Source organism: Thermoactinomyces vulgaris, assembly GCF_003688725.1.
In the GTDB taxonomy this organism is placed as follows: Bacteria; Bacillota; Bacilli; order Thermoactinomycetales; family Thermoactinomycetaceae; genus Thermoactinomyces; species Thermoactinomyces vulgaris.
Genome location: NZ_REFP01000010.1, coordinates 1 through 57,671 on the forward strand (window position 1 = coordinate 1; position 57,671 = coordinate 57,671).

The 57,671-nt window shown below is 46.5% G+C and carries 59 protein-coding genes and 3 tRNA genes (1 of these 62 running past the window's edge); 13 read left to right on the forward strand and 49 right to left on the reverse strand.

Annotated elements, in window-relative coordinates; translation table 11 throughout:
* Positions 1 to 161: 161 nt before the first annotated feature.
* From ATH33_RS09440 to ATH33_RS09515, 16 genes are all read right to left on the reverse strand, one after another.
* Positions 162 to 893, reverse strand: a complete 732-nt coding sequence (locus ATH33_RS09440) for a hypothetical protein (protein WP_049719725.1) — start codon at positions 891 to 893, stop codon at positions 162 to 164.
* A gap of 122 nt (positions 894 to 1,015) precedes the next feature.
* Complete coding sequence (locus tag ATH33_RS09445; protein ID WP_037994266.1) at positions 1,016 to 1,660, reverse strand: hypothetical protein; 645 nt, start codon at positions 1,658 to 1,660, stop codon at positions 1,016 to 1,018.
* A 116-nt stretch (positions 1,661 to 1,776) separates the two neighbouring features.
* The gene (locus tag ATH33_RS09450) at positions 1,777 to 3,192 is read right to left on the reverse strand and encodes a Tle-like phospholipase domain-containing protein (RefSeq protein ID WP_037994264.1); all 1,416 of its coding nucleotides are present in this window, start codon (positions 3,190 to 3,192) and stop codon (positions 1,777 to 1,779) included.
* A 264-nt stretch (positions 3,193 to 3,456) separates the two neighbouring features.
* Positions 3,457 to 4,641, reverse strand: coding sequence for an alpha/beta hydrolase family protein (locus ATH33_RS09455; RefSeq protein ID WP_131470848.1), 1,185 nt, complete (start codon positions 4,639 to 4,641; stop codon positions 3,457 to 3,459).
* Positions 4,642 to 4,855: 214 nt separating this feature from the next.
* Complete coding sequence (locus ATH33_RS09460) at positions 4,856 to 5,587, reverse strand: hypothetical protein (protein ID WP_147437072.1); 732 nt, start codon at positions 5,585 to 5,587, stop codon at positions 4,856 to 4,858.
* Positions 5,588 to 5,723: 136 nt separating this feature from the next.
* The gene (locus tag ATH33_RS09465; protein ID WP_121874343.1) at positions 5,724 to 6,452 is read right to left on the reverse strand and encodes a hypothetical protein; all 729 of its coding nucleotides are present in this window, start codon (positions 6,450 to 6,452) and stop codon (positions 5,724 to 5,726) included.
* A 121-nt stretch (positions 6,453 to 6,573) separates the two neighbouring features.
* A complete protein-coding gene (locus ATH33_RS09470) occupies positions 6,574 to 7,305 on the reverse strand; it encodes a hypothetical protein (protein ID WP_121874344.1) in 732 nt (243 codons plus the stop codon).
* A gap of 121 nt (positions 7,306 to 7,426) precedes the next feature.
* A complete protein-coding gene (locus tag ATH33_RS09475) occupies positions 7,427 to 8,155 on the reverse strand; it encodes a hypothetical protein (protein WP_037998408.1) in 729 nt (242 codons plus the stop codon).
* 124 nt (positions 8,156 to 8,279) lie between these two features.
* Positions 8,280 to 8,921, reverse strand: a complete 642-nt coding sequence (locus ATH33_RS09480) for a hypothetical protein (protein ID WP_037998409.1) — start codon at positions 8,919 to 8,921, stop codon at positions 8,280 to 8,282.
* A 229-nt stretch (positions 8,922 to 9,150) separates the two neighbouring features.
* Complete coding sequence (locus tag ATH33_RS09485) at positions 9,151 to 9,408, reverse strand: hypothetical protein (RefSeq protein ID WP_147437073.1); 258 nt, start codon at positions 9,406 to 9,408, stop codon at positions 9,151 to 9,153.
* A gap of 303 nt (positions 9,409 to 9,711) precedes the next feature.
* Positions 9,712 to 10,356, reverse strand: coding sequence for a hypothetical protein (locus ATH33_RS09490; RefSeq protein WP_147437074.1), 645 nt, complete (start codon positions 10,354 to 10,356; stop codon positions 9,712 to 9,714).
* A gap of 218 nt (positions 10,357 to 10,574) precedes the next feature.
* Complete coding sequence (locus ATH33_RS09495) at positions 10,575 to 11,321, reverse strand: hypothetical protein (RefSeq protein ID WP_147437075.1); 747 nt, start codon at positions 11,319 to 11,321, stop codon at positions 10,575 to 10,577.
* 6 nt (positions 11,322 to 11,327) lie between these two features.
* Positions 11,328 to 12,716: a Tle-like phospholipase domain-containing protein gene (locus ATH33_RS09500; RefSeq protein ID WP_121874347.1), complete on the reverse strand. Its 1,389-nt coding sequence runs from the start codon at positions 12,714 to 12,716 to the stop codon at positions 11,328 to 11,330.
* Between the two features lie 348 nt (positions 12,717 to 13,064).
* Positions 13,065 to 15,218, reverse strand: coding sequence for a DNA topoisomerase III (locus ATH33_RS09505; RefSeq protein WP_121874348.1), 2,154 nt, complete (start codon positions 15,216 to 15,218; stop codon positions 13,065 to 13,067).
* A gap of 141 nt (positions 15,219 to 15,359) precedes the next feature.
* Positions 15,360 to 16,829: a flavin monoamine oxidase family protein gene (locus ATH33_RS09510; protein WP_369792442.1), complete on the reverse strand. Its 1,470-nt coding sequence runs from the start codon at positions 16,827 to 16,829 to the stop codon at positions 15,360 to 15,362.
* An 89-nt stretch (positions 16,830 to 16,918) separates the two neighbouring features.
* Positions 16,919 to 17,188, reverse strand: a complete 270-nt coding sequence (locus tag ATH33_RS09515; protein ID WP_049719708.1) for a hypothetical protein — start codon at positions 17,186 to 17,188, stop codon at positions 16,919 to 16,921.
* 253 nt (positions 17,189 to 17,441) lie between these two features.
* Between ATH33_RS09515 and ATH33_RS09520 the strand changes: the two genes are divergently transcribed.
* Complete coding sequence (locus ATH33_RS09520) at positions 17,442 to 18,803, forward strand: helix-turn-helix domain-containing protein (protein WP_037994255.1); 1,362 nt, start codon at positions 17,442 to 17,444, stop codon at positions 18,801 to 18,803.
* Between the two features lie 122 nt (positions 18,804 to 18,925).
* Here ATH33_RS09520 and ATH33_RS09525 read toward each other — a convergent pair whose 3' ends face one another.
* The 4 genes from ATH33_RS09525 to ATH33_RS09540 form a co-directional block, all read right to left on the reverse strand.
* Positions 18,926 to 19,684: an NAD-dependent deacylase gene (locus ATH33_RS09525; protein ID WP_037994253.1), complete on the reverse strand. Its 759-nt coding sequence runs from the start codon at positions 19,682 to 19,684 to the stop codon at positions 18,926 to 18,928.
* A gap of 62 nt (positions 19,685 to 19,746) precedes the next feature.
* Entirely contained in the window at positions 19,747 to 20,334 is a 588-nt protein-coding gene (locus ATH33_RS09530) for an HD domain-containing protein (RefSeq protein WP_231855177.1), read from the reverse strand.
* A 20-nt stretch (positions 20,335 to 20,354) separates the two neighbouring features.
* On the reverse strand, positions 20,355 to 20,888 hold the full coding sequence (locus ATH33_RS09535) for a class IV adenylate cyclase (RefSeq protein WP_037994251.1): 534 nt from the start codon (positions 20,886 to 20,888) through the stop codon (positions 20,355 to 20,357).
* The gene (locus tag ATH33_RS09540; protein WP_170151254.1) at positions 20,878 to 22,047 is read right to left on the reverse strand and encodes a zeta toxin family protein; all 1,170 of its coding nucleotides are present in this window, start codon (positions 22,045 to 22,047) and stop codon (positions 20,878 to 20,880) included. The genes ATH33_RS09535 and ATH33_RS09540 overlap by 11 nt, the downstream gene beginning before the upstream one ends.
* A gap of 109 nt (positions 22,048 to 22,156) precedes the next feature.
* Between ATH33_RS09540 and ATH33_RS09545 the strand changes: the two genes are divergently transcribed.
* Positions 22,157 to 22,762 (forward strand): pentapeptide repeat-containing protein, encoded by a 606-nt coding sequence (locus ATH33_RS09545; RefSeq protein WP_170151255.1) that lies wholly within the window; start codon positions 22,157 to 22,159, stop codon positions 22,760 to 22,762.
* A 129-nt stretch (positions 22,763 to 22,891) separates the two neighbouring features.
* Here ATH33_RS09545 and ATH33_RS09550 read toward each other — a convergent pair whose 3' ends face one another.
* The 13 genes from ATH33_RS09550 to ATH33_RS09610 all read right to left on the reverse strand — a co-directional run bounded on the left by ATH33_RS09550 (position 22,892) and on the right by ATH33_RS09610 (position 34,894).
* Entirely contained in the window at positions 22,892 to 23,497 is a 606-nt protein-coding gene (locus tag ATH33_RS09550) for a LysE/ArgO family amino acid transporter (protein WP_037994309.1), read from the reverse strand.
* A gap of 304 nt (positions 23,498 to 23,801) precedes the next feature.
* The gene (locus tag ATH33_RS09555) at positions 23,802 to 24,122 is read right to left on the reverse strand and encodes an NUDIX domain-containing protein (protein ID WP_309485144.1); all 321 of its coding nucleotides are present in this window, start codon (positions 24,120 to 24,122) and stop codon (positions 23,802 to 23,804) included.
* 133 nt (positions 24,123 to 24,255) lie between these two features.
* A complete protein-coding gene (gene yhbH / locus ATH33_RS09560; RefSeq protein WP_037994248.1) occupies positions 24,256 to 25,401 on the reverse strand; it encodes a sporulation protein YhbH in 1,146 nt (381 codons plus the stop codon).
* A 91-nt stretch (positions 25,402 to 25,492) separates the two neighbouring features.
* Positions 25,493 to 27,388 (reverse strand): PrkA family serine protein kinase, encoded by a 1,896-nt coding sequence (locus ATH33_RS09565; RefSeq protein ID WP_121874351.1) that lies wholly within the window; start codon positions 27,386 to 27,388, stop codon positions 25,493 to 25,495.
* Positions 27,389 to 27,595: 207 nt separating this feature from the next.
* Positions 27,596 to 28,345, reverse strand: a complete 750-nt coding sequence (locus ATH33_RS09570; RefSeq protein ID WP_049719701.1) for an HAD family hydrolase — start codon at positions 28,343 to 28,345, stop codon at positions 27,596 to 27,598.
* A gap of 30 nt (positions 28,346 to 28,375) precedes the next feature.
* The gene (locus ATH33_RS09575; protein WP_037994242.1) at positions 28,376 to 28,840 is read right to left on the reverse strand and encodes a tRNA (cytidine(34)-2'-O)-methyltransferase; all 465 of its coding nucleotides are present in this window, start codon (positions 28,838 to 28,840) and stop codon (positions 28,376 to 28,378) included.
* A 72-nt stretch (positions 28,841 to 28,912) separates the two neighbouring features.
* A complete protein-coding gene (locus ATH33_RS09580) occupies positions 28,913 to 29,410 on the reverse strand; it encodes an amidase domain-containing protein (protein WP_165489712.1) in 498 nt (165 codons plus the stop codon).
* Positions 29,411 to 29,471: 61 nt separating this feature from the next.
* Complete coding sequence (locus ATH33_RS09585; RefSeq protein WP_131470852.1) at positions 29,472 to 30,077, reverse strand: hypothetical protein; 606 nt, start codon at positions 30,075 to 30,077, stop codon at positions 29,472 to 29,474.
* Between the two features lie 65 nt (positions 30,078 to 30,142).
* Positions 30,143 to 30,670, reverse strand: a complete 528-nt coding sequence (locus ATH33_RS09590) for a methylated-DNA--[protein]-cysteine S-methyltransferase (RefSeq protein WP_037994238.1) — start codon at positions 30,668 to 30,670, stop codon at positions 30,143 to 30,145.
* Between the two features lie 270 nt (positions 30,671 to 30,940).
* Entirely contained in the window at positions 30,941 to 32,089 is a 1,149-nt protein-coding gene (gene queG / locus ATH33_RS09595) for a tRNA epoxyqueuosine(34) reductase QueG (protein WP_121874352.1), read from the reverse strand.
* A 71-nt stretch (positions 32,090 to 32,160) separates the two neighbouring features.
* Positions 32,161 to 32,592 carry a ribonuclease HI gene (rnhA, locus tag ATH33_RS09600; protein WP_037994234.1) on the reverse strand — a complete coding sequence of 144 codons (432 nt, stop codon included), beginning with the start codon at positions 32,590 to 32,592 and terminating at the stop codon, positions 32,161 to 32,163.
* Entirely contained in the window at positions 32,589 to 34,301 is a 1,713-nt protein-coding gene (locus ATH33_RS09605) for an ABC-ATPase domain-containing protein (protein WP_037994232.1), read from the reverse strand. Before ATH33_RS09605 ends, rnhA begins: the two co-directional genes overlap by 4 nt.
* Positions 34,298 to 34,894: a uracil-DNA glycosylase gene (locus ATH33_RS09610; RefSeq protein WP_049719697.1), complete on the reverse strand. Its 597-nt coding sequence runs from the start codon at positions 34,892 to 34,894 to the stop codon at positions 34,298 to 34,300. Before ATH33_RS09610 ends, ATH33_RS09605 begins: the two co-directional genes overlap by 4 nt.
* Before the next feature lie 147 nt (positions 34,895 to 35,041).
* Here ATH33_RS09610 and ATH33_RS09615 point away from each other — a divergent pair, with 147 nt between their 5' ends.
* Positions 35,042 to 35,878: an HAD family hydrolase gene (locus tag ATH33_RS09615; protein WP_121874353.1), complete on the forward strand. Its 837-nt coding sequence runs from the start codon at positions 35,042 to 35,044 to the stop codon at positions 35,876 to 35,878.
* A 58-nt stretch (positions 35,879 to 35,936) separates the two neighbouring features.
* Here the strand turns inward: ATH33_RS09615 and ATH33_RS09620 are convergent, their stop codons facing one another.
* Positions 35,937 to 37,484, reverse strand: a complete 1,548-nt coding sequence (locus ATH33_RS09620) for an FAD-dependent monooxygenase (protein WP_121874382.1) — start codon at positions 37,482 to 37,484, stop codon at positions 35,937 to 35,939.
* 199 nt (positions 37,485 to 37,683) lie between these two features.
* On the opposite strand from ATH33_RS09620, the gene ATH33_RS09625 reads away from it, so the two are divergent.
* Positions 37,684 to 38,304 carry a TetR/AcrR family transcriptional regulator gene (locus ATH33_RS09625; RefSeq protein WP_037994228.1) on the forward strand — a complete coding sequence of 207 codons (621 nt, stop codon included), beginning with the start codon at positions 37,684 to 37,686 and terminating at the stop codon, positions 38,302 to 38,304.
* 80 nt (positions 38,305 to 38,384) lie between these two features.
* Here ATH33_RS09625 and ATH33_RS09630 read toward each other — a convergent pair.
* From ATH33_RS09630 to ATH33_RS09665, 9 genes are all read right to left on the reverse strand, one after another.
* Positions 38,385 to 38,461 (reverse strand) — tRNA-Pro (locus ATH33_RS09630).
* A 5-nt stretch (positions 38,462 to 38,466) separates the two neighbouring features.
* A tRNA-Pro gene (locus ATH33_RS09635) sits at positions 38,467 to 38,543 on the reverse strand.
* A 175-nt stretch (positions 38,544 to 38,718) separates the two neighbouring features.
* Positions 38,719 to 38,928, reverse strand: a complete 210-nt coding sequence (locus ATH33_RS09640; protein WP_121874354.1) for a phage holin — start codon at positions 38,926 to 38,928, stop codon at positions 38,719 to 38,721.
* Positions 38,929 to 39,151: 223 nt separating this feature from the next.
* Positions 39,152 to 39,237 (reverse strand) — tRNA-Leu (locus tag ATH33_RS09645).
* Positions 39,238 to 39,469: 232 nt separating this feature from the next.
* Positions 39,470 to 40,012, reverse strand: a complete 543-nt coding sequence (locus ATH33_RS09650) for a hypothetical protein (protein WP_062842833.1) — start codon at positions 40,010 to 40,012, stop codon at positions 39,470 to 39,472.
* Between the two features lie 116 nt (positions 40,013 to 40,128).
* On the reverse strand, positions 40,129 to 40,332 hold the full coding sequence (locus tag ATH33_RS13425; protein WP_147437076.1) for a hypothetical protein: 204 nt from the start codon (positions 40,330 to 40,332) through the stop codon (positions 40,129 to 40,131).
* A gap of 101 nt (positions 40,333 to 40,433) precedes the next feature.
* On the reverse strand, positions 40,434 to 41,510 hold the full coding sequence (locus ATH33_RS09655) for a WD40/YVTN/BNR-like repeat-containing protein (protein WP_037994222.1): 1,077 nt from the start codon (positions 41,508 to 41,510) through the stop codon (positions 40,434 to 40,436).
* Between the two features lie 233 nt (positions 41,511 to 41,743).
* Positions 41,744 to 42,136 carry a thioesterase family protein gene (locus ATH33_RS09660; protein ID WP_037994221.1) on the reverse strand — a complete coding sequence of 131 codons (393 nt, stop codon included), beginning with the start codon at positions 42,134 to 42,136 and terminating at the stop codon, positions 41,744 to 41,746.
* Between the two features lie 144 nt (positions 42,137 to 42,280).
* On the reverse strand, positions 42,281 to 42,886 hold the full coding sequence (locus tag ATH33_RS09665; protein ID WP_037994219.1) for a TetR/AcrR family transcriptional regulator: 606 nt from the start codon (positions 42,884 to 42,886) through the stop codon (positions 42,281 to 42,283).
* 253 nt (positions 42,887 to 43,139) lie between these two features.
* Between ATH33_RS09665 and ATH33_RS09670 the strand changes: the two genes are divergently transcribed.
* Positions 43,140 to 43,355: a hypothetical protein gene (locus tag ATH33_RS09670; protein WP_037994218.1), complete on the forward strand. Its 216-nt coding sequence runs from the start codon at positions 43,140 to 43,142 to the stop codon at positions 43,353 to 43,355.
* 53 nt (positions 43,356 to 43,408) lie between these two features.
* Here ATH33_RS09670 and lplA read toward each other — a convergent pair whose 3' ends face one another.
* Positions 43,409 to 44,398 carry a lipoate--protein ligase gene (gene lplA, locus ATH33_RS09675; RefSeq protein WP_049719722.1) on the reverse strand — a complete coding sequence of 330 codons (990 nt, stop codon included), beginning with the start codon at positions 44,396 to 44,398 and terminating at the stop codon, positions 43,409 to 43,411.
* Between the two features lie 179 nt (positions 44,399 to 44,577).
* Here lplA and recQ point away from each other — a divergent pair, with 179 nt between their 5' ends.
* The 4 genes from recQ (at position 44,578) to ATH33_RS09695 (ending at position 50,465) form a co-directional block, all read left to right on the forward strand.
* Positions 44,578 to 46,713 carry a DNA helicase RecQ gene (gene recQ, locus ATH33_RS09680; protein ID WP_049719691.1) on the forward strand — a complete coding sequence of 712 codons (2,136 nt, stop codon included), beginning with the start codon at positions 44,578 to 44,580 and terminating at the stop codon, positions 46,711 to 46,713.
* A 222-nt stretch (positions 46,714 to 46,935) separates the two neighbouring features.
* A complete protein-coding gene (locus ATH33_RS09685) occupies positions 46,936 to 47,730 on the forward strand; it encodes an HAD family hydrolase (protein WP_121874355.1) in 795 nt (264 codons plus the stop codon).
* A 19-nt stretch (positions 47,731 to 47,749) separates the two neighbouring features.
* Positions 47,750 to 48,682: a ribonuclease Z gene (gene rnz, locus ATH33_RS09690; protein WP_037994214.1), complete on the forward strand. Its 933-nt coding sequence runs from the start codon at positions 47,750 to 47,752 to the stop codon at positions 48,680 to 48,682.
* 82 nt (positions 48,683 to 48,764) lie between these two features.
* Positions 48,765 to 50,465: a serine hydrolase domain-containing protein gene (locus tag ATH33_RS09695; protein ID WP_121874356.1), complete on the forward strand. Its 1,701-nt coding sequence runs from the start codon at positions 48,765 to 48,767 to the stop codon at positions 50,463 to 50,465.
* Between the two features lie 18 nt (positions 50,466 to 50,483).
* Here ATH33_RS09695 and ATH33_RS09700 read toward each other — a convergent pair whose 3' ends face one another.
* Complete coding sequence (locus ATH33_RS09700) at positions 50,484 to 51,674, reverse strand: MFS transporter (protein ID WP_037994210.1); 1,191 nt, start codon at positions 51,672 to 51,674, stop codon at positions 50,484 to 50,486.
* A 95-nt stretch (positions 51,675 to 51,769) separates the two neighbouring features.
* Here ATH33_RS09700 and ATH33_RS09705 point away from each other — a divergent pair, with 95 nt between their 5' ends.
* From ATH33_RS09705 to ATH33_RS09720, 4 genes are all read left to right on the forward strand, one after another.
* Complete coding sequence (locus tag ATH33_RS09705; protein WP_037994298.1) at positions 51,770 to 52,558, forward strand: mechanosensitive ion channel family protein; 789 nt, start codon at positions 51,770 to 51,772, stop codon at positions 52,556 to 52,558.
* Positions 52,559 to 52,628: 70 nt separating this feature from the next.
* The gene (locus ATH33_RS09710; RefSeq protein WP_069201535.1) at positions 52,629 to 52,835 is read left to right on the forward strand and encodes a YhzD family protein; all 207 of its coding nucleotides are present in this window, start codon (positions 52,629 to 52,631) and stop codon (positions 52,833 to 52,835) included.
* A gap of 207 nt (positions 52,836 to 53,042) precedes the next feature.
* Complete coding sequence (locus ATH33_RS09715) at positions 53,043 to 53,972, forward strand: trypsin-like serine peptidase (protein ID WP_121874357.1); 930 nt, start codon at positions 53,043 to 53,045, stop codon at positions 53,970 to 53,972.
* Positions 53,973 to 54,081: 109 nt separating this feature from the next.
* Positions 54,082 to 54,447 carry a carboxypeptidase-like regulatory domain-containing protein gene (locus tag ATH33_RS09720; RefSeq protein WP_231564590.1) on the forward strand — a complete coding sequence of 122 codons (366 nt, stop codon included), beginning with the start codon at positions 54,082 to 54,084 and terminating at the stop codon, positions 54,445 to 54,447.
* A 47-nt stretch (positions 54,448 to 54,494) separates the two neighbouring features.
* Here ATH33_RS09720 and ATH33_RS09725 read toward each other — a convergent pair whose 3' ends face one another.
* From ATH33_RS09725 to ATH33_RS09735, 4 genes are all read right to left on the reverse strand, one after another.
* Positions 54,495 to 56,579, reverse strand: a complete 2,085-nt coding sequence (locus tag ATH33_RS09725) for a thioredoxin domain-containing protein (RefSeq protein WP_062842831.1) — start codon at positions 56,577 to 56,579, stop codon at positions 54,495 to 54,497.
* 73 nt (positions 56,580 to 56,652) lie between these two features.
* Entirely contained in the window at positions 56,653 to 56,787 is a 135-nt protein-coding gene (locus tag ATH33_RS13855; RefSeq protein ID WP_255347190.1) for a hypothetical protein, read from the reverse strand.
* Positions 56,780 to 57,199, reverse strand: coding sequence for a hypothetical protein (locus tag ATH33_RS09730; protein WP_131470853.1), 420 nt, complete (start codon positions 57,197 to 57,199; stop codon positions 56,780 to 56,782). The genes ATH33_RS13855 and ATH33_RS09730 overlap by 8 nt, the downstream gene beginning before the upstream one ends.
* 140 nt (positions 57,200 to 57,339) lie before the next feature.
* A protein-coding gene (locus ATH33_RS09735) for an MBL fold metallo-hydrolase (RefSeq protein ID WP_037995213.1) crosses the window boundary here: on the reverse strand, positions 57,340 to 57,671 show its 3' end. 628 nt of this gene lie beyond the right edge of the window; only the last 332 of its 960 coding nucleotides appear in the window; its start codon lies beyond the right edge, outside the window; it ends in the stop codon at positions 57,340 to 57,342.

Sequence of the window (57,671 nt, forward strand, 5' to 3'; positions counted from 1 at the left end):
ACAACAGAATGAAAACGATCCAGCTTCTTTGGATATTCACCTTTTCCACTCCTTTCTTCTCATCAAACAATCGTTAAGACCATTATATAAATTCCGCTGTCCCATTGACTTAGCCATAAATTTAGGGATGGGCCAATATCTTTCTGCCCATCCCCGTTTCTTTATTCTTTGATTACTGTTTTATATTGATCCAGATCATGATGATCAATGTCTATGTTTTGGATATCTTCAAATGATATATTATAGCGGTATAAGGTATATTGACTTTCTTCGGCTTCCTTCGGTGCTGATTTTAATTCATCATCTGCAACAAAAATTGTTACTCCAACGTGGTTAAAGTTCAGCTTTTTTAGTTCTTCTAAAAAGCTCTTGATTCCTTTTTCATATTGGCCATTTTGTTCATAGACTCTCAATTTTACGATTAGCTCATAATCCGGAGCCCCTTCATTTTTCAAGACTTCAAACACCGATGGAATCTCTCCGGTATACTTATCTTTTTTCGGGCCATTTGAATAAGCAATGTGCTCAATCTTTCTCTCATCAAAATGTTTTTGAACCAATGACGTGATCTTTGGTTTGAGTTCTTCGGTCCATAATGTTTCCACATAAGTATCCCTGATTTCATTCTGTTCCATAATGATTGCTACATAAGTGTTTTTATCATCTTTTATATTTCCTTCAACTGTATATATCTGTCCGCTTAAAAAATCTTTCGTCACATCAGAAACTTCATATTCCTTATTATACGTATCCTTGATATACCGAATCGCTTTTTCTTTGATCTCTTTTTCTTCAGCTTTATCCATATCTCCCACTCCTCCCGTGCCTGTGCATCCTGCCAGCAAGTATACAAACAACAGGATGAAAACAATCCAGCTTCTTTTGAAATTCATCTTTTTTACTCCCTTCCTATCATCAATCAATTGTTAAGATCATTATATAAATTCCGCTGTCCCATTGACTTAGCCATAAATTTAGGGATGGGCCAATATCTTTCTTGCCCATCCCTGTTTCTCTATTCTTTGATTACCGTTTTATATTGATCCAGATCAAGATTATCAATATCCACTTTTTGAATGTCATCGATAACAATATTGTAGCGATACAGAGTATAGCTGCTTTCCTTAACGTCTTCAGGGGCCGATTTCAATTCATCATCTGCAACAAATACTTCCATCATAACTTTATTAAAATTCATTGATTGGGCTTCTTTCAAAAAGTTTTTCAGACCTGATTCATACAGCCCATTATCGTTATAAATTCGTGCAGTAATCACTAAAGTAAAGTCCTTATCTCCACCATTTTTCAACACTTCAAATACAGATGGAACTTCTCCGCTATATTTATGGGGCCTCTTCCCATTGCTGTATGAAATACTTTCAATCCGCCTTACATCCATATATTTGTTTATCATTGCTGTTATTTTGGGACTCAATTCTTGCCTCCATAACGCTATTACATAAGTATCTTTGATTTCATTGTCCTTCTCCCAAATCACCGTCACTTCCGTATCCTTTCCATCTTTCACTTTTCCCCGTACACGGATGAGTCCGGCAGCTTGTCCCTTGCTCACTTCACTCACTTCAAAATCTTTATTATATTTTTCTTTAATATATTTAATTGCCTTTTCTTTGAGCTGTTTCTCTTCTTCTTGACTCATTTGCTTTCCCTCTTCCTGTATTGTTTCTATCGAATTTGTCTGACAACCAGTTAACAACAAAGCAAACATAAATATTACAAGAAACCATCTTTTTCTAAACACCTTTAATTTACACCTCACCTTTTTACAATGTTTCCATCTTCATCATATACATCGGGAATAGGTGTATCTACAGGTTTTTTTTCACCTCTGTCATATCCGGTAAAGTTGGAAATCCCGTGACTGGATAATCCAAGTCCGATTTGATTATCCAATCCGGTTAACTCGTCCACCCTTTTCACACTTCCATCAGATTCTATCTCATAAGTTTCACCCGGACGATATCCTAATGAACCAACAAGGTCATCATCATAACGATAATTTCTAATTAGATCATCATAAGCACCTGCTATTTCCTTAGCAGCTATTTCACGAACTTCGGGATTTAACAGGTTTGTAAAATAACTTCTTAATGTTCCCCCAATACCTCCTAGGATAGTGCTGGCATTAACATTAGGAAACAAATTTTTTCCAGGAGCATTAAATGTTACTGCTGGAATTCCATATTTAGTTGCTGAATCTAATGCCAAATATCCTCCAAGAGAATGTCCAGTCAATACCATTTTGTATCCTTTATATTCTTCACTATTAACTATATTTGAAATCATTTTTCTTGCTTCGATTGCTTGTGGATTTATATCATTCCCTAAAGCAATCGGACCATCACCAATTACAATATCTTCCCATCGGTCTGGCTCAGTTCCTCGAAAAGCAATCACCATTTCCTTAGAATATATATTTTTGAATACATACATTTGTAATCCATTTTTTAAATCAAGGTTTAAATTTGAATCTATCTCCCACTCTTCACCTAAAACTATATCCAAATCATCTTTTATAACAGTTTCATCAGCATAAACTAAATCAGATAACTCAGCCAACTGTTTATCTGAAATATTGATATCACTCAGCTTTCCATAAGGATATTGGCTGTTCCCCCCTGCCATTCCGGCATTCCCCAGACTGGCGGTCAGATTTTGTCCTTCCAATCCCTTTCTCGCAAAAAGATTTTTCAAACTCGTATAGGCCGATTGGATTCCTCTGGCGAGGGGTTGTCCGAATTTACTCAACAATCCGGTAAGGGCTGTGATTCCAAGCACAATTCCCCCAGTAATTTTGCCTGCTGTGGAGGTCATCCAATCCCAGGCTTTTTGGGCCGCTTTCTTGGTGGCGGATGCGGCGGTGTCCCAAGCCTTTTTCGCGCCGTTTTTCAGGTTGTTCCAAGTGTTGGAGACCCCGTTTTTTAATTTGTTCCAAGAACCGGAGACAAAGTCTCCCACTTGGCTGAAGAAGCCTTTCTCCTGCTTGGACGGGGTAACGTTCAGCTCCTCCGTCGGCTTGGGAGCCGGAGCCGGTTTTCCTTGGTTGAAATCCTCATGGATCTGCGGAACATCGAAACTCCCGCCACCGGTTGCATAGGCAGTTGGTGTGGCCAGTACACATGCAACAAAAATGAAGCATAAGAAGAGTTTCCCATGATGTATCGTTTTCATTTTGGCAACCTTTCACCTCTTTTGCATGATGCGTCCCCTTGCTGAAGGGGAATTCTGAAAATCCTATGAAATTATATAATATATGACATTATTTTCAATACTCCTTTCTTTTTCATAATCTATTCACAAATTGTTTAACCGATTTATCTCATCAATTTCAAATGGGGATATTGAAATTTTATCAAGTAAAAAAACAAAGGGCGTGACATGCGCCTTGTTTTCCCCTTGAAAATGCATCTTTCCAACCGCCCCATAAGACAAAAGTTATCTTGGAACAAGATTCCCCTTCACTTTTCCGAAAAATTCAAAAAGGGGTGTGCCCTTTTTCCCGAACCGTCCGCCGGAATCATTCCCGCTTGTTTCCGGAAAACGATAGTTGCGGATCAGTTTGTCGTATGCACCGGTTGATTCTTTGACGACTTTTGCCGCACGGGAACCCTCTGTGATTTTGACCGCATAATTGCCCATGGGAGCCATTCCCACGGCTCCTTTGGACCCGCCCAATGCCCCCAACAATGTTTTCTCACTTACGTTTGGCAACTTTGGAACATTAAACGTCACGGCCGGGATCTTGTATCTGGCGGCACAGTCCGCAGCGACATATCCTCCCAAGGCATGTCCCGTCAGGATCTTGTCATAATGGCGGTATTTTTCTTCACTGAAGATCTTTTCTTGCAAATATTTACGGGCCGCAATCACTTGCGCATTGACGGCATCCTGATCAAATCCCGCAGCACCTTTGCCCGTTTTTCCCGGGAAAGTCTCCGTGTCCCGGAAAGCAATCATCATCTCGTTGGTGCGGGGGTTGACAAACACATCGGCTTGCAAGCCGTTCGGAAGCTCTTCCCTTAAACCGGAAACAGCCTCCCAATCTTTTCCCGGCTTGTCCACGGTTTTCTGCCCGACAGTTCCCCCCTTGGATGCCATGGCGGCGATCGCCAACTCCCGGTCAGTCACTTTCCGGTCTTTCAATGTGCCGTTCGGATACAGCCGGTTCTGCATCCTCTGCTTCAGACTGCTGTATGCTCTTTGGACGGTGCTTTGGATCTGCCGGCCGAACTTGCCGAACAATCCGGCGAGGGCTGTGACCACCAGCATCATTCCTCCCGTTATTTTCCCGGCAGTGGATGTCACCCAGTCCCATGCTTGCCGGGCCACATTTTTGGTGGCCATGATGGCGGAATCCCATGCCTTTTGGACCCCGCTTTTTAATTGGTTGAAAAAGCCGGAAATCCCGTCCGCCGCACGATCCGGAAAACCTTTCCCTTCCCCGGTTTCCGCCGTCGGTGTCCCTTTGTCGGGAGCCGGTCCTTCTTTGATCTCACGGAAATCCTCATTGATTTCGGGAACCTCAAACCCTCCGCCGACGGCATGGGCTGAAACCGGAAAAATAACCATGGAAGCGAAAAGAAACAAGAACAAAAGGCTCCCGTCACGTAATCTTTTCATCTTGGCAACCATTCACCTCTTTACCTGTGAGTCCGTTTCATTAAAGACTTTGAAATCGATGGATTTTCTTCCTTTTTCTTTTGCCAATATTAATAATTATAATAAAAAATTCCATATTTGAGTTAAAAAATGAAGGAATAACTTGATAAATTATCCTTTGTCGACTTGCGATAAGGCAAAAAGATGGACAGAACAAATTTTCTGCCCATCTTTTTTAATGTTGGATCACGGTTTTATATTGATCCAAATCAAGGTTTTCGATATTCACTTTTTGGATGTTTGGGATGTGAATGTTATAGCGATATAACAAATATTTATTTTCATCTTTGGCAAGATCAGCGTTTAACCGGTCATCGTAAACATGGAATTCGAATCCGATCTCATGAAAATTCATATCCCTTAATTCTTTTAGAAATGACTTGATATTTTCGGGAGTCTGTCCGCCGTTTTCATATATTTCACCGGTCACCTCCAAGATATACTTTTCATTCCCTCCATTCTTCAACACGTCAAAGATGGAAGGAATATTTCCGGTATATCTCGTGTCTTTGGCAGTTCCGTCATTATAGGAAACATGGTCAACGCTTCTCACACTCATATGTTTGTTCAACATATCTTTGATTCTCGGGGTCAATTCTTTCGTCCATAATTCCGTGAGATAGGTGTCATCCATTTCCTCTTCTTTTTTCCAAAAAACCGTCGCTTCCGTATCTTTTCCGTCTTTCACAAATCCCCGTACACGGATGAGTCCGGCAGCATGTCCCTTGTTCACTTCACTCACTTCAAATTCTTTGTTATATGTATCCTTGATATACTGAATGGCTTTTTCTTTGATTTTTTTCTCTTCTGCCTGATCTATATCTCCCATGCCTCCCGTTCCTGTGCATCCAGCCACAAGGAATACAAACAACAGAATGAAAACGATCCAGCTTCTTTGGATATTCACCTTTTCCACTCCTTTCTTCTCATCAAACAATTGTTATGATTAAAGATCATTATATAAATTCCTCTGCCCAAATTAAATTAGCCATAAATTTAGGGATGGGCCGATTTCTTTCTGCCCATCCCCATATTCATCTAAATCAGTATACAGTTTTATATTGATTCAAATTTATTGAATCAATTTCCGCTTTTTGAATATCATCAATTGAAATTACATATTCGTATAATAAGTATTTTCCTTCATCTTCTTTTGTTGTTGATGTTTTTAATTGATCATCATAAACATAAATCGTTACTCGTACCCTATTAAAATTCATTTCTTCGATTTCCTCTAAAAAGTTTTTTATTGATTGTTCATACTTCCCTCCGTTTTTATAAATTTCCCCAGTCCATTTAAACAAATAATCCTTATCTCCCCCGTTTTTCAGAACTTCATACACGGATGGAATCTCTCCGGTATATTTATTCGGTAATGTCCCATTGGTATAAGAGATGCTTTCAATTCTCTTTATATCAAAGTGCTTCTTTGAAATCTCCTTGATTTTTGGTTCTAACTCCTGATTCCAATAATTTAATACATAACTATCAGTGACTTGATCTGGTAACACCCAATACACGGTAGCTGGTGTATCCTTTCCATCCTCAACAGTCCCGCGAATGACATATCTGGATTCCAGTACTTGTGTGTGCTCCACCTTTGTTACCTTAAATTCTCTGTTATATGTATCCTTGATATGCTGAATTGCTACTTCTTTTGCTTTCTTTTCTGCTTCTTGATTTTCCTCAGAGGATGTATTGATTAAACTTGACTCACAACCCGTTAACGTTAAAGCAATCAAACAAATGACCAAGCCCCACTTTCCTCTCAACCATTTCCACTCCCTTTTTCTCATCAAACAATAACTAAGATCATTATATAAATTTCTCTGTCCTATTAACTCAACCATAAATCAGGGATGGGCCAATGTCTTTCTGCCCATCCCTTTTTGTTTAATGTTTGATTACTGTTTTGTATCGATCCAGATCAAGACTATCAATATCTACTTTTTGAATGTCATCAATCACAATATTGTACCGATATAATGTGTATTCACTTTCTTTAGTTTCCTCAGCTATTGATTTTAATTTATCATCAGACACATAGATCTCTATAATCACTTTATTAAACCCTAATTTCTCAATCTCTTGTAAAAAACTTCTAACTCCTTGTTCATATTGACCATTTTGTTCATAAACCCTTAATGTTAAATCCAATGTATAATCAGGATCTCCTCCATTTTCTAATACATGAAAGACAGAGGGAATGTCACCGGTATACTTATCTCTTTTTCTTCCATTAGAAAAAACAATATGTTCCAACTCTCTTACATCAAAATGTTTTTGAGCCAAGGTAGTCATTTTTGGTTTTAATTCTTCCGTCCATAACGTACCTACATATGTATCTCTGATTTCGCCTTGTTCCATAATAACTGATACTTGTGTATTTTTCTCATCTTTTATATTCCCTCTAACTGTATAATTCTGTCCTGTAAAACGATCTTTACTTACTTCGGATACTTCGAAATCTTTGTTATATGTATCCTTGATATACTGAATGGCTTTTTCTTTGATTTTTTTCTCTTCTGCCTGATCTATATCTCCCTCTCCTCCCGTTCCTGTGCATCCAGCCACAAGGAATACAAACAAAAGAATGAAAACGATCCAGCCTCTTTGGATATTCACCTTTTCCACTCCCTTCCTATCATCAATCAATCCCTAAGGTCATTATATAAATTCCTCTGTCCCATTACTTAGCAAATAAATTTAGGGATGAACCGATTTCTTTCTGCCCATCCCTGTTTGATTAATCTTTAAGAACTGTTTTGTATTGATCCAAATTGTAATGATCAATATCAATTTTTTGAATATCATCAATTGAAATGTTATAGCGATATAAGGTATATTTACTCTCTTCGGCTTTTTCTGATACGGTTTTTAATTCGTCATCGGAAACAAAAATCTCCATCACTACCTCATGAAAATGCATACCCCTTAGTTCTTTCAAAAAGCGCTTAATCCCTTGTTCATATTGCCCATTTTGTTCATAGATTCTTAATGAAATCGACAATGTAAACTGCTGATCTCCACCATTTTTCAGATGTTCAAAAACGGAAGGAATTTCTCCACGAACGCTGTCACCTTTCGTTCCACTTGTGTAAGCAATATCTTCCACAGTATTTATATCCATATACTTTTCCGCCAAAGAAGTGATTTCTGGTTTTAATTCCTCTGACCATAATTTCCCTACATATGTATCTCTGATTTCATCTGGCAGTTCTATAATTACCGTTACCCTGGTGTTTTGGTCATCTTTGATGTTCCCTCTGATTGTATAAGCCTGACCTGTTGCCGGGTTTTTGACTACCTCAGACACCACATACTCTTTTTGGTACTTATCTTTGATATATTGAATCGCTTTTTCTTTGATTTCTTTCTCTTCGGCTTGATCCAACTCTCCCATACCTCCCGTGCATCCAGCCACCAAACATGCAAACAACATGATAGTCAAGACCCAGATTCTTTTGAAATTCATCTTTTTTCCACTCCTTTCTTATCTTCAGTCAATCGCTAAAATCATTATATAAATTCCTCTGTCCCATTGACCTTAGCCATAAATTTAGGGATGGGCCGATTTCTTTCTGCCCATCCCTATTTCTCTATTCTTTGATGACTGTCTTATATTGATTCAGATCAAGATTGACAATATCTACTTTTTGAATATCATTGATCACAATATTGTAGCGATATAAGGTGTAGCTACTTTCTTTTACGTCTTCCTGTGCAGATTTCAACTGATCATCTACAACGAAAACCGTTATTATAATCTCATTTATGCCAAGCCCTTTAATTTCATCTAAATATTCTTTTAATCCTTTCTCAAACTGGCCGGCATGTTCATATACTCGTAATGTAACTTGTAGCGCAAAATCCGGATCCCCTCCGTTTTTTAATACTTCAAAAACAGATGGGATATTGCCTGTATATTTATCTATTTTTCCACTACTATACACAATGTCTTCAATACGCCTTACTTCCATGTGTTTGTTTGCGAGTGCTTCAATTTTTGGTTTCAACTCATTTGTCCATAATACAGAAACGTATGTATCCCCTACTTGTCCGTTACGTTCCCATATTATGCTAGTTTCCGTATCTTTTCCATCCTTCACGATCCCATCCACATAAACTGTGCCTGTCACCCTGCCTCTATTTATTCCTTTTACTTCAAATTCTTTTTGGTACTTTTCTTTTATATACTGTGCAGCTTTTTCCTTTAATTCTTCATCTTCCAATTGATACATCTCTCTCTCTCCTTCATTTGAACCTGTAGAACCAACCTGACAACCTGTCAATAACAATGAACACATAAAGAAGACTATTAAAAAGCTTTTTATAGTTCTCACTCCATTTTCACACTCCTTTTCCTCGATACAAGATTTCCATCCTGATCATAGAGATTTGGAATCGGTGATTTGCTACTATCAGTAAAATTACCTATTTTATGACCAAACTTCGCCGTTAATCGTTGATCTAATCCGTCTTTATCATCGGCTTCTTCAATGCTTCCACAGTTCCGTCATTATAGGAAACATGGTCAACGCTTCTCACACTCATATGTTTGTTCAACATATCTTTGATTCTCGGGGTCAATTCTTTCGTCCATAATTCCGTGAGATAGGTGTCATCCATTTCCTCTTCTTTTTTCCAAAAAACCGTCGCTTCCGTATCTTTTCCGTCTTTCACAAATCCCCGTACACGGATGAGTCCGGCAGCTTGTCCCTTGTTCACTTCACTCACTTCAAAATCTTTGTTATATGTATCCTTGATATATTGTATTGATTTTCTTTGATCTCTTTTTCTTCTGCCAGATCCAAATTACCTATGCCTCCGGTGCCTGTGCATCCGGTCGCCAAGAACACAAACAACAGGATGAAAAGAATCCAGATTCTTTGGATATTCACCTTTTTTCTACTCCTTTCTTCTCATCAAACAATTGTTATGATTAAAGATCATTATATAAATTCCTCTGTCCCATTGACTTTGCCATAAATTTAGGGATGGGCCGATTTCTTTCTGCCCATCCCCGTTTCTCTATTCTTTAATGACTGTCTTATATTGATTCAGATCATGATGATCAATGTCTATGTTTTGGATATCTTCAAAATGAATATTATAGCGGTATAAGGTATATTGACTTTCTTCAGCTTCCTTTGGTGCTGATTTTAATTCATCATCTGCAACAAAAATTGTTACTCCAACTTGGTTAAAGTTTAACCTTTTTAATTCTTTTAGAAAGTTTTTGATTCCTTGTTCATATTGACCATTTTGCTCATAAACCCTTAAGGTCACATTTAGCTTATATTCCGGATCAACTCCATTTTTCAAAACTTCAAACACTGAAGGAATTTTCCCTGTATACTTATCTTTTTTCGTCCCATCTGAAAAGCCAATATTCTCGATCCTTCTCACATCAAAATCCTTTTTGACCAACGACGTAATTTTTGGAGTTAATTCTTCCGTCCATAATGTCTCAACATATGTATCCCTGATTTCATTCGGTTCCATAATAACGGATACTTGAGTGTTCTTTTGATCTTTGACATTCCCTCTAACTGTATAAGTTTGTCCTGTGAAACGGTCCTTACTTACATCGGATACTTTAAAATCTTTATTGTATGTATCCTTGATATACTGAATGGCTTTTTCTTTGATTTTTTTCTCTTCTGACCAATCCATGTCCCTCATGCCTCCTGTGCCTGTGCATCCGGCCAACAGGAATACAAACAACAGGATGAAAACAATCCAGCTTCTTTGGATATTCACCTTTTTTCTACTCCCTTCCTATCATCAAACAATTGTTAAGATCATTATATAAATTCCGCTGTCCCATTGACTTAGCCATAAATTTAGGGATGGGCCAATATCTTTCTTGCCCATCCCCATATTCATCTAAATCAGTATACAGTTTTATATTGATTCAAATTTATTGAATCAATTTCCGCTTTTTGAATATCATCAATCGAAATTACATATTCGTATAATAAGTATTTTCCTTCATCTTCTTTTGTTGTCGATGTTTTTAATTGATCATCATAAACATAAATCGTTACTCGTACCCTATTAAAATTCATTTCTTCGATTTCCTCTAAAAAGTTTTTTATTGATTGTTCATACTTCCCTCCGTTTTTATAAATTTCTCCAGTCCATTTAAACAAATAATCCTTATCTCCCCCGTTTTTCAGCACTTCATACACGGATGGAATCTCTCCGGTATATTTATTCGTTTTTGTCCCATTGGTATAAGAGATAGTTTCGATTCTCTTTATTTCAAAGTGTTTATTTGAAATTTCCTTGATTTTTGGTTCTAACTCCTGATCCCATTTCACAAGCACATAATCATCTTTTATCTCTGGAGGCATCCAATAAACAGTTATTTCTGTATTGTTCTCATCTTTCACATTTCCCGTTATAAAACAATTGGAATTAAACTCTCGAACACACTCCACTTTTGTTACAACAAACTCTTTATTGTATGTACTTTTAATATGCTGAACAGCTTTATCCTTCAGTTGTTTTTTTTCCTCTTGACTCATTTGCTTTCCCTCTTCCTTTGGTAATGTATCAACGGAATTTGTTTGACAACCGGTCAGCATCATAACAATGACACAAACACAAATGATTGGTATCCACTTTCCTCTCAACCGAATTCACTCCCTTGGGGCAATATTTCCATTATTTTTCTCATATAAATTTGGAATGGGTGTATCTAATTTTTCCTTTGTATCTTCATCGTACCCGGTTGTGAAATTAGAAATGCCATGACTTCCCGAAAAAACATTGATATTTAATTTGTTATCTAGTCCCTCATCTAACGTTACTTTACCGGCTTTATCAATATCATAAGTTTCTCCCAGTCGATAGCCAACCGATCCCACTACATCATCATTAAAACGATAGTTGCGAATCAGTTTATCATATGCGCCTGTGGACTCTTTAATAATATCCACTTGTACATGAGGATCTGTAAGATTTATCACATAACTTCCAGCAGTTAACACAGCAGCCCCTTTAGGACCACCTAAAGATCCAAGCAAAGTACTCCCATTCACATTTGGGAACAGGTTGTTTCCCGGGGCATTAAAAGTGACTGCTGGAATTTTATATCTGGCTGCACAATCAGCAGCTAAATATCCTCCTAAAGAATGCCCCGTAATGGTCTTTTTATAATGCTTATACTTTTCATTACTTAAAATCTGTTCTTTCACAAAAATGCGTGCCTTATTTACTTGTGAATTAACCAAACTACTGTCATTCCCCAAAGCAATGGGCCCATCACCGATTACAATATCTTGCCACTGATCAGGTTCTGTGCCCCGGAAAGCAATAATCATTTCTTTTGTGGTGGAGTTAACAAACACATGAGCTTGTAGCCCATTAGACAAGTCAAGACTTAAGCTTTTATCTTCTGACCAATCTTCACCAAGATAAGTTTCTATATTTTTCTCTGAGATTACATCTTTATAAGTCATATCTGATGCAAATGCCAACTGTCTATCAGTCACTTCACGATCCTTTAACGTCCCATTGGGATATAACCAATTTTCTATTGACTGTCGAACACTGCTATATGCCCGCTGAACTCCATTTTTTATCTGGTGTCCAAACTTACTGAACAATCCGGTAAGGGCTGTGATTCCAAGCACAATTCCCCCGGTGATTTTGCCTGCTGTGGAGGTCATCCAATCCCAGGCTTTTTGGGCCGCATTTTTGGTGGCGGATGCGGCGGTGTTCCAAGCTTTTTTCGCGCCGTTTTTCAGGTTGTTCCAGGTGTTGGAGACCCCGTCTTTTAATTTGTTCCAAGAGCCGGAGACAACGTCTCCCATTTTGCTGAAGAATCCTTTTTCCTGCTTGGACGGGGCAACGTTCAGCTCCTCCGTCGGTGTGGGAGCCGGAGCCGGTTTTCCCTGGTTGAAATCCTCATGGATCTCTGGAACATCGAAACCCCCGCCGCCGGTTGCATAGGCGGTTGGTGTGACCAGGGCACATGCAACCAAAATGAAGCATAAGAAGAGTTTCCCATGATGTATCGTTTTCATTTTGGCAACCTTTCACCTCTTTACCTGTGAGTCCGTGTCATTAAAAACTTTGAAATCGATGGTTTTTCTTCCTTCTCCTTTTGCTAATATTAATAATTATAAAAAAATTCTAAATTTGACTTTAAAAAACGAAGAAATACGTTGGTGAACGATACTTTTCCTCCTGCAATCTGCAAAAAAGATGGACAGATCCCATTCTGCCCATCTTTTTTAATGTTGGATCACCGTTTTTGATCCAAATCAAGGTTTATCCATTTAACCTTGTTCTTTCGGTTTCCTTTTGTGATGATCCGAAGAATATAAAAAACCCCCGCCTTTTCAGCAGGGTTGAAAAGACGGGGAGAATTCTCATTCATTGGAGGAAAAGAGTTTGGACAAGGCTTCTTTGAGAGCCGGATTGGACAGTTCCTCCTGTTGTTTGAGATAGCGATTGATTTCTTTTCGCGAGACTTTGCTTTTTTGCTCTTTTTCCATCCGTTCTTTGAAAGAGGCGTATTTTTCCCGAAAACCGCAAGAACAGACAAAGATGCGCCCCTCTCCTTCCCCGCGCAGTTCCATCCGCTTTCTGCATTCGGGGCAGTGGACATTGGTGATGCGGGCCAGGTTTTTCCGGTAACCGCAGGACCGGTCCTGGCAAACCAGCATTCTTCCTTTTTTGTTCTTGACTTCAAGCAGCCGCTTGCCGCAGTCCGGACAGCGGGTGGCTGTCAGGTTGTCATGGCGGAAGGTGCGTTCGCTGGCTTTGATCTCATGGACCACCCGTTTGGCATAATCCCTCATCTCACGCAAGAAGCTTTCTTTTTTCAATTTCCCGTTAGCGATCGATTGCAGTTTTTGTTCCCATTTCGCAGTGAGTTCCGGCGATTTCAGCTCCTCCGGGACCAAATCGAGCAGTTGTCTCCCGGTGGAGGTGAGGTAAATGTATTTTCCTTTCTTTTCAATATAATAGCTGTCAAACAATTTCTCGATGATATCCGCCCGGGTGGCCACGGTTCCGAGCCCGCCCGTTTCCCCGATCGTTTTGATCAAATCTTTCCGGTCGGTTTCCATGTATTTCACCGGATTTTCCATGGCGGCGATCAAGGTGCCTTCGGTAAAGCGTTCCGGCGGCTCCGTTTCCCCTTGCGTCAACTTCAAAGACCGGACGGTCAGCTCCTCGCCGGGCTGAACCCGGGATAATGCCGGGTTCATGTCGGCTTCCGGTTCGCTGCCGGCCACTTGTTTCCAGCCGGGGGACAACACGGTTTTCCCGCCGGCGATGAATGGTTCCCCTCCGATGGTTCCCTCCAACTTGATCTCCTCATATTCAAAGGGTGGGAACAACACGGCAAAAAACCTTCGCACCACCAGATCAAAAATCTTTCGTCCCCGGGGGCTGAGGTCTTCCAACCGGACCGGCTCTTCGGTCGGAATGATGGCATGGTGATCAGAAACTTTCCGGTCATCCACGAAATGGGCGCCGGCTTTCACCCCTTGTTTTGCTTGCCGGGCAAACTCCGCATACGGACCCACCCGGCAGGCTTCGATCCGCTCTTTTAACGTATCCACGATGTCGGAAGATAAATAACGGGAATCCGTGCGCGGATAGGTGACCACTTTGTGTGTTTCATACAATTGCTGAAGCGTCGACAAGGTTTCTTTGGCGGAAAATCCGTACCGCTGGTTGGCTTCCCGTTGCAATTCGGTCAAGTCGTAAAGGGCAGGCGCCCATTTCTTTTTCTTTTTCCGGCTGGCATGGGTGATGGAAAGTTTCTTTCCTTTGCCTGCGGACACGATGTTTTCGCAAATTTCTTTGCGAAAGCTCCGGCCTTTTTTCCAAGTGAATTTCAACCCTTTGTCCGTGACCGCTTCCACCCCGTAAAATGTCTTCGGCTGGAAGTTTTTGATCTCCTCTTCGCGGCGGGCAATCATGGCCAACGTGGGGGTCTGGACCCGTCCGCATGAAAGCGAGGCATTATACTTGCTGGTCAACGCCCTGGTCGCATTAATGCCAACCACCCAATCCGCTTCCGCCCGGGCCACCGCGGAACGGTATAAGTTTTCGTACAGTTTTCCGTCCTTCAGTTTTTTAAAACCTTCTTTGATCGCCTTGTCGGTGACGGAGGAAATCCACAAACGCTTGACCGGCTTTTTGACCCGGGCTTTTTCAATAATCCACCAGGCCACCAGTTCCCCTTCCCGGCCGGCATCGGTGGCAATGACAATGTTTTTCACATCCGGTCGGGACATCAGCTTCTTGATCTGGTGAAATTGTTTGCTCGTTTTCCGGATCACCACTTGTTTCAAGGGTTGGGGCAAAATCGGCAGATCTTCCATCCGCCAGACTTTGTACTTTTTGTCATAGGCTTCCGGTTCCGCCAATGTGACAAGATGGCCGAATGCCCATGTCACGATATATTTGTCTCCTTCCATAAAGCCATTTCCTTTTTTGCGGCAACCGAGGACACGGGCAAGATCCCGGCCGACGGAAGGTTTTTCTGCAAGTACCACTGATTTTTTCATCTTGATTCTTAACATCCTTTCAATCCACGCAAAAAAGATTACCAATCTCACTCTACCACTGTTTTCGGCAGAGTACCAGTTTGCATCCCCCCCTTGTGGAAAACAGGCAAAAAAAATAAGCCTGATCCATCCCATACAGGCTTATGGTTCATCCCGCCGGTGGACATCGTGGGCTGCCCGGATTCCGGATTCAATCGCTCCCTGGATCCATGTTCTCGTATAGGAAGCATGTTCCCCTGCAAAGTACACCCTTCCTTCCGGCGCAATAACGGCCGGAAACAACTCGCTTTCCTGTTCCGGTTTAAACATCGAGAATCCACCGTTGGTATGCGGATATTTTTGCCAACTGAAGGAAGCGCCCGTCACGACATGGTTTTCGATCGAGGGGCCGAAAACTTTCATCAGCTCATCCATGCATTCTTTGATTTGTTGATCCAGGGACAATCCATCCCAAATCAATGCATGATCCTCCCATGTGTAACTGGCCAGCACCACGCCGGTGTCACTGCCAAACCCATGACTGGGAAAATAGGTGAAGCGGGTCGGCTGGTCGGTGATCATTTTCCCGCCAAACAGTCCCGCGTCTTCCCAAAACCGTTTGTTAAACTGGATTCCGATTTTGGTGGAAGCCACGTAATGCAATTGCCGGATCGCCTTCCATTTGGCATGCGAAAAAGAATCGTACGGCTCGACGTCCACATATTGAAAAGCGGAAAAAGGAATCGTGATGATGGCGGCATCTCCGGTCACTTGAACCGTCCTCGAATTTTGATCCAGGGCATAAATGGTGACTTCCCGTTCATTTTGCACAATCCGGGTCATCTTGTGCCGGAACAAAATGTTGGGCCGAAGTTGCGGCAAAAAGGCTTTCGGCAATTGATCCATCCCTCCGGCCACCTCATAAAAAGAAACATCCGGGCTTTCAAGAAGGATCAGTTCACGCAACGCCTCTAGAAAAGACAATTCGGGAAGCCCTTCCAAATCCGCGAGCACCAGGATTTGTTCAATCGCTGCCGGCGACAGGGTCCATCCCACCGGATTGTACCGGAAAAATGAATCGACAGAATATTTGTCAAATTCTTTAATCACCGTAATCCACCGCTGTTCCGGATCTTCTTCGATGAACTGAGTGATCGGGGAAACGGCCAGTTTGAGCAAATTGCTGATCGTTTTCCCTTTTTCATATGCATTGACCGGAAACCTCAAGACATCCGGATTTCGTTCATACTCTTTCTGCCGCACCAACACATTATTGACAAAAATCAGATCGTTGGGAGTGGAATTCACAAACGGCCGAAGCATCAGCCCGAATTTCCGGATATACGCCAATGTCAAATGATGGGTATTGGGAATGCGCATGGCTCCGGCCTCCATATACTCCCCGTTTTCAAACGGTGACCGGATGGTATAAACCCTTCCTCCCACACGATCTGAGGATTCCAAAAGGATCACTTCATGCCCGGCTTCTTTCAACAAAGAAGCAGCCACCAATCCGGCCATTCCCGCTCCAACCACAATGATCCGTTTCGGTTGGGATGTCCGGCCGAGTCCTTTTTGGATGATGGAGATCATTTCTTCATTGGATAACGAGGGGATAAAAGGATTCATGATTTACCTCCAAGGACATGGAATACTATATCCTATGCGTTTCCAGTCCTTTTAAGCATCCAAGTCCCCAGTTTTTCCCCATCCGGTCGGATTTACGCGAAAATATCGTAGGACTTAAATTTCCACACCGATTTTTTCTCTTCTTTGAAAACCTCCAAATCCCAACAGGGAATTTCAATCATTTTCCCGTCTTCAGTCTGAATCCGGACCCGGGTGTGTTTCACTTTTTTGGCCTCACAACAAACCTCGGTTCTTTCTTCATTGCCGTCGCGTTTGACCGCGACATACAAGTACATTTTTTGCATGTCCTGCAAAAATTTCTCCACTTCGCTTTCGGTTCCTTCGATGTTTAACTTCAACACGGTTCACTGTCCCCTTCCTTGGATTTTCCATGAAATGGTTGAAGATTTATCCGAAAATAGTATATAATTTACGAAAAATATTTGCAAATTTAGCAAAAATAATTAAATTCTCTTATTTATTCATGATATTTCTGAATGCGAATTAAATATTTAAACAAACCCTCCGGATATTTGGATTACCAAACCAAATAAACGGAATGTTCCCACAAATATATCAACAAAACCGGACGGAAAATTTTTTGAGGTGAATGGAATGAGCAAAGAACAAATTGATCGCTTGGCACTCGGGAAGTTTGTCCGCCAGCAGCGGAAAAAACGAAAACTCCGCCAGACGGATCTGACGGATGAAAAGTTGACCCAACCCGTTTTAAGCTCGATTGAAAACGGCAAAGGGCAAGTCAGTGAGGAAAAATTGGAATATGTCCTGAAAAAGCTGGGAGTGGAAGAAGACTTAACGTGTTTTTCCATGCAAAAGACAAAAGAAGAAAAGATCAATGAGACCGTCAAATTGAAGCTGACGGCCGTCGAAACGATCATCGATCTGATCAGCCCGGACCCGGGACTGGCACAATTAAGGGAACTGAACATTCACGATGACCATCCGCTCTCTGTGTGGGCGCATTATTTGAAAGGCAAAGCTTACGCCGGGAAAAAGAGGGGGAAAAAAGCGCAGAAACATTTTACGGAGGCGATTTTACAACTGGAACAACAATATCCGGAGATGGCCGAAAGCAACTTGCATTCTGCCAGTTATAACGGGTTAAGCCGGCTGGAGTACATGGCAGACCAATACGGTTCAGCACTCCGGTATGCCAAACAGGCACGGGAATGTTTTCAGGAAGAGGGGGAAAGAAGGTATTTAAAAGAAATCATTCTGGTCAATCAGGCCATTTATCTTGAAAAACTGAACCGCCTGGAAGAAGCGCAAAACACCTTGAATGAATTGAAAAAAGAGCAAGCCGGATATCTCAGCAAAGAAGCTCTCCTGCATCATTATGACGTCCGTTCTTCCATCTTGGCCAAAGCCCGGATGCACGCTCAGGCCATCCAATCGGCATTAAAAGGAATTGAACTGGCCCGCGTGGATAAGATGGCGGATCGCCTGATGAAGTTTTGGGGAATGCTGGGCCGGATTTACATCGATTCCGGACAGCTTCATCAAGCGGAAATCTGTCTGGAAACCGCGCAACAGTTGGAAAAAAAGGTGCGAAAGGCGGGATTGTCCGCTTATCTTTACATACAGCTGGCCACGTTGCATGAAAAAAAGAAACAAGCGGAACCGGCCCGCAATTATTCCCTCAAGGCGTTTGCATCCAGCAGAAAAGCAGGCCTGGCTTACCATGAGTGCGAAGCCTTGATGCTCATGGCAAACAGCTTTTTTCTGCAAAACGAAAACCTCAAAGCTTTTCAAACATTAAAGCAAGCGCTCCAAATCGCGACAAACTATTCGTTTTCCGACTTAACCGACCGGATCCATCTTCTGATCGGCACGCATCTGGACAAGCTGGGAGAACTTCATACCCATGCCTTTGCCTTGGATTTCCTCCATTCCCATGTCAAAGGCAGGAAGAAGGAAGAAACCCTGCCCGTGATCCTCCCCGCCGACTCCCCTTAAAAACACGAACACCTCCCGGTCTCATCCCCGGGAGGTGTTCTTCATGGGATATCAGCAATGTTTGTCTCTATAAATATAACATATTTTCGACTTGTCAATCTAAATGATCCACATCCCAGCCTTTAATTTTGCACCTTTTCTTCCAATTGCCGTAACCGCTTCTCCCCCAACAGGGCTTTTCCGGCTTCGCTCAGAACCAGCCCGATGCTGTCGCGGATGAGTTGATCCGCCAAGGAATCAAGCGGTGTGGCACTCTGGTTGATGATGATAACATCCGAACCGGTTTCATGGGCGATCTCCACCAACCCGGCAAAAGGATACACTTGCAAGGACGTGCCCATCACGAGAATCAGATCCGCTTTCTCCACTTCCAGAACTGCCTCATTCCAGGAAGCCGTGTCCAGCGGTTCCCCAAACAGCACAATCGGCGGCCGGAGAGGAGCCTGGCACTGCTCATCGGTACAATAATAAGTGCCTTCACGATACGAAGTGGCCGGATACTCTTTTCCGCAGCCGGAACAAACCAGATGGCGCATGTGACCGTGAATCTCGATCACTTTTTGGCTTCCCGCCCGCTGATGGAAACCGTCAATGTTCTGCGTCAGGATCGCTTTCACCATGCCTTCTTTTTCCAGTTCAGCCAACACATAATGGCCGATATTGGGATGATGTTTCAACAACTCTTCCACCCGCATCTGGTAAAACTCAAAAAAATCTTTCGTCCCGATGGCACCCGGGGTGGCAATTTCATTGGGATCCCTGCCGCTCCAAAGCCCGCCTTGTGAGCGGAAATCCGGGAGCCCGCTTTCCGTGGACATCCCCGCCCCGGTCAAAACCACGAGATGGTTGGCATTTTGAACCTTTTTCACCCATTCTCTCATGCCCTTACCCTCCTTCTCCCATCCATGTTAAGACGATTTTGATCCGGAAGCCAGTCTCGGCTTTATGAACAGATCCACCGGTTAACGCGGTTGATGATGTCTTGGTATTTCGGTTTGCACTGAATCATCATCCGGCTGACCGGATGATGCTCTCCATAGCGCTTCACCACGTCCCGGACCCTTTCATCCAAACTGACTTTTTCCCCTTGCGGCGAGGTTTGAACATCACAATAAGTGACCAAGTCTGTAAACAGCCGGTCTTGTTCATCCAACAGTTCATGATTCAAAGAATAGGTTGGAAGCAAATCGCTTCTTTTTTCCTTGACCGTTTCATAAGCTTCCGAATGAAAAAGGACTGCGGCAATCACCGGCTTGTTAAAACCGGCCTTAAGAGCAAAACAAGCTCCGTCAAAGGGATGAAAGTTGGTTTTGTTTAACTTGGGACTATAACCGATATCGTGGAGAAAAGCGGCTTGAATCAGTTCTCTTTTCACTTCCTCATTCAAGTTTAACTTTGGCAAAATCTCTTTCATAGAACGGACAACACCCAAGATATGATGATACCGGTTTTCTTCAGGCGAAAGAAAGTCTGCCAGTCTATCCGCATTAAACGGTTCGGGAGTTTTCCCGGACGATCTGAGAAGTTTCATCTTCACCAAAAATTTCCTCCTCATTCAAACCGCAATGATTGAAGAGCTTCCGGCCCGATCCCGTACCGGGCCAATGTTTTGATGGTACTTTCACCGGTTAATTGTTCTTCCTTCACTCCAAGCTGTAAAGCCACTTGGATCACATGCTCTTTGGACTCTCCTTCAATCTCCAGATACGGAGGGATACCCGGCCACTCGTCAATCTCCAGTCTCGCACCACTGAGCAAAAAACGGGTTCTCCGGTTTTCCTGGTACCCCTTGGAACGATACCCCAATTTCCCGAGCAACCGGTCGGCCTCCTCAAAGCTGCTCACGGTGATCTCAATCTCTTCCGTTCCGCCGATTCCGTCATGGTACACTTCTTTCACCGCCAGCGTGACTTCTTCACCCGTATCGCGCAGTCGGATCCATTTGCTTTGATCCCCCGGAGTGATTTCATAGACATAACGCCGCATCAAAAATTCGCCGGACTTTTCCCCGCCTGCTTGCAAGATCCGTTCCATCATTTCAGCCGGATCGATTTCCAGGACTTTGGCTTCAAATTCAATGGGCATATGGACTTCCCCCCTTTCTTTTTATTATAAAATCACGATGCTGCCGGGCCGAACCGATTTCCCGCAGGTCTGCACACCGGAAGACCATTTTGTCCAACACTTGGTCCCAGGCTTGAATGAATCGGCGGAGTTGATCCGCTGTCCATTTTTTCTCCCGCTCCCCGATGATGGCCTCAACCGCTTTCGGAGGTTTTTGACATGCACGGCCGATGACCCGGTTTTCGTATAGAAGATGCTTGTCCCGGTTGTATACTTCCAAAACATCAAAAAGTTTTTCTTTCTCAATCCGTTCCACAGTTTTCAGCATACCGCGATAAGCCGCATCATGCGACGCTTTGGCCACCGGCCTTCCATATCCGAAAATTTGTTTTTGTTCTTCATGCCGCTCATAAGTTCCCAACAGGCTGACTAACGCATGTACCGCCATCACTCGGACGATCACACGGTAGCCTTGTTGTTTCAAACGCTGAAGCGTGTTGCAAATCGGGCCGTCGGTTCTCATGGTTCCCTCAAAAACGAGATTCCGCTTGGTTTGGATCGCATATTTGAACACATCCCTTGTCCACCGGCGGACGTCAGGATCCGTCAACCGGGCGTAATCCTCCTCTTGCTTTAGCAAAATTTCTTTACTCATGGGATGTTCTTTCCGGAATTCATCGCCATTGATCACCACAAAAGAATGACCGGAAAACCCGTTTTCCGCAAGTGCAATCAGCCCGCCTTTCCCGGCTCCGGGCTGGCCGCCCAAAATCACGGCGGCCGGATGTTTTGCCGGAGCGGTGAACTCCTCCACTTCCTGTTTCAAACGCTCCAAAATTTCGTTATGTTCTTCCTCCGATAACGGATCCATGCATGAATCAACCCGTTCAACCCCCGTGTATTTTTTTCTCACCTTGTTTCCGTACACGGTTAAGATCTTGTGGATGACCTCCCGGTTTCCTGAGTACATGGCTTGTCTTTCTTGCAACAGTTTCCTTTTTTCGGCTTTTAACCGCTCCAGTTTCTCCCGATCGGGCTTTTCTTTCTTTTCCTCGTTCGCGATGGCCCGTCTTTGATCCGAGAGCACTTCGGCCATGACTTCAATAGCGACATCCAGTTTCACCCACTCCGGCATCGCCCGCACAACATCCTCCAAACTCCGGAAGCAAACATCCGACACGAGCACGTTCCCTCCTGTTCCCATAAATTTTGCCGATAAAACCACTCCTGTCTTTATTCGCCAGACTGTTGTATATTCTTTGTAACAACCTTAACAAGGGAGAATGGACATGACAAAGTGGACAAAAAAAGAGTTCGTCGATGAAGATTTCAGCCATCAACGCATTCCCGACGTATCCATGGAAGACTGCCATTTTCTCCGCTGCCGTTTCAGACAAACGTTTTTGAAGGAAATCAGCACCATCCGTTGTGTCTTTGATGAATGCCATTTTGCTCATGCAATCCTGAACGGCTCCACGCATCAGGGATCGGCCTTTTTCAATTGTCAATTTGAACACGCCCGGTTGTTTGCTTCGGTTTTTGAAAACTGCAAAATGACCGGCTCTTCCTTCGGCGAGGCCGATTTCACCGGGGTTTCCATCCAAGGCGGAGACTGGTCTTACACCTTGTTGCGAAATCAGCATTTTAAACGTTGCGACCTTTCCGGAATCCGGTTCAAAGAAGCCGACTTATATGGTACAGAGTTTGAAAAATGCAATTTAAAAGAGGCGGATTTATCTTACGCGAATATCCAAGGGGCTTCTTTCAAAGGATCCGATTTGAGAGGCGCCGTCTTGGAAGGAGTGGATTTGAAAAGCTCCAACTTAAAAGGAACCCGCATCGACCTTGCGCAAGCCATCCAACTCGCTCGCTCGTTTGGTGCAACAGTTGAGTAAATTTCAGACGGTTTATCTATGAAACATGTAACTACATCTATACTGATAAAATATCCGCCAGGTTAAAACAACAAAAATCAACCCGGTGACGGTTGGTTCGCCACCAGGTTGATGAAAAGGCTCCGGGCTTCAGATGGTAAACAGCAGGTACAAAGCCGTGCCCCACATAATGAAAGCCGACACCTTGTTCAACATGTTGATCACGTCGGCGGATTGATGGAGCCTTCCCACTTGCTTTCCCATCCATGCCAGGGAAAAGAACCAGATCCAGGATACGGCGACACAGGCAAGCGTAAAAGCAAGCTTTTCGACACCGGTGTAGGAAAGGGAACTGGTGCCGATCACCCCGATCGTATCCATGATGGCATGCGGATTGAGCAATGAAACGGAAACAGCAAAAGCGATTTGCTTTTTTGGGGAAAGCGATGACTTTTGCGGCTGATCCGGGTCCGGTTGGCTTTTGAAAGTCACCCATCCCATATAGATTAAAAAGAGGGTGCCTGCGAGGATCAGCATCACCTTGACCCAATATACGCCAAAAACCACAACCGATACGCCCAAAACAGCCAAAGAGATCAGGAGCGTGTCACAAACCGATGCAGTGAGAACCACCGGCAAAGCCCGGAGGAACTTGGGTTGCGTGGCCCCCTGATTAAAAACAAAAACATTCTGAACCCCGAGCGGCAAGATCAGCCCGAAAGACAAAATGATTCCATGAATCACGGCTTGGATCATTTTATACTGCTTTCCTTTCCGGATCACTTTCAGATTTCTGTTTCTTAACAGAGTAATTTAATTCAGCAAACGCTAAAGAATCCCCTTCTTGAAATCTAAAATCATTTCGCAAAAAAGCATATCTCTTCAGCTGGATCACAAAAGCAGCCGTCTTCTGAAATCAGTGATCTACTATTGATCTTTTTCTTTCAGTCCAACCGAAGCTGTCAAACCATTTGCCTTTTTTGTAGTTATCAATGGCCCTTAAAATATACGGAATCGTGTTTACCGGTAATTGATCCAACGGGAAGAACCTTAAATCATCTCATTTATGAGGTTCTTGATTCTTTATTTCTCCTTCCCATTCTTTCACGGTTGCAAAGAAATCGATCCGCTCATCCCCGGCTTTGCGATGCATGACACCGACGATTTCAATGTTCTCTTCTGTCAAATGTACTCCGGCTTCTTCCTTTGCTTCGCGAACGGCAGCTTGTTTAACGGTCTCTCCGCCATCCAAATGACCGGCGACAACAGAGTAATTTCCGTCTTCATAACCCGTATTGAAACGACGAAGCAACAAAATTTGATGATCCTTGATAAAAAAGAGATGAATCGTGACCGGTGCAGTAAATCGCTTGGTTGCCATCTCGGACAACTCCTTTTAGATCAAATCCCGAAATAATCATTATTTTACCAATTCTCTTTCTATCTGTCTATTTAGTACCCCAATCATTGTCCAAAAGAAAAAACACCTCCTCAAAGAGAAGGCGTTTTTTGATTCAAGTCTCTTTCTTTCCAAAAAAGTGCTTCAGCGCATCATAGACTTGCCCTTTTTCCCGGATGACAAAGTGGGCAAAGCGCGGCACTTTCAAATGGCGATACGCACTCATCAAGGTGGAATGGCGGTTATATTGGTTGACTTCCCCGTAGCCAAACATATTGGAACGTTTGAGGATTTCGCGCACCAATTGAACGCAGCGTTCATTATCCGAACTTAAATTGTCTCCATCCGAAAAGTGGAACGGGTAAATATTATACCGGTCATGCGGATAGCGGGAATCAATAATTTCCAGAGCTTTCCGGTAGGCGGAGGAACAAATGGTTCCGCCGCTTTCCCCTTTGGTGAAAAATTGTTCCTCGCTCACTTCCTTGGCTTCCGTGTGATGAGCGATGAACACGATCTCGACATTTTCGTACTTGGTGCGAAGGAAACGGGTCATCCAGAAAAAGAAACTACGGGCAATATATTTTTCAAAAACCCCCATCGATCCGCTGGTGTCCATCATGGCGATTACGACCGCATTGGAATGCGGCACGACGATGTCTTCCCATGTTTTAAAGCGGAGATCATCAACGGAGATTTGGGTCTTTTTGCTTCCTTTCAGTGCATTTCGTTTAATGGCCGCCAGCAACGTGCGTTTTTTATCGATGTTTCCCATCAATCCTTTTTTGCGGACATCATTGAAGCGGATGTCGTCCACCGACATATCCTGGCTTTCTTTACTTTCCAGGTGCGGCAGTTCCAACTCGGAAAACAACATGCCTTCCAATTCTTCCACGGAGACTTCCGCTTCATAATAATCGTGTCCTGCTTGATCGCCGGCTCCCTGTCCTTTTCCCGGCCCCTGATTGCCGGAACCGGGTTCTTTCCCCAACACATCTCCCACCTTGCTGTCCCCATTTCCTTGTCCCACATGCTTCCCTTTGTTGTAGTTATAACGGAAACGGTATTCTTCAATGGAGCGAACCGGGATTTTCACGATCTGCTTCCCGTCCGACATAATGATGCTTTCTTCACTGATTAAATCCGGCAGGTTTTTTCGGATCGCTTCTTTCACTTTTTCCTGGTGCCGCATTTGGTCCTGATATCCTTTGCGATGAAGGGACCAGTCTTCCTCAGAGACAATAAACGGGGGGTGCGCCATGGATTTCACCTCCCTGAAATCAAGCCCTTTAGACTGTTGCGGCAAGGATCCTCCTTCCGACAGAAGAATCCTTGCCGCAATTTTTTGACCATCAGCGGTTTAACAAACTGCCCACATATCTTAAAAGCTCATTGGCACTGGCAGGCGTGTATCCGTATTCGGTCACCAGCCGGTTGATCACTTCATTGATTTTTTTCAATTGGTTTTCATCCGGGGTTTTGGTGGATGTCGTGATTTTCACCACGTCCTTGAGATCGGCAAACAATTTTTTCTGGATCGCCTCACGCAGGCGGGGATGCTGTTTATAATCAAACTTTTTCCCTTTGCGTGCATAAGCCGAAATGCGAATCAAAATCTCTTCGCGGAACGCTTTTTTGGCGTTTTCCGAAATGCCGATCTGCTCTTCAATGGAACGCATCAACTTTTCATCCGGCTCCAGTTCTTCGCCGGTGATCGGATCGCGGATTTTTTGCCAGTTGCAATAAGCTTCCACATTATCCAGATAATTTTCCATCAGGGTTTCTGCCGACTCTTCATAAGAGTAGACAAACGCTTTTTGCACTTCTTTTTTGGCGATTTCGTCGTATTCTTTCCGGGCGATGGAAATGAAATGGAGGTATTTATCACGTTGCTCAGGAGTAATGGAAGGATGTTGGTCCAAACCGTCTTTGAGGGAACGAAGAATATCCAGAGCGTTGATAAAATTGGTTTCCGTCTTGATGAGTGCACTGGAAATACGGTTGATGACATAGCGGGGGTCAATGCCGGACATGCCTTCATCGAGATGTTCATTGCGCAATTCATCCACATCGATGTCTTTGGATCCTTCGACCACTTCCCCGTCATACAGGCGCATTTTCGTCAAAAGATCCACTTTTTTCGATTCTTTCAACCGGGTCAGAATGGAAAAGATCGCTGCGGCTCTGAGCGAGTGGGGGGCAATGTGGATGTGGGCCAGGTCACTTTGTCCAATTAATTTTTTATAAATTCTTTCTTCTTCCGTCACGCTTAAATTATACGGAATGGGCATCACGATGATCCGTGATTGCAGCGCTTCATTTTTCTTATTGGCAATAAACGCTTTGTACTCGGCTTCATTGGTGTGGGCGACAATCACTTCATCCGCGGAGATAAGTGCAAAACGGCCGGCTTTGAAATTGCCTTCCTGGGTCAGTGACAACAAGTTCCACAGAAACTTCTCATCGCACTTGAGCATTTCCTGGAACTCCATCAACCCGCGGTTGGCTTTGTTCAGCTCGCCGTCAAACCGGTAAGCGCGCGGATCGGACTCCGAACCGTATTCGGTGATGGTGGAAAAGTCAATGCTTCCCGTCAAATCGGCGATATCCTGTGATTTGGGGTCAGACGGGCTGAACGTTCCAATCCCGACCCGTTCATCCTCGGACAAGATGATCCGTTTCACGGGAACGTCTTCAATCCGTCCGTTGAATTCTTCCTTCAACCGGAACCGGCAAGACGGGCAAAGTTTTCCTTCGATCTTTACGCCAAACTCTTTTTCAAATTCGGGCCTCAACTCTTCGGGAATCAAGTTGAGCGGTTGTTCATGCATCGGGCATCCTTTAATCGCGTAAACGGCCCCTTCGTCGGTCATGGAGTACTCCTCCAACCCCTTTTTCAACAGCGTGACGATGGTGGACTTTCCTCCACTGACCGGTCCCATCAGCAGAAGGACCCGTTTTCTGACATCCAAGCGCCGGGCGGCGGAGTGAAAATACTCTTCGACCAGGCGGGTGATGGCCTGATCCAGCCCGAACAGCTCTTTTGTGAAGAAATGGTATTTTTTATTTCCTTGTGAATCGGTTGAAACACCGTCTTTTATAATCATATCGTAAACTCGGGAATGAGCGGTTTGAGCCACGCGGGGATTTTTCTTCACAATGTCCAGATAGTCAATGAAGGTTCCTTCCCATTCCAAGCTCTTCTCGCGGTTGCGATACTCCTCAAGGCGTCTGAGGAAATGATCCATGGAAAGCCTCCTCTCTAAACTTTCAAACCAAACCGTTGACTTTTCAAATCCCTGGTGACTAACAATCTGAAAAAGGAAAAGAGACTAAGGCGTGATTTTCTATCATATATATGCGCTATTTAGAAAGTTGTTACTTCTATTTTATCAGAATTTAAAGGAAAAAGATAGAAAAACCTCAGGAAAAAATCTGAGGTTTTTCAAAAATCTTCAGCGGATGGATGGCTCAGAATCTCTTTTTTCAAATACGCCGGTTTGCTGTTGGATCGATTCCAACAAGGTTTGAAGATCCCCGGCATCATCAACCGGATACGTCGGTTTTCCCCGGTCGATTTGGTATTCGGATTTCAAATAGAATGTTTTCATTCCCGTGGTGGAAGCCACCATGTCTTCCTGCATATCGTTGCCGATCATGACACATTCTTCCGGCCGGACCCCGATCCGCCCGGCAACTTCCAGATAATATTTGGGATTGGGTTTGCAATAGTGGGCCTCTTCATACACAGTCACCCATTGAAAGGGCAGATCATTGATTCCAGCCCATTTCAACCGCTCCATGATTGCGGCCTTCGGGAAAACCGGATTGGTTGCCACTGCGACTTTATACCCGTGATCCACCGCGGCTTGTACCACTTTCCGGGACAAAGGACTCACCTTTGTATATTTGGAAAGTTTCGGGAAATCTTGTTCATAAAATTGATTGAATAAAGGCCAGATGATTTCCCGGTCCAGCCCCGAACGTTTGAGAAACTCCCGTTCAAAAATTTGTTCGTTGGTCCTTGTCCCGTCCCCGCTTTTAATCATGGCTTCCGTCGCTTCCCAAATGGTTTGGATCAGTTGATCAGGAGCGATCAGGTGCTTCACCTTTCCCGCCAGTTCTTTTAAGTAAATGCGTACGAAAGACTCCGTGTCAAGCGGCAGCAGCGTACCGTCCAAATCAAACAAGCATGCTTTGATCATAAGATGTCCCTCTTTCTGTGTGAATCTCCGTCAGACCAGGTTCTTAAAGCCGGTTTGTCTCAACCCTTCATACAAAACAATGGCAACGGAGTTCGATAAGTTTAACGAACGGGAGACCGGCCGCATGGGAATCCGAATCATGGTATCCTTGTGCGCCTCCAAAATTTCAGGCGCCAATCCTTTGGTTTCTTTGCCGAAAACAAAAAAATCATTTTCCCGGTAAAACGGTTCGGTATAATGTTTTTTCGCAAAGGTTTCCACACAAAAAAAGCGCCCATCCGGGTACTTTTCCTTCAATTCGTCAAAGGAATCATGATATTCGATATCGAGTTCATGCCAATAATCGAGACCGGCCCGTTTTAATTTGCTGTCATCGATCTCAAAACCCAGCGGACGAACCAAATGCAATTTCGCCCCGGTCACCGAACAAGTGCGGGCAATGTTTCCTGTATTTTGCGGAATTTCCGGTTCAACCAGCACGATATGAAACGGCACAGTTTCATCCCTTCCATCTGTCCAAACTTCCTGTCTATTTTACCTGAAAAAGAAAATCCTCTTCAACTGTTCCTATTCAATGCGGAAAAACACATAGCGTGTCTGTGGTGTCCAGGCGGGGGAATCACGATACTCCCAACGGCGATGCAGGCTGTTTTGGGTATGCGCATTGACCAGCGGCTGTCCGTCTGCATCATACGCCGTTACAATCGTATTGTGATTGAAACGCCCGTCTCCTTCCCAATCATAACAAATCACATCCCCCAATAAAAGCTCCCCGGCCGACCCGACCATTCGGCATCTGCCCGTGGAACCCCCTTTTTTCAAAAACAGATACAAACTGTGGGCAACCGACCAGCTGAAACTCCATTGGTGGTTCCTGCTGTCTCTCCGGTACCACCATCCCTCGTTCCTGCTCCCGAAAACCATGGGCATTCCGCCTGCATACAGGCATTGGGAAACAAAATTGGTACAGTCATCTTCAAAAAGCAGATATCCGGGATGGTGGCTGTTCCAGTATCGATTGGCAAAAGCGACCGCCCGTTGCCGGTTGTAAACCATGCTCGTCATCCACAACGCTCCTTTTTCGGTTTTTACAAACATCCTATGAATCCGGCAACGGGATCATTCTCTATTTAAAGCGGCCCACCCAAACCTCTCCCACTTTGACACTGTAAATGGTCTCTTTCTTTCCTTCGCACAAGTGAAGCTCGGTCTGCTGATAAACTTTGCCCAAAATTTGCTTGATCTCTTGGGAAGCGAGGGAGCTTTTTTTCAAATCGCTTTTTGTAAACACATCACTTTCGATATGAAGATTCCAATCCAGTTGATCCAACCGCGCCTTCAACCGGGGAAACCAATTGCCGGGAAAAGGTTTCGGATCCGGATCGGGGTCAAACATCCCCCACGGCGGACGGGATTCACCTGTCGAGACAACAATTTGCGATTCCGTCATGTGCGGAAGAAAAAGCCACAGCTGCAGTTCACAATCTTTCCGGGCTTGCTGCAGTTTTTGCTGCCAGTATTCACTGACATCCAGCAATGCTTCCAATAACAATTGCTGATACCACAAAGGGGGCTTCCTTCTCTTTAAAACATGCAACGGGGGAACACGCTCGTATTCTTCCAATTCCCGAAGAGGTAACGCCATCGCCGCCTGTTTCCAGTGCTCGATTTTCCGGACTTGTCTTTTCCAACCCCGGATCTTTTTCTTTTTTTTCCTGTGATGTAAAATCATATGAATTCCCCCATTCAAAAAGAAAAACGGATGTTTCCATCCGCAGGATCCGTGTTTTGCTTTGTTTATGGTTTTAACCAACCTTCCAGTGTCAGCAGGTATTCTTTAATATGGAGGCCGCCTCCGTATCCGACCAGCGAACCGTTTGAACCGATGACCCGGTGACAAGGGATGACGATGGACAACGGATTTTTATTGTTGGCCCCGCCCACTGCCCGCACTGCTTTCGGCGACCCGATGGCGGACGCGATCTCTTTATACGTCCGGACTTCGCCGTAAGGAATGGTGGAAAGCTGCCGCCAAACTCTTTTTTGAAACGGGGTTCCGTACAGGTCAAACGGAATCTCAAATGTCTTCCGTGTTCCCTGAAAATACTCATCAATTTCGTCCATATACGGGAGCAATGCCTGCTCGTTCTTTTCCAGTGTGTAATGGCGAAACCAATGATTCAACCAGATCCCGGCTCCCAAAACGGGATCGTTTTGTTTGCAAAAGTCCAAGTAAATAAGCCCCCGCTGATTCGCCAACAGGGTGATCAAACCGACCGGACTTTCCATGTGACTCCAAACCATACGTTGCGTCCCTGAGGCCATGAAATAAACCTCCCATTCGGGATTTCGTCACTTGACAAAAAACATCTTCAGATTATAGACGAATCGATTTGCAAAATGTTGCAAGAAATTCATATTCAAGGGGTGCTGCCGTCCTGATAAAGGAATACCAACCATCGCATCTTCCGGATGATTGAAACCGAAGATCCTTAAAAACCTGTTTCACATGCATTATTCTCTAGTGTTTAGAATGAATTCTCTTTATCTGTAAAAACTCCTCTTGATCAACTTGGTTTCAATCGGATGAATCTTTCAGGAGACAACCGGGTCCCCGGCAAAGAATTCCAGACCTTTGTCAATTTCCCGCAAGACGTCCGGATCGGTTTCTTTTTCTTTGGCTTCAAGCAATGCTTCTTTCGCTTCATCTCCCCCGATTTTGCCCAACGCCCATGCCGCCGTTCCCCGGATGACCGGGCGCGGGTCGTCCCGAAGCAGCCGGACAAGACCGGAAACGGCGGAGCGATCCCGGAAGTGGGCCAAAGCCAAAATCGCATTTCGTTGGATCGGTTTTTTCCCCCGCCATGAACCGGCCATCGATCCGTACGTTTCCTTAAACTCCCGGTTGCTGATGGAAAGCAGCGGCTTCAAAAGCGGCTTCACTTTTTCCGCATCCGGGCGAAATTCCGGTTGATGGTCAAAATCGATCTTCCGGTTTTTCGGGCAAACGATTTGGCAGGTATCGCACCCGTAAAGACGATTTCCGATTTTCCCCCTGTATTCATCCGGCAAAAAACCTTTCGTCTGGGTGAGATAAGCAATGCAGGATTGGGCATTCAATTGCCCCGGTTGCACCAGCGCCCCGGTCGGACAGGCATCGAGGCAAAGCGTGCAATCGCCGCATCCGTCCGTCACCGGTTCATCCGGAGGGAGATACACATCGGTGATCATTTCCCCCAAGTAAACCCAGGAACCAAATTCCTCCGTGATGATCGCCGTGTTTTTTCCGCTCCAGCCGATGCCTGCTCTTTCTGCCACGGCCCGATCCGACAATGCGCCGGTATCCACCATGATCATGGTCCGCGCTTCGGGCACCCACTCTTTTAATGCCGCTTCCAATTGGCGGAGCCGTTCTTTTAACACATCATGGTAGTCCTGCCCCCAAGAAGCCCGGCAAAAATACCCCCGATAAGCCCCTTCTTCCGAGCGCGGGGCATTTTTTAACCGGGAGGGATAACTCAGGGCAATGGCGATGATTGTTTTCGCTTGAGGAAGAGACAGACCGGGATCCACCCGTTTTTCGATGTCCGGCTCTTCAAAACCGGATGCATATCCTTTTTCCCGGCTCTCCTTCAGTCTCTCCTTGAGCTCAGTAAACGGATCCGCGCTGGCAAAACCGATTTTGTCGATTCCGATTTCCTTTGCTTTTTCCTTCAACCGTTGCTTCAATTCCTCTGCATTCACCTTTCTCACCCCCTTTTTAACCTGTTATTATATCACTGTTATCTATCCATTTGATCCATCAGTTTATTCCATCACTTAGGTACAGCCGCACGGGCCAGCTCATCGCAGCGATTGTTCCACGTCACATTGCTGTGTCCTTTGACTTTGACAAACTCCACGTCATGCTTTTCCATCAACGCAAGCAATTTTTTCCACAAATCTTGATTTTCCACCGGCTTTTTCCCGGAGGTCATCCAACCGTTTTTTGCCCATTTCTCATACCATTTTTGCTGCATGCAGTTGACAATGTATGCACTGTCTGAATGCACCTTGACACGGCAAGGTTCTTTCAGCCGGGATAACGCCTCGATGACTGCGGTCAGTTCCATCCGGTTATTGGTGGTCACTTCCTCGCCCCCGGAAATTTCCTTATGGTGTTCTTTATACATCAATACGGCCGCCCATCCCCCCGGGCCGGGATTGTGGGAACAGGCCCCATCGGTATAGACAATCACTTCTTTCAACGCCCATTCTCTCCTTTGACCGCCAGCGTCCGCATCCGGTTGACAGCCGCTGCGATTTCGTATTTGCGGGGAAGTGCCAAATCCCCGGGATGCCCGCGAAACGGGGAAATCCAGTCCAATCCTTTTTCCTTGATTTCCGATTCGATTTCCTCCAGCAATTGCCGCAATGATTTCCTGCCATCTGCTCGCTCTCCGAGCAAACGCAAAATTTGGGCGATGGCACGGGTTTGGCTGGGATCGACCAACTGTTCCAAGTAGGTCAGATCAATCGTGCCGGAACCCAAAAGGATGCTTTTCAATCCTTTGGCTTCCGCCTTTTCTTTCCGGCCCTTTCTCGCATCAAAACTTTTGGCAACCGGGTTGCGGCGGGAAACCTCTCCGAAGGATTCTCCGCCTTCCGGTGCTCTGCCCGATTGATGGACACCGGCAATTTCTTTGGCCTGACGGGTCACATCATAAGGCAGGTAATGGTCCATCATGATCACATGATCCGCCACATCGAAGTAATCCCCGGATCCGCCCAGGACCAAAATGGTGGACACCCGGTTTTCTTCATAAAGCTGGCGCACTTTGTCAATAAACGGGGTGATCGGTTCTTTTCCTTTGGCCACCAAAGACTGCATCCGTGCATCCCGGATCATAAAGTTGGTGGCACTGGTATCTTCATCCACCAAAAGGCAGGTGCTTCCCATTTCGAGGCTTTCCATGATGTTGGCCGCTTGGGAAGTGCTTCCGCTGGCATCTTCGGTGGAGAATTGATCCGTATCTTTGCCCAGAGGCAACCGGCTGATAAACGGGGAAATGTTCACCTTTTCCACCCGGCGTCCGTCTTCGGCCCGAATCTTGACGGCATCTTCCACGGTAATCACATATTCCCTGCCGTCTCCGGCAACATGGTTGTACACCCCGCGCTCAATGGCCTTGAGCAAGGTGCTTTTTCCGTGATAGCCCCCTCCCACGATGAGGGTGATGCCTTCGGGAATCGCCATGCCGGAAATCGGTTCGCCATGCGGCACCGGAATCACCGCTTGCAATGACTCCGGCGAGCGGAATGGAACCACTTTTCCGCTTTTTAAGGGGCGGTTGCTGATCCCGCTTTCACGCGGCAAAACCGCTCCGTCCGCCACAAACGCAACCCATCCGTTTTCTTTCAGCGCTTTGCGGATCGCCTGCTGGTTGTCTGTCAGTTTCATCCGGTCTTCAATCTTTTTTATGTCCTTCTCCGACAGCTTCATTTCTCTGACAATCCGGGGCAGGAAATCAAGCAGCATTTGTTCCGCCTGCCTGCCCAAAACCGTCCGTCCCCGGGCCGGCAATCCGATATGTATCCGGGCTTCCATATATTCCGGTTCCACCACCACGGCCGTTCTCTCCAAAATTTCCTGTCCCGGCCGGTCCATGGTCATCAATCCGCTTTTTCCCGTGCCGGAAGCTTTAAAGGAATACTTCTCCAACCGGTGCGACCATTTCCGGGCCAACCAGTCTTCCAATGCCACTTTTCTCTCCCGGGTTTGAATCCAGGACAGATCGACGGGAACCTCTTTCCGCTCCAATCGCACCCGCACTCTGGACGGAGTGGCAAAAGGATCTCCCTGAACATAATCGATGAATAATTGAAAATCCGGAAATTGATAGGTCCCCTGCAAGTCTTTGTAGGCTTTGTACCCTTTTCCGTCAATGCGTTTTAAAATTTGGCTTAACTGTTTCATTGCGGTTCACCATCCTCATGCTTGTCCTGTTTGGAAGCATTATTTAAAAGTTTTTTGTATACATCCCGGATCTGCTTGAAATCTTCCCAAGACTCCCTTTTGGCGCTTGGGTTCCGGAGCAGATAGGCCGGATGATAGGTTGGCATGAAAAGCACCCCTTTGCGCCGGATCCATTTTCCCCTGACGCGGGTGATCCGGGCAGACGGATCGATTAAAGCCCGGGTGGGTGCTGCACCTAACGTAACAATTATTTTGGGACGAATCAATACAAATTGCTGCCGTAAAATGGAAATACATGTATTCATTTCTTCATCCTTGGGCGTCCGGTTTCCCGGCGGACGACATTTGACAATATTCGTAATAAATATTTCTTGACGGGGAATTTCGGCAGCTTCTAAAATTTTATTCAACAGTTGTCCCGCTTTGCCGACGAAAGGGCGGCCTTGGCGATCCTCATCGGCACCCGGTCCTTCACCGACAATCATCAAAGGAGAACGGGGATTTCCTTCTCCCATCACCACTTGGGTTCTTCTTTGGTGTAACGGACACATGGTGCACTGCTCGTATCTTTTCGCCAATGTCTCAAGGTCCATTCTCTTCTCTCCCTTTTCTTCTGGTTTCTCCTCTGTCAAGAAATATGTTATACTCTTAGGAATTCCATTTCAAAAGCTTTAACAAAAACTCAACCTCCTGTTGATCTTTCTGCTTTATTCCGGAAATAGCAAAGGAGTTGAAAATCATTGGAACTGTTACCTTATCCTTTCTTTGTCTCAGATATTGACGGCACCCTGCTTGACGATAAAAGACAAATTTCCGAAGCCAATAAAAATGCCATCGCATCCTTCCGGAAATCAGGAGGCGTTTTCACCCTCGCCACCGGAAGAACGTATATGGAAGCCAAACGGTTTATTGGAGAATTGGAGATTCAGGTTCCTGTCATTTTGTGCAACGGCGCCGCCATGTACGATCCGGTTTCCAACAAACAAATTCCGGTCAAAACCTTTGAGCGCCAAATGATTCTCCAACTGGTGAAGGAATGGAAGAAAACCATTCCTCCCCAAGTGGACATTTTTGTCTACGGGTTGGACCGGGTTTACGGAACCAAAATCGGGTATGTGACCCAAGCCAGCATCGACGAAGGATTTGAACCCGAAATCATCTCTTCTTTTGATAAATTGCCGGACATTCCTTATTTGAAAGTGGTGGCAATCGCCGAAAAGGAAGAGATGAAGGCCATGCTCGATTGGTCCAAGCAACGGTCGGACGCATTTCCGTTAGATTGCATCTTGTCTTCGGATGAATACTTTGAAATCCTGCCTTCCGGAATCTCAAAAGGAAATGCCGTGTTGCAACTGTTGGAAAGCATTCATCTTCAGGCCGGCCAAGCCGCGGCCATCGGAGACCACTTGAATGACTTGTCCATGCTGGAAATCGTCGGCTTGCCGGCCGCAGTGGCCAACGCCCATCCGCTCGTGTTGCAACAAGCCGCGGTGCATGTGCCGCCACATCACCAAGACGGGGTTAAACATTTCATCCAACACCATTTGCTTCCCCACAAAGCCAAAGCATCGTTATAGAAAAAAGGACGACAGGGACGGATCGGACTTCCTGTCGTCTTTCTTTTGAACATGATTTTTAACACGGAAACGGTTCGTTCCCAAACGGGACAATGCGGTATTCATCCAGAAAAGCCTGCATTTTGTCAACCTCTTGAGGGGTACCGGCCACAGCGATATAGCCGTCCGGCCTCACCAGAAAAACCGAGTTTTTCTGAATTCCTGATTTGCCCATGTCCGGCGTCCATTTCACTTCATGCAAAACCATCGCGTTTTTATCTGCAAACTTTCGCAGGGACGGGGTGGTTTCGCCATAAAGATGAAGTTGCCAATCCACCGATTGCAATGGTTTATAGTTTTCCCCGCCGCCGGTTTGCACCCACGGCAAACGGTCGCCCCCTTGGATCGCTCCGGTTTTTCCGGCGCTGAGCAAACTGCCCCGATAATTGACTTGTGTTTGTGAGACAGTTTTAAAGAACTTTTCTTTTGCTCCCGGAAGTTTGACCAGTTTGGGAAGGAGACGAGGAATAAACACTTCTTTATAAAAGGAGGAAGACAGTCCTTTTCCTTCCATCACCCGAATCACTCCTTTAAAGAACCGGTCCGTGGTGGCGACCAATGTTTTGGCAAAGCTCAACCGCTCCTGTTCATATGAATCCAATATTCGTTCATCCGCTTTCTTTTGCAAAACCGCGGCAATCTTCCAACCCAGATTCATCGCATCCCCGATGCCGGTATTCATGCCTTGTCCCCCTGCCGGACTGTGAATATGCCCCGCATCGCCGGCTAAAAAAACCCGGCCGACGCGAAACTTTTCACTGACTCGGTGATGGACTTTGTACGAAGAGTACCAGTTGACTTCTTCAATTTTCACCGGAAAGATTTTTTCAATCAAGGGAATCAGCGGCGTCAAGTCCTCCGGAATGCCCCGGCTTAAAACTTCTTTCGGAATCAGCCCGATAAACCGGGCATGCTCCTTGTCGCGGAGATTGACAGCCAGGCAAAATTCTCTTTCTGAAAATCCGGCTCCCATCCCTTGCAAAGGATTTTTGGTTTTGACATCCGCCACAAAAAAGACTTGCTCGTAGGTTCCGCCCGGAAAGCCGAGCCCCAACGCTTTTCGAACCGTGCTGTGCGCTCCGTCACACCCGCACACATAATCATAAGATGGTTCCTCTTTCATTCCCTGCCTTTGAATTATGACATGAACCCTGCCATCCGTTTCCTTTAAATCCAACAGTCCGGTTTCCCACTCGACCCCAACACCTTTGGCATTTAAATATTCGATTAATATGGCTTCATGCTCATCTTGGGCCAGACTTAACAGATAAGGATAAGGGCTGATGTTTTCCGCCATTTTTTCGCCCAATTCCACTTTGGATACCGATTCCGCATCTTTAAAAATTTGTAATTCGGCCACTTTGATGCCGGCCTCGATCAACCGGTCCGCCAAACCGAACTGGCTGTATAGCTCCAAGGTTCTGGCATGAACCGCCATGGCTCTGGAAAGTGTGCCGGGCCCCCGATTTTGATCAATGATCCGAAAAGGAATCCCTTGTTTTTGAAGCGAAATGGCCAGCGCCAAGCCGGTGGGGCCGGCACCGACAATGAGTACTTGGGGTTTCATTCCTTTCCCTTCTTTCCGCTTTAAAGTGAACCATACCATTTTTCACGCCGATTTTTACTTCCTGTATAATAAACAACAGGTTGTTCATTTTCATTATAATTTTTGGATTTCATCCGCAACAATGATCAAAACGGCGGAATCTGTCGGTTATGGAACACTTCCGGATGCAGTGTCGTACAAAAAGGGAAGGAGGAGCCCGATGCGAAAAAATCAAACGGATCTGCGTGTACTTCGAACGCGGAAAACGATTAAAGAAGCATTCGTGGAATTGATGGAGGAAAAAGGCTTTGACGCGATCACCGTAAAAGACATCACCACGAGAGCCGGGATCAACCGGGGAACCTTTTATGCGCACTATCAGGACAAGTTTGATCTCATGGACAAATATCAGGAAGAGATCCTGACGGAGATGGCAGAAATCGTCAAACGGAATCTGCCGAATGCCCTTTCTGAAATCAATGACTCGTCCCCCACTTTAAAACCGGTGAGCACGATTGTTTCCATTTTGGGATATATCAATCAAAATCACCGGTTTATGAAAACATTGTTGGGCCCCAAAGGAGACTTGACTTTTCAAAACCGATTGAAAGAATTCATGTGGAATGCACTCATCAAAAACAATCCAAACTCCATATTGAAAGAAGAAAATTTGCTGGTTCCGGGACATTACCTGATTTCTTATATTGCTTCCGCCCATATCGGAGTGGTTCAGCAGTGGTTAAACAGCGGAAGAAAAGAATCCCCCGAGGAAATGGCGCGTATCCTATCCACCATCACTGTGAACGGACCATTCTTTGCCGCCGGTTTGAAAAAAGCTTGACCTTCCCTTTGCAAATAAATAAAAAGCGCAGGCCTTTTCTCAAGACCTGCGCACATACCATGAATCCGTCCAGATATCGTTGGTCGGGACGACAGGATTCGAACCTGCGACCCCCTGGTCCCAAACCAGGTGCTCTACCAAGCTGAGCCACGTCCCGCTAACTGGTCGGGATGACAGGATTCGAACCTGCGACCCCCTGGTCCCAAACCAGGTGCTCTGCCAAGCTGAGCCACATCCCGACAATTCGGTTATTTCAGGGCCTCAATTTTCAAACGACGAGTCCCATTTTAACATGCCATCCTTTCCAATGTCAATCATCAATTCTTTCTGCCTTGAAGCCGGAAAGGCTGTCTTCAAAATGCAAAAAGACGTTCACGGAAGCATCCGTGTGAACGTCTCAAAAAATCCTTTCCATTATGATTTGGAATCATCTTTGTACCATTTGCTTTCCGTGGTGGGATCATTAATAATCCCGAGCGCTACCAGAATGGCGATAATCAGATCCACAATCGCATTTCCCTCAGTGATCCCCAGGTCAAAACCGGCATACCGAAGACCTCCGGCAACAAATGCCAACAATGATAACCAGAAACCATAGTTGCGAAACCGAGTCATCCAATCCATCCCGATTCGCCCCCATTCCCTGAATGTAAGCCGGCTGAAAAGCCAGCTCCAGCATCATCATATGCAGGGAAAAGAAAAACATTTTCTGATCAATACCCATTCGGTAAAAAAAGACGTCCGTCCAAGATCCGCCGAAATTCCTCCGGGCCCATCCAATCTCCTTTCATCCCGGAGCATCAAACAATAAAAAAACGGTTTCCTTCATCAGGAAACCGTTTCGCTTTGGTGCCGAAGGTGGGAGTCGAACCCACACTCCATAAAGGAACACGATTTTGAGTCGTGCGCGTCTGCCAATTCCGCCACTTCGGCATGACAGGCGGTTAAAAAATTTCAATCTCGCTTGGAACGATTTTTATTATATACGCTTTATTCTCGAATGTCAAATAAAATTTTTAGAGATTGCCGGACATCAACCGAAGATCCTATACCCCCGAAAACCCCGGATAAAAAGCGGATTTCGGCCCACCCTTCCGATCCATTTCCAACCCGCACTCTTTATTTACGCAATATTAAAAATATATTTTTTGGCAAGATTGACCCATTACGTTCCATCCACCGGGTCAGACGCTTTATTCAACCTTTCCGCAAGGCGGTGCAAAGTTTCATAATCGCCGTATTGGACCGGATATGCTTGGCGATCGTTATTGTGGTAAGTGGCAACTTTTGACTGATCGTGATATGGATACCGTTCCCACAACCAGCCCATGTTTTCGACGATATCGCGTTTATGCCCTGCGCACCAAACACCGGCATGATACAAGCCGACCTTTTGCTCATAAAATTGTTCCCGATTCAGTTCTCCGCTTATCCTCTTTACGTAAAAATCAACAGCCCGCGGAGGAAACCCCAGCGCAAGACCCAACAGGCGATGAAACTCTGTGCTGTCGCGGGAAAGGTTTTCGACTGCTTTGGCAAACCCGTCACGCTCCGGCTCATCCCGAAAGAAAATGTCATAGCCGGGATAAACGGAAAAACGCGGGAACTTTTCGAGTTTTTTCAAAGCATCTGGTGGCAATTGGGCCAAGCATTCATAGCAAGACGGCTTGATTCCCGCAAGAAAACTTTCAGTCGGCATCCATTCCATGAGCGATCCCTCCGGTTAGTTTGATTTCTCTCGACTATCTCATCTTTGCGTAGCATTTGATAGTCGCAACATTTAAAATGCAGTGCGTGTTTTAGTTATATTTTTTATGTATGAATTCATGAAAGAAAATTACTCACGTGATCATACACTTCTTTGGCTGTTTCCAGCAATCCTCGCACGGCTTGTACCCGTTCGGCTGCATCGAGTATCCCCAATACATTAATATTTTGTATTGAAACATTTTTATACCCATTAATGGAACCGTATCCTGTAACAGACCCGATACCTAATATCCTCGTCTTACGCACTTCGCTTGGCATCAAGCACAACCATTCGTGTTACGCCGGCAAAAAATCCTTATCCATTTTTGCCTCACATGAGCAGGCACCTGAAAGGCCTGCTCATGTTTTTCCGATCCGGATTAACAATCAATGACCAACAGGGTATGCGGATGTTGAGACCGGTATTCCTCTTTCCACCCGAGCTTGATTTTCTTCCATGTCTTTCCGGCATCAGCAGACCGGAAAAGCCCCAGATTGTTCAACGCGTAAAAAACCCCGGATTCCGACGGGTCGTTTGCCAATGCAGAAATCAGCATTCCTTCCGGTCCCGGCAAGCCGTCAACCGATTCCATCCATCGATCCCCTTCTTTTCGATAAATGGTGGATGAAGCCTGTTCCATTCTGGCGTGGTGAGCGTTATTCGGATGAATGGAGGCAGAGACAAGCACCCAATCCGGGTTTTTGACATCGACCGCCAACCCGTATAAATAAGGATGTTTCAGACCCTGGCCCAAAGGAATCCAAGATTGGCCCCCGTCACGGCTTTCCATGTAGCCGCAACCTTCACGGAACAATCCGTCGCCGCATGCCGCATACAAACGATCCGGTTGACTGGGATGCACCAACAGGGTATGAGCGTCCAGGGGACCTTGAAATTTTTTGTCTTCCCAGGTTTTTCCCCCGTCCAGACTACGCAGCACAGCGCCAAACTCGATCGAAACATAAATCCGTTCCGATTGCTCCGGATCCGGCGTAATCCACCGGACATGATGCGTGTGCGGCCGGGGAGGGAAACTCCAGGTCCGATGCGAAGGCACGAATTTCATCTCTTTATGTTCCCGCCAGGTTTGGCCTCCGTCTTCCGATGAAAAAAGCGCACTCGGTTCCGTTCCGACATATACCACCCCGTAACCATTCCCTTTTTGATGCGGGCTCACCGCCACGGCAGTGATTTTTTCATAAAGAATTCCTTTTTCTTTTAACGGCTCAAAATAATCACATCCATCCCCGACAGGGTACCATGAATCGCCAAAATCGTCCGAACACCACAAGCCACGGCCGAAGATCCCGCAGTACAACCGTTCCGGCCGGAACGGATCTTGAGCAATGCAAGTGGGTTGCATGCCTTTGAGACGGGAAGTTGTCCCGGCACTTTCCCCATCATCCAGGTCAGCCACCAATAATTCCCGTTCCATCCCCAGCAAAAGTCGCTTCATTCAATGATCCCTCCACACACTTGTTTTATGGATCAAACCCGATGGATCCATTTTTTCTTTTCCCGGTCATTAAAAAAAATAAAAGCTTGCCAACCCGTCAAACATGTCGGCAAGCTTTTCAAGGTACCACCTTCTGATTCAAAGATTTTTCACAGCGTCTATAGAATAAACGTAAGCCCCCTTAATTATTTATTCGCAAACCAGACGACATTTCAGTTCACCTTTTTCCAAATTTATTTCATTCGCTCAATATGCGCCTGAAGCTTTTCTTTCGGCCAGATCACTTGAACGAACTCGGCCTCTCCCACCAGCGCCTGGTCATGTTCGGCAATCACATCACACACCACTTTTTGCGGAGTCCATTCCTTGACCGTGGCCACAAACGTGACGGTTTTCCCGACCGGGGCCGGCGAGCGGTGGCGGACATTGATGGAAGCACCGATTCCTTCTTCCCCTTCTTCCAAAAACGGCTCGATGACTTTCCTTCCGACCCATTCCATATAATAGACCATGGACACGGTGGACAAGACCGGATGAATCATCTTGCCGTCAAACGAAGCAACCATCTCCCCGGTGACCGTCACGGACATTTTTTCCTGGTATCCTTGATGAAGACCCGGTTTCATGAAACAACCCCCTTCAGAATGGAACCCGATTTCTGCCAAAATCCATCCCTTTTTTCTCGCTTCTTTCCTGAATGAAAATATTTCCTTCTTCCCCAGTCCCGTTTGGGTACCACTCCCGTCATCTTTTCCGGCAGATCCATTCCGTCAAGACATCGGCCCCGGCATTTCCCCTTGTTTCCGGTTTGCCAATCCGTCCAGAAACAAATCCATAAACCGGTCGGCGATCTCCTCCGGCGGCAACTCTCCTTCGGGACGGTACCACTGATAAAGCCAATTTCCCACGGATAAGAGGAGTAACCGGACAAATTTTTCATCCACCTGCCGGAATTCCCCCTCCCGGATCCCTTGGGACACAAGCCGGGCCCACATTTTCTCATACCGGTCCCGTTTTTCCTGAATTTCACAAAACCTTTCCTTGGACAATCCCTTCCACTCATGAAAATAAACGGTTGCCGCTTCCAGGTTGGCTTCCACCACCTTGATATGGGCGATGACCGCTTGTCTTAACTTATCCACTGCCGGTGCATCGTTCTCGACAATGGGGCGAAGGGAATTTAAAAAAGCTTCAGCGCCTCTGTTTGTAATCTCATATAACAAATCTTCTTTTGTGCGGATATGCGCATATAAACTGCCGGATAAAATCCCGCATGCTTCCGAAATATCCCGAATCGTTGTCCCGTGATATCCTTTTTGGCTGAAAAGCCGGCAAGCCGTGCTCAAAATTTGTTCCTTGCGTTCCTGCCTTGTCATGTTTCATCTCTCCTGCGAAACAAGCGCTTGTTCGCTTCCATGATAATAGAAATTTCAGACATTTGTCAAGAATCCATTTATTCCAGAGAGTGTTATTCTTGTTTGGGCTCTGACAAGTGAACCAGTCATACACCGGCTGCCCCGTCAACCAAAAATGGCCCTTTCCTGAAAAAGGATTTTGTCCATTTTTATCTAAGTTTTAGATAAAAAAGATATCCCAAATTTTTGAAGCGGGGAAGAAGGGGGCTCATTCGTGTTATTTAAAAAGAGATCTCATCCTGCAAGCGAAGATGCCTTTATGTCCTTTCATTTCTGGTTAACCTTGGAGGAGATCGAGCAGTTGGAAGCCATCGCACGCGATCACCAAACCGATCCGGCGGCCGTGGTGCAAAAAATTGTCAAAAAAACATTGGAACACTGGCGCCAGTTGGAAACTGAGGAAGAAGAAAAAGAAACCGTGGAAAAATAGAGCAAAAAACGGAAGAAAGGAACCCCTTTCCTCCGTCTTGCTTTCAACCGGGTTCAGTAAATGAGGTCAATGAAATCATCTTTGGAAACGGCTCCGAAATAGTGCTTGATATCCAGGCCGTCCAAGGATTTTTCAATTTCATCCCGTTCATACCGGATTCCCGTCAAGCGGTCTTCAATGTCTTTCACATCGCCGATTCCAAAGAAATCGCCGTAGATCTTGCAGGACCGGATGATTCCTTTTTGCACATTCAACCGCACGTCGATGCTTCCGACCGGAAAACGGCGGCTGTGTTTGACATTAAATGCCGGCGACTCGCCGAAATTCCATTCCCATTTTTGATAGCGCGATTCGGAGATTTCCCGGATTTTTTCCCAGTCTTTCTCGGACAATACATACTCGGGAATCGGTTTTTGCCCCTGAAAGATATGTTCCAACAACAATTGGCGAAACTCCAAAATGGTCATAGGCTCTTTCAAAAAGTCAACGATATTGCCCACCCGGCTGCGAATCGATTTGATGCCTTTGGACTCGATCTTTTCCTTTTTCACTTGCAATGCCTTGGTGACGTGATCAACATTGACGTCAAACATCAGCGTTCCGTGGCTGAACATCCGCCCGTTGGTTGAAAACTGGGCGTTTCCCGATATTTTCTTCCCGTTTGCCAAAATATCATTCCGTCCGCTTAATTCCGCATCAATCCCCAGCGATCTCAGCGCCTCGATCACCGGCTCTGTAAACTTCCGGAAATTGGCGAAGCTTTTTCCGTCATCTTTCGTGATAAAGCTGAAATTGAGATTGCCCAAATCGTGGTATACGGCGCCTCCCCCGGATAAGCGGCGGACCACATGGATTCCGTTTTCCCTGACATAATCCACATGGATTTCCTCCACTGTGTTTTGGTGCTTTCCGATAATGATGGAGGGTTCATTGATATAAAAAAGCAAATAGGTCTCATCAATATCCAAATGTTTCAGCGCATATTCCTCAATCGCTAGGTTCATGCGCGGATCGGTCATATTTTGGTTATCTATGAATAACATGATAGATTCCTCCCGTCTTTGCCCGGACATTCCGTGATGGGTCCGGGCTCCTCTGTTTCCATTGACCATTGTACCCGTTTCCCGGGACAAAATCACGTTTGGGCGAATTTGAGCAAATCCCGGTTTTATTATACCTTTATTAAAGAGAACAGAGAGAAGAGCGAGCAGGGGGATCCGTCATGTCGATGGAACAAGCGGAATTGTTGTTGCAAAAATACTTTGGTTACTCTTCATTTCGAAGCGGACAAAAGAAAATCATCGAAAGCATCTTATCCGGCCACCATACCATGGGGATCATGCCGACCGGAGGCGGAAAATCCATTTGTTATCAGATCCCGGCTCTTATGTTTCCCGGGATCACGTTGGTGATCTCTCCGTTGATCTCATTGATGAAAGATCAAGTGGACCGTTTGCGCCAGCACAACATTTCGGCCACCTACATCAACAGTTCGCTTCCGCATGCCGAAATCAAGCGGCGCATGAAAAAGCTGAGAGAAGGGGTTTACAAACTGCTCTACATCGCTCCGGAACGCTTGGAATCCCTGGCCTTTCAAGAAATTTTCTCCACCCTTCCGGTTTATCTGGTCACCATTGATGAAGCCCACTGCATTTCCCAGTGGGGACACGATTTCCGGCCCAGCTACCGGTCCATGGCCAAACAACTTTTATCCCTGCCCCGCCGGCCGCTCATTGCCGCTTTAACCGCCACCGCGACGCCGGATGTGAAAGAAGATATTTCCCGGCTTTTGCAAATCGATCCGTCGCGGATCTATTCCACCCGGTTGGAACGGCCGAATTTGTCCTTTCAAGTCATACACGAAGAAAACAGGCTGGATTACATCAAGCAATATTTAAAAGACCATCCCCGCCAAAACGGGATCATTTATTGTGCCACCCGCAAAGATACCGATCATGTCTATGAAGCACTGGTGCAATCCGGCTTTTCCGCAGCCAAGTACCATGCCGGGCTGACCGATGAAGAAAGAGAAAAAGCACAGGAGCAATTTTCATATGACCGGGTGCAAACCATTGTCGCCACGAATGCCTTTGGCATGGGCATCGATAAATCCAATGTCCGGTTTGTCATTCATTATCAATTGCCCCGCAATCTGGAATGTTATTACCAGGAGGCGGGACGAGCCGGCCGGGACGGGGAAAAAAGCGAATGCATTTTATTGTTTTCGCCGCAAGACATCCCGATGCAACGTTACCTGATCCGGCATTCCGATCTTTCCCCGGAAAGAAAAACGTTGGAATTCAGCAAGTTGCAAAAGCTGGTCAATTATTGCCATACCCAACGGTGTTTTCAAGAGGAAATCGTCCGGTACTTCGGGGCCGACATCATGCAACCATGCGGAACATGCGGAAACTGTCGCAAAAAAATGGGGGATTTGGTCAATTATACAATTGAAGCACAAAAAATCTTCTCCTGCATCAAACGGTTGAACGAACAGTACGGACTCACCATCATCGCAAAAGTCCTCAGGGGTTCCAAAAACAAGCGGCTGAAGGAATGGAAGCTGGACCGGATTTCTACATACGGGACCATGAGGGAGTACACGGAGAAAGAAATCCAGCGGTTGTGCCAACTTTTGGCCTCTGATGGTTATCTCTCCCTGGTCTACGAAGGGCGCCCTTATCCGCTGGTCCGCCTGACCCCGAAAGCAGTCGCGGTGCTGAAAGGAAAAGAACCGGTTTATCTGCACAAAGAGACCGAAAAATGGCTCAAAACCCCCGAAACCAAAACCCACCGCCTCTTGGATGAGCTGGTATCCTTGCGCAAACAGTTGTCCGAAACCGAAAAACTTCCGCCGTACATGATCTTTCCGGACAGCACTTTAAAAGAGATGTGCCGCCGCTTGCCCGTCACGGAAGAGGAGATGCAAGCGATCTCCGGGGTCGGGGAAATGAAATTTCAAAAATACGGGGCTCATTTTTTAAAAATAATCCGGGAATATGTCCAAAATCACGGGGAAAAACCGGTCCGGGAAAAAAGCACGGGAAAACCGTCCAGCCATTTCATCACTTATCAGATGTTCCTTCAAGGCAAAACCATTCCCGAAATCGCCAAAGAGCGCAACCTGACGCGCGGCACCATCGAGGATCACTTATTGCGCGCCGGCTTGGAAGGCTTGGAACTCGACTGGGATGCTTTTATTCCCAAAGAATATGAAGCATTGATCATGGAGAAAGTGGAAGAACTGGGCGCCCAAAAATTGCGCCCCATCAAAGAAGCTTTGCCGGAATCCGTGGATTATATGGCCATTAAAGCGGTCATTGCCAAAAGAGAAAGATTGCAAGCTTTGAAAAAATAGCTTCATTCCATGAATCTGCGGTGGAATGAAGCTGTTTTTTCCCTGTCTTCCCTCCTTCAGGGAAACCGCCCGTCCGATATCATGACCTTTTTCCGCCAAACGTCCGTATTTTTATACCAGTCACTCCGCATCCAAAGCCACCACGATTGCATCCGGAGCCAGGCATCATATATGATACCCACAGGAAAACCAGAAAGAGTATAAAAAGAAAGAGTGAGAGCAATGATTAAACTATTTATCAGCGACTTGGACAACACCCTGTTCGACCATGAAAAACAAATCCATCCGGAAGACCAAAACGCCTTGCACAGACTGATGGATGCAGGCCTTGAAATCGGGTTGGCTTCCGGAAGAATGGACTTTGAACTCGTTCAGGTGATGAACCGGATTCAAGCCCGTTTTCACCGGATCAGCCAAAACGGGGCTTTCATCTATACCAAAGAAGGAAAATGTTTGCAAAGAGTCACCTTTCCCGGAAACATTTCCAAACAAATCTATGAAGCGGCCCGTCCTTTCGGGCTTGTTTGCTTTGTCAGCGAGGAAAACGAAATGTTTGTCGCCGAAAAGACGGAAAAAGCCCGGGCCATTGAAGAAAGGATGAAGATGCCTGTTCATTCCCGCCCCCAATTGCATGAAGAAATCGGAAAATCACTGTTTCCCAGCAAGGTTTGCTTCTTTGGGGACCTGAACGATTTAAAACGTTTGGATCAACATATTCACCAACGGTTCCCCTCCCAAGTCGACTCCTTTATTTCGGACACCGATTGCCTCGATTTCATGCCGACCGGCATTTCCAAGGGGAATGCGCTGGAAAAACTGGCGGATGAACTCGGCCTGAAACCGGAGGAAATCGCAACCGTCGGGGATTCGTTTAACGATGTTTCCATGCTGGAATGGACTCCCCACAGCTTTGCCATGCGCCATGCCCCGGAAGAAGTAAAACAAAAAGCCGGCCGGGTCGTTTCTTCCGTCCGCGAAGCCTGCGAATGGGTTCTTCAATATAACCAGTCTTCATAAGAAAGGAATGGGTTGCACGATGCAATGTTATTTTTTGGGTACCGGTGCCGGGGTTCCCTCCCGAAACCGCAACGTGTCCTCCCTGGCATTGATCATGCCCGAGTATAACGGGCAGATTTGGCTTTTTGACTGCGGCGAAGCCACACAGCATCAAATCTGGGACTCGCCGGTGAAACTCGCCAAAATCAACCGGATTTTCATCACTCATTTGCACGGCGACCATCTCTTCGGTCTGCCGGGGATTTTGGGAAGCCGTTCGTTCCAAGGCGCCACCTCCCCCCTCACCTTGTACGGTCCGAAAGGGATTCAAGCGTTTGTCGAAATCTCTTTAAAGACAAGCCGCACCTTTCTCCGGTATCCGCTGGAAATCGTCGAAATGGAAGGGGATTGCCAATTTGAAGCGCCCCCTTTTTCCATCCGGGCCAAAAAGCTGGATCACGGCATCCCTTCGTACGGATATCGTCTGGAAGAACCGGATCAACCCGGCAGATTGAATGTGGAAAAGTTGCAAAAAGCCGGGATTCCGACCGGTCCTCATTACCGCTTGTTGAAGGAAGGGAAAACCGTCACCCTTCCCGACGGACGGGTATTAAAAGGGGAAGATTATGTCAGCCCCCCGAAAAAAGGAAGAACCTTGGCGATTCTTGGAGACACCCGGTACACTCCCGAAGCCTGCATCCTGGCAAACCGGTGCGATTTGCTGATTCATGAGGCAACTTACCGCCGGGATCAAGAAGATCTGGCCCGAAAATATTTTCACTCCACTTGCACGCAAGCCGCCGCCGTCGCCAAAGAAGCCGGGGTGAACCATTTGATCTTGAATCATATCAGCACCCGGTTTCAAGAAGAAGAATGCGAGGCTTTGCTTCAAGAAGCCAGAGACGTCTTCCCGTCGACCGATCTCGCCCGGGACCGGTGGAGCTACACCCTTCCCCCGCACGGCACCTCCTGACCGGAAACACTTTTCCTTTGTTTCCGGTGTCTTTCTCCTGTCAAAATGGATTAAAATAAAATTAACCGATCAAAGAGGAGGAATGTGGGCCGTGTACAAAAAAACCGGCATCCATCTGTTGCTGGTCACCGCGCTGATTCTACCGTCCCTCGCTCCGGCAACCGCTTGGGGAAACGAATTTCATGGAAAGACTTCCGTGCAGCTTCATGCCTCCGACCGCCTCCCGGACAACAACCCGGTCTGGGGAGATTCACGCCCGACCCGTCCGGTTCTCCAACCGGGGTCTCCCGAATCTTGCGGCATGGTAAATAAACCGCTCCTTCACATGGACACCATTCTCCGTCAGACCATCCGGGAAAACATGACTCCGGGCGCCGTACTCCTCGTTGCACGCAAAGGAACCATTGCGAAACACCAAGCCTATGGATATGCCGTCCGTTATGCCGATGACCGACAGACTCCCGTTCATCCCCCGGTCCCCGCACGGAAAGACACCATCTACGACCTCGCATCCGTCAGCAAGATTTTCACATCCGTGGCCGTGATGAAATTGTATGAAAAAGGACGGTTTGAGCTGGATGATCCCGTAGCCAGATACATCCCCGAATTCGCCCAAAACGGAAAGCAATCGGTCACCATCCGCCAGCTTCTGACGCACACTTCCGGCTTTCGTTCCGGCATTCCGCTTTATCAAATGGGAAACAACCGGGAAGAACGGTTGCAAATCGCTTTGGCTTACCCGCTGGACCATCCGCCCGGAACCACTTACACCTACAGCGATCTCAACATGATTACACTGGGGGTTCTTGTCGAACGCCTTTCCGGTCTGCGGTTGGATCAATTTGTCCAAAAAGAAATCACGGGCCCGCTTCACATGCATGACACGTTTTACAACCCTCCGCAAAAGTTGAAACGCCGGATTGCCGCAACGGAATATCAGCCGTGGACCGGCCGGGGGTTGGTGTGGGGAACCGTGCATGATGAAAATGCGGCGGCACTGGATGGAGTGGCGGGACATGCCGGGGTTTTTTCCACTGCCCGCGATTTGGCCGTCTTCGCCCATATGATGTTGATGGACGGGAAATACGGATCCACGCGGATTTTAAAAAAAGAGACCGTCCGTCTGATGGAAAACAACTATAACACCGACTTTCCCGGCGATGATCACGGTCTCGGCTGGGAATTAAACCAAGGTTGGTACATGGACGCACTCAGCGGTCCGGATGCGATGGGCCACACCGGATTCACCGGAACTTCGCTGGTGATCAACCGCAGCCAGGGAACAATCGCCATCCTTTTGACCAATCGCGTCCACCCGACCCGGGAAACCGAATCCATCAATCCGCTGCGAAGAGAAGTGGCACGCATGGCGGCGGACGCCATTCCCGTGAAAATCCCGGGCAAGGTTCCGGCTTGGTTTTCCGGTTACGGCGACCAACTGTCCCGTTCGCTGGTGGCATCCCTGCCGCTTTCGACTCACGATCGCACCCTTGTATTTACGACTTGGCACCGGATTGAACCGGTTCATGATCAAGCCACGGTGGAATTTTCCGCCGACGGCCGGCATTGGTCCGCGGCGGAGCAATTCAGCGGAAACCGAAAAGATTGGAAGACTTACGCCATTCCGGTTCCCGAAGAAGCCCGTTTCATCCGCTTCCATTATCAGACCAATGAAAGTGTCAACGGACGCGGCTGGTACATCATGGATCCGGTCCTTGAAACCCGCGGAAAAACCATTTCGCTTCAATGGCAGGGGGAAGGATGGGAACGCCGGACCTATTAATTCAGCCGGCGGACCAGCTCACACCGCTTGTTTTTCTTTGGATTTGAACGAATTCATCCGGTTGCCCATCTTCTCCAATAAAATCATCAAAACATAACCGGCCAGCATGCATCCGATGGTGATGAACAACATTTCCCCGCCTGCTTTTTCAATGGAAAAACCGCCCAAAGAAGGGCCGAGAATGCTGCCCACACTGAAATGAACCGAAGCGATGGCATTGGCGGCAGGCAAAAAGCGGGCCGGCAGCAAGTCCGTGGCACAAGCCAATCCCATGGAGTAAAGGGAGCCGACCAATCCGCCAATCAATATGAAAGAAACAAAAAGATAAATCTCGTTGGACAAAAAATGCGGGATGACAAACATGCCGGCCGATCCGGCCGAACAAACCAAAATCAGCAGATTTTTACGGCCGATCCGGTCCCCCAACACCCCGAGCGGCACCTGAAAGAGCAAACTGCCCCAGACAAATGCGGAAATCAAAAGGGAAATAAAGCCTTGGCCCATGCCTTCCCGTATGCCGATCACCGGGAAATTCCCCGTCAAAGCGGTTTCCAAAAACCCGTAAATGAACGGGGAGCAAAAAGCAATGAAGCCAAGCCGGTAAACCGTTCGCAATGATCCCTGCCGGTTCGCATCCTTTTCTTTCCATTCGTTGTCCAAAGATTCGGCGATCGTTAAACGGCCGGTTAAATAAATGGAAAAAAAGAGGATACACAAAACAAAGAGAAACGGAACCGTTTCTCCAAAATGAACCAGATTCAGCCCCAGCGGACCGATCCCAAATCCCAATCCATAAGCAAACCCGTATTGGGAAATCCGGCGTCCCCTTTCTTTCACGGGAGCATGGATGGTGATCCACAATTGGGTGGCATAGTGCAACAAACTGTCGCCGATGCCGACCAGAAAGCGAAGCCCGGTCCATACCCAGAAACTTTGAAAAAACGGAAAAAAACAAACTGCAACAGTGACAATGTACAACCCGGCAAGAATCGATTTCTTCACGCCGATTCGCCGGACCATGGCCGGTCCGAGGGGAGCCGCGAGCAAGATGCCGAGATAAAGCGCAGAGGCACTCAGGCCGTTAAAATCGGCTTGCACTCCTCTTTCTTCCAGAAACATCGTCAACAGCGGAATCAATAACCCCTGGGTCATCCCGGCCACACAAATCATCCAGACCATTCCTTTGAACGTCCGGAGAGACCAGGCCATGTTTTCGCCCCCCTTTTCAAAATCTTTTCAAACCATTATATTGGTTTTAATTTGATTGCTCAACATCCAAAGAGGGGGACACGCAAGTGATAAACATGATATTGAAACTCGATTGGGGATCGATTCTTGCATCCGTCATCGCAATCGGGATCATCATTTTGCTTTCAATCATCAGCATCATCATCGCCAGAAAGTTGATCATCCGCCTGACCACTCACAGCCGTCTCAGCAAAGGGACGCAGCTGAGGTTAAAAACCATTCAAAGCATTTTGATCAATGTCACCACCTATGTGATCATCTTCATCGCATTGGTCTCCATCCTGGCCGAATTTCACATCAACATTTCTGCCATTTTAGCCAGTGCCGGCGTCCTGGGGCTTGCCATCGGTTTTGGCGCAAAAGATCTGGTTTCCGACATCGTCTCAGGATTTTTCATTTTGTTGGAAGACCAGGTGCAAGTCGGGGAAGATGTCACCGTCAACGGATTTTCCGGCACCGTGGAGCATGTGGGCCTCCGCGTCCTGAAAATCCGCGATCCGGAAGGGGATTTGCACTTTATTTTAAACCGGGATATCAAATCCCTCACCAATCATTCCCGCGGACACATGCTTGCCAAAGTAGACCTTCCGCTTTCAACCAAAACCGATCTGGATCAGGCCCTCGCTTACCTGGAAGAACAATGCCGGCACCTCCGGGAATCGTTGCCGGACGTGATCGACGGTCCTAACGTGCTGGGCGTGGTGGATGTGACCCCGCAGTCGTCCATTGTCCGGATCCAGGCCCGGGCAGAAAACGGGAAACAAGGTGAAGTGGAACGCCGGTTGCGCAAAGAATTGGTCCAAGCCACCGACAAAGCCGGTTATTTATTGACCGAAACCACATAACCATTAAAAATGATATAATAAAGTTATACTTTTAAATTTTCATTCGAGGTGATCCGGATCCGTGTATCACATGACGGTATATGATATGGATGGCCAACTGCTTTATGATGGTCCCATCAATGCCACGAGTGACGACGAAGCCAAAAAGCTCGGCTATGCCTGGATTTCCGAAAACGGCCATCAAGATAAACCTCACCGCATTTTCCATGTGACAGGACGTCTTGTTTCCTTCAAACCGCATCCCTACCGGGGAAATGCTTCATCCAACAAAGCCTGAAAGAGATTATCTTTCAGGCTTTTCCTTCATCTTAAAAAATACGGGTCTGAAGATTCCCATCTGCCATTCATTGAGCGGGATAAAAGCGGAAATCCTTTGTTTTTTACTTTGAATCGGCTTTTGTCTCACCCGACCCCTGATTGTAACAATTATTCCATTTATTTATAATATTCCCGTAACTGTACATACCGCCGAAGGAGGATATCGATGCGACATGCCAATGGTTTGCGAATGACTGTTTCTTTCCTGTCAACCCTTTTGCTGATGGTTCCCGCCTCTTGGTCCTTTGCAAAAGCCGATGCAGTGTTTGCCGAAGCTTCCCCCCACTCTCCCGTGGCCAGCGACGGCAAAATCATCAAACAATCCACGCAGTCGGGGGACATTGTCCAAACCTCCGGGGGCGCCTACAGCAAAGGGCATCAAGGAAACATGCTGAAAGCACGTGAAAAAAACCTTTCCCAAAATGGTGCATCCGCCGAATCTGTCATCGGGCCGGATAACCGGACGCGTGTAAAAGACACTTCCAAATACCCCTACAGCGCTGTCGTCCAGATCCAAAGCGATCTCGGAAACTGCACCGGTTGGCTGATCGGACCGGACACCGTTGCAACGGCCGGCCACTGCGTCTTTGACCCGGATGAGAAAAAATGGGCCTCTTGGGCAAAGGTTTATCCCGGACGGGACGGCGACCGTTTGCCATTTGGTTATGCGAAAGCCACCCGTTTTTACTCGGTTGTCGGATGGACCCGGTATGGAAACACCAATTATGATTACGGAGCCGTCAAATTGAACAAAAACGCGGGAAACCAAACCGGCTGGTTCGGATACCGCTGGCAGAGCGGATCATTGGACGGCACCCGGGTGAACATCAGCGGTTATCCCGGTGACAAACCGCAAGGCACCCAATGGGAACACAGAGACCAAATCCGCGAAACCACCCCATACAAGTTGCTGTATGACAACGACACTTATTCCGGACAAAGCGGATCACCCGTCTATCAGGAACAATATCAGAATTGCGGGGTTTGCAGCATTGCCATCCACACCAACGGAGTTTACGGAAATAAAAAGAGCAACCGCGGAACCCGCATCACCAAAGAAGTTTTCGATAACCTGAACACTTGGAAAGACCAATAGATTCCAACCGGTTGGAACTTTTTCCCCTGAAGGAAAGTCATATAAAGTAGCCGTACCATTCTGAGAGGATCTTTCCTCTCTCTTTTTATTCAAGGGGGGATTTTGCTTGATGAAATGGAAATGCGGATTCACCATCCTTCTGTTCACCCTTTGTTTCCCGCTCTTTTTCGGCTGTGAAAAAACACCGGATGCCGGACCCGTGTCCAAAGTGAAAGTCACCGGAACCGTCACGGATGAAAACCATTCGCCTGTCTCCGGCGCTTTGGTCGTCCCGAAACCGAAAGAAGACGTCAGCGGACCCGTCCCGGAAATCGCCAGATATACCGATGAAAATGGCCGTTTTACATGGTATGTGCCCGCCGGATCGTACGAATTTGTCATCGAAAAAGAAGGTTACAAACCGCGCCGCCTTCCGGTTCAATCCAAAGATGCCGGAAAACCCGTCCACTTGAACGTCATACTGGAAAAAGAATAAAAAAACAAGCTCCAAAAATCTCTTTTTGGAGCTTGTCATGATGCTTTTTACTGCAATTGTTTTTTCAGCTCTTCCAAATCGGTCACCGGCGATTGGCAGGCATAATTTTCACAGATGTACACTTTGGGGCCAAGCGTTTGGGACGCCTCTTCTTCAGACCGGGGAACAAACCATTTGATGGTGGTGGCATCACTTCCGCGCGGATCCAGGGAAATGACCGCTTCCGGCAAGTAAGCCCTTTGGATCAACCGGATCATTTCTTTGGTTTTCACATCATTGGGCGAACCGGAAATGAAAATTTCTTTGCTTTTCCCCAGCACCAACATCACCGCCATCAGGAAAAAGGAATGGGAAATCGGTGAAGCTTCCACCGCTTTGGCAAAAGCCCGGATTTGTTCCCGCGCCTCCTGAAGCAAAGATTCATCCGATGTCAGCTTGGCCAACCGGATCAAATTATAGGCCGCCACCGAGTTGCCGGACGGAGTCGCACCGTCATAAATCTCTTTGGGCCGGACAAACAAGGACTCTGCATCTTTTCCGTAAAAATAAAATCCTCCTTGTTTTTCGTCTTTGAACAGCGCCAGCATTTGCCGTGTCAACACCAAAGCTTGCTCGATAAACCGGGGCTCAAAAGTGGCTTCGTACAACTCCGTCAAACCCCAGGTGAAAAAGGCGTAATCATCCAGATAGCCGGGATAGGCCACTTCCCCGTCACAATAGCGGGCAAACAGACGGCCTTTCTCATCGATTAACCGTTCTGAAAGAAAGCGGGCCGCTTTGACCGCGGCATCGGTGTATTCCGTTTCTCCGAGAACCCGGCCGCCCCGGGCCAATGCCGCAATCATCAATCCGTTCCAGGACGTGAGGATTTTGGTGTCTTTTCCTGGGCGTACGCGTTGCTCTCTGGCTTCAAATAATTTCCGGCACCCTCTTGCCAGCATTTCCTCCAATTCATTCAGCGGCAGCTGATACCTCTCGGCAATCTCCCCGAGGCGAACGCCAATTTGGTTTAAGACGCTTTTTCCGTCTTCAAAATTTCCTTCTTCTGTCACGCCGTAAGCCGCACAAAAGATTTCAGCCTCTTTTTCTCCCAACACCTCCGCGATTTCCTGCGGGGTCCAAACATAAAACTTTCCTTCTTCCCCTTCGGAATCAGCATCCTCTGCCGAATAAAAACCGCCTTCCGGCGCCTGCATGTCTCTTGTCACATAACGGAAAATGCCCCGTGCCACTTCGGCGTAACGTTCCTCAAGGGTCACCTGGTACGCTTCCAGATAAGCCAAAGCCAGCAAAGCATTGTCATAAAGCATTTTTTCAAAGTGGGGAATCAGCCACTCCCTGTCCACGGCGTACCGGGCAAAGCCATGGCCCAAGTGGTCATAAATCCCCCCTCTGTGCATGGCTGTGAGCGTGCGGGTCACCATCTGGAGGGCTTCCTCTTCTCCCGTCAGCCTGTGGTACCGGAGCAAAAACAGCAAATCATGCGGGCGGGGAAACTTCGGCTCATCGCCGAAACCTCCAAAATCCGGATCAAACTGGCTGGCGAACTGTTCATACGCATGATCGATGACCCCCAAGTCCACCTCCCCGGCTTCCGCCGCATTTAAATAAGACTTGACCGCGTGGACAATTTTGTCCCCGACTTCATCGGCCCGGTTCCGCTCCTCTTTCCACAGCATCGAAACCCGTTTCAACAAATCAATCAGGCCCATGCGTCCGTACATGGTTTGCTTGGGCAGATAAGTGCCTGCAAAAAAAGGTTTTTGCTCCGGCGTCATGATGATGGTGAGCGGCCATCCTCCCTGGCCGGTCATCGCCTGACAAACGGTCATGTATACTTGATCCACATCCGGCCTTTCTTCCCGGTCCACTTTGACCGGGACAAAATCCCGGTTCAAAATGGCAGCCACTTCCTCATCCTCAAACGATTCACGTGCCATGACATGGCACCAATGGCAGGTGCTGTAACCAATACTTAAAAAGACCGGTTTATCCTCTTTCTTGGCCTTTTGGAAAGCTTCTTCCCCCCATGGGAACCAATTCACGGGTTGATGCGCATGTTGGAGAAGATAAGGCGATTTTTCCCGGATCAACCGGTTGGACTTTCGCTGATTGGATTGATGAACACTCATAAATCAGTCCTCCAAAATATTCATGTATGTCACCCGTCGGGATTTCCATAAAATTCTTGTCTCTCCCAGTAGTTTAGCACAAAAAAAACGGAGGCATGCAACCCGCCTCCGCAATCCGGTTGATCCAAATCAGTTCATCCTTGGCAAAACCAACATCCACCCGTCCGCCAAACAGCTGATGGCGGAAATCCCGGATTGAATTACTCAATGATTTTTAATGCTTCGAGAACATCTTTGGCACTGCTGACCAAAGAAGCGAGTGTAGCAGTCAGGGTGATCAAGCCGCCGTATTCTTTCACGAATTCATTGCACTGTTTTTTCAGCTTCCGGATCGTTTCTTTCTTGATCTTTTGCTGCTTCATTTCATTGAGGGCTTGTTCCGTGCTTTCTTTCAGTTTCAGTGCGCTCTGGAGATAGATCACATTGTCTTCCTGATAATATTTTCTGGCCCGGGGAATCGCCCGGCCGTATTTGAATCCGTCGCCCTGATCGGTTTTGGCTTTTTTTCGGGCCGGACGGGGCTTGATCTTCTCATTTTGATCCATGCTGGTTAAAAGAGCTTCCAATCGCGTACGGAGCAATTGATTCTGCTCCGGTGTCAAATCCATCGAAGATGCCATTTGATCGACTCCTTTATCTGCCGGATTCCACATGATGATCTCCCGATCGAAAAGAAAGTTTTTTCAGCCTCCATTCAAACCTGCTGATCCATTTCACTTTCATAAAAGCATTTATCACCCGCTGTGCCGATAGCCGCCCGTTACCTGTTGAGGATTTCAGAATCCGGCTTTTTCTGTTTCTCCTTGGATAGCATGAATGTATCCCCGTGCTTGCGGAAAACAATCCGCCCCGCTTCTTGCCCGGCGGCTTGCATCAACCGTTCTAACGGCTCATCCAAAGGTTCGGCCGACAATACAAAGGTGTCCCAATGAATGGGAGCCAACCATTTCGCACCCGTATCGCGAAACATGGCCCAAGCCTCTTCCGGCGTGCAATGTGCCCATCGCAAATGATCGGGGGAATAGGCTCCGATCGGCATAAAAGCAAGATCCACCGGCCCCGTATCAGACAACTTGCGAAATTGATCCGTAA

Excerpts from the sequence above, each read along its gene's own strand:
- ATH33_RS09665 (WP_037994219.1), bottom strand. The coding sequence starts at position 42,886 with ATGACAAGGCAGGAACGCAAGGAACAAATTTTGAGCACGGCTTGCCGG.
- ATH33_RS09580 (WP_165489712.1), bottom strand. The coding sequence starts at position 29,410 with ATGACGAGCATGGTTTACAACCGGCAACGGGCGGTCGCTTTTGCCAAT.
- ATH33_RS09650 (WP_062842833.1), bottom strand. The coding sequence starts at position 40,012 with ATGGAATGGATGCCGACTGAAAGTTTTCTTGCGGGAATCAAGCCGTCT.
- ATH33_RS09685 (WP_121874355.1), top strand. The coding sequence starts at position 46,936 with ATGATTAAACTATTTATCAGCGACTTGGACAACACCCTGTTCGACCAT.
- ATH33_RS09480 (WP_037998409.1), bottom strand. The coding sequence starts at position 8,921 with ATGTATCAATTGGAAGATGAAGAATTAAAGGAAAAAGCTGCACAGTAT.
- ATH33_RS09455 (WP_131470848.1), bottom strand. The coding sequence starts at position 4,641 with ATGAAAAGATTACGTGACGGGAGCCTTTTGTTCTTGTTTCTTTTCGCT.
- ATH33_RS09545 (WP_170151255.1), top strand. The coding sequence starts at position 22,157 with ATGACAAAGTGGACAAAAAAAGAGTTCGTCGATGAAGATTTCAGCCAT.
- ATH33_RS09710 (WP_069201535.1), top strand. The coding sequence starts at position 52,629 with ATGACGGTATATGATATGGATGGCCAACTGCTTTATGATGGTCCCATC.
- ATH33_RS09715 (WP_121874357.1), top strand. The coding sequence starts at position 53,043 with ATGCGACATGCCAATGGTTTGCGAATGACTGTTTCTTTCCTGTCAACC.
- ATH33_RS09525 (WP_037994253.1), bottom strand. The coding sequence starts at position 19,684 with ATGAGAGAATGGGTGAAAAAGGTTCAAAATGCCAACCATCTCGTGGTT.
- ATH33_RS09725 (WP_062842831.1), bottom strand. The coding sequence starts at position 56,579 with ATGAGTGTTCATCAATCCAATCAGCGAAAGTCCAACCGGTTGATCCGG.
- ATH33_RS09625 (WP_037994228.1), top strand. The coding sequence starts at position 37,684 with ATGCGAAAAAATCAAACGGATCTGCGTGTACTTCGAACGCGGAAAACG.
- ATH33_RS09565 (WP_121874351.1), bottom strand. The coding sequence starts at position 27,388 with ATGGATCATTTCCTCAGACGCCTTGAGGAGTATCGCAACCGCGAGAAG.
- ATH33_RS09695 (WP_121874356.1), top strand. The coding sequence starts at position 48,765 with ATGTGGGCCGTGTACAAAAAAACCGGCATCCATCTGTTGCTGGTCACC.
- ATH33_RS09445 (WP_037994266.1), bottom strand. The coding sequence starts at position 1,660 with ATGAGTCAAGAAGAAGAGAAACAGCTCAAAGAAAAGGCAATTAAATAT.
- ATH33_RS09730 (WP_131470853.1), bottom strand. The coding sequence starts at position 57,199 with ATGGCATCTTCGATGGATTTGACACCGGAGCAGAATCAATTGCTCCGT.
- ATH33_RS09640 (WP_121874354.1), bottom strand. The coding sequence starts at position 38,928 with ATGGATTGGATGACTCGGTTTCGCAACTATGGTTTCTGGTTATCATTG.
- ATH33_RS09610 (WP_049719697.1), bottom strand. The coding sequence starts at position 34,894 with ATGGACCTTGAGACATTGGCGAAAAGATACGAGCAGTGCACCATGTGT.
- ATH33_RS09500 (WP_121874347.1), bottom strand. The coding sequence starts at position 12,716 with ATGAAAACGATACATCATGGGAAACTCTTCTTATGCTTCATTTTGGTT.
- ATH33_RS09720 (WP_231564590.1), top strand. The coding sequence starts at position 54,082 with ATGAAATGGAAATGCGGATTCACCATCCTTCTGTTCACCCTTTGTTTC.
- ATH33_RS09700 (WP_037994210.1), bottom strand. The coding sequence starts at position 51,674 with ATGGCCTGGTCTCTCCGGACGTTCAAAGGAATGGTCTGGATGATTTGT.
- yhbH (WP_037994248.1), bottom strand. The coding sequence starts at position 25,401 with ATGGCGCACCCCCCGTTTATTGTCTCTGAGGAAGACTGGTCCCTTCAT.
- rnz (WP_037994214.1), top strand. The coding sequence starts at position 47,750 with ATGCAATGTTATTTTTTGGGTACCGGTGCCGGGGTTCCCTCCCGAAAC.
- ATH33_RS09620 (WP_121874382.1), bottom strand. The coding sequence starts at position 37,484 with ATGAAACCCCAAGTACTCATTGTCGGTGCCGGCCCCACCGGCTTGGCG.
- ATH33_RS09550 (WP_037994309.1), bottom strand. The coding sequence starts at position 23,497 with ATGATCCAAGCCGTGATTCATGGAATCATTTTGTCTTTCGGGCTGATC.
- ATH33_RS09660 (WP_037994221.1), bottom strand. The coding sequence starts at position 42,136 with ATGAAACCGGGTCTTCATCAAGGATACCAGGAAAAAATGTCCGTGACG.
- ATH33_RS09570 (WP_049719701.1), bottom strand. The coding sequence starts at position 28,345 with ATGATCAAAGCATGCTTGTTTGATTTGGACGGTACGCTGCTGCCGCTT.
- ATH33_RS09590 (WP_037994238.1), bottom strand. The coding sequence starts at position 30,670 with ATGGCCTCAGGGACGCAACGTATGGTTTGGAGTCACATGGAAAGTCCG.
- ATH33_RS09585 (WP_131470852.1), bottom strand. The coding sequence starts at position 30,077 with ATGATTTTACATCACAGGAAAAAAAAGAAAAAGATCCGGGGTTGGAAA.
- ATH33_RS09605 (WP_037994232.1), bottom strand. The coding sequence starts at position 34,301 with ATGAAACAGTTAAGCCAAATTTTAAAACGCATTGACGGAAAAGGGTAC.
- ATH33_RS09535 (WP_037994251.1), bottom strand. The coding sequence starts at position 20,888 with ATGCCCATTGAATTTGAAGCCAAAGTCCTGGAAATCGATCCGGCTGAA.
- ATH33_RS09705 (WP_037994298.1), top strand. The coding sequence starts at position 51,770 with ATGATATTGAAACTCGATTGGGGATCGATTCTTGCATCCGTCATCGCA.
- ATH33_RS09490 (WP_147437074.1), bottom strand. The coding sequence starts at position 10,356 with ATGGATTGGTCAGAAGAGAAAAAAATCAAAGAAAAAGCCATTCAGTAT.
- ATH33_RS09655 (WP_037994222.1), bottom strand. The coding sequence starts at position 41,510 with ATGAAGCGACTTTTGCTGGGGATGGAACGGGAATTATTGGTGGCTGAC.
- ATH33_RS09555 (WP_309485144.1), bottom strand. The coding sequence starts at position 24,122 with ATGGCAACCAAGCGATTTACTGCACCGGTCACGATTCATCTCTTTTTT.
- ATH33_RS09440 (WP_049719725.1), bottom strand. The coding sequence starts at position 893 with ATGAATTTCAAAAGAAGCTGGATTGTTTTCATCCTGTTGTTTGTATAC.
- ATH33_RS09520 (WP_037994255.1), top strand. The coding sequence starts at position 17,442 with ATGAGCAAAGAACAAATTGATCGCTTGGCACTCGGGAAGTTTGTCCGC.
- recQ (WP_049719691.1), top strand. The coding sequence starts at position 44,578 with ATGTCGATGGAACAAGCGGAATTGTTGTTGCAAAAATACTTTGGTTAC.
- ATH33_RS09450 (WP_037994264.1), bottom strand. The coding sequence starts at position 3,192 with ATGAAAACGATACATCATGGGAAACTCTTCTTATGCTTCATTTTTGTT.
- ATH33_RS09475 (WP_037998408.1), bottom strand. The coding sequence starts at position 8,155 with ATGAATTTCAAAAGAATCTGGGTCTTGACTATCATGTTGTTTGCATGT.
- ATH33_RS09505 (WP_121874348.1), bottom strand. The coding sequence starts at position 15,218 with ATGAAAAAATCAGTGGTACTTGCAGAAAAACCTTCCGTCGGCCGGGAT.
- ATH33_RS13425 (WP_147437076.1), bottom strand. The coding sequence starts at position 40,332 with ATGCCAAGCGAAGTGCGTAAGACGAGGATATTAGGTATCGGGTCTGTT.
- ATH33_RS09530 (WP_231855177.1), bottom strand. The coding sequence starts at position 20,334 with ATGAAACTTCTCAGATCGTCCGGGAAAACTCCCGAACCGTTTAATGCG.
- lplA (WP_049719722.1), bottom strand. The coding sequence starts at position 44,398 with ATGTTATTCATAGATAACCAAAATATGACCGATCCGCGCATGAACCTA.